The sequence below is a fragment of the Paenibacillus sp. RC67 genome (genome assembly GCF_030020805.1).
Lineage (GTDB): Bacteria > Bacillota > Bacilli > Paenibacillales > NBRC-103111 > Paenibacillus_S.
In genome coordinates this window covers 3,052,844-3,110,514 of record NZ_CP125098.1, presented here as the reverse complement: position 1 = coordinate 3,110,514, position 57,671 = coordinate 3,052,844, and the positions used below count along the sequence as shown (strand labels likewise).

The following is a 57,671-nucleotide window of genomic DNA, read 5'->3' as shown; positions in this document are numbered from 1 at the left end:
TACAATAAGCTGTGCTACGGATTGTAATCCTAAAGCTTAGTATCGTCAATAGCGTTAAGCCACGCCCGGATATCTCCAATTATAGGAGCAATACAGCCTTCCTCGAATGGTGAGCGAAGTCCCGCAAGCTTCACCAATTGCGTGAAAGACTCACTGCCGCCTGCCCGGCACAGCTTCAAATAGCTCGACCATGCTGATTCGCGGTCATCATTAGCAAGCTTCCAATACTGCAAGGAACAAATCTGTGCGAGTGTATAATCAATATAGTAGAATGGACTTTTGAAAATATGCTGCTGCTGATGCCAGAAGCCTCCCCGCTCCAAAAATGGCATATCGTCGTATACGCGGCTAGGCACATACTTGCGCTCAACTTCGCGCCATGCTTGCTTCCTTTCGGCTGGAGTCATCTCAGGATTTTCGTAAATGAGATGCTGGAATTCATCAACGGCAACCCCATAAGGAATGAATGTAATTGCACTTCCCAGGTGGGAGAACTTGTATTTATCCGTATCCTCCTTGAAGAATGAATCCACCCAAGGCCAAGCCAGGAATTCCATACTCATCGAATGAATCTCGCAGGCATCCAACGTCGGATGCAAATATTCCGGTACTGCTAAGTCTCGGCTCATGTAAGACTGAAAAGCATGGCCCGCCTCATGTGTTAATACATCGACATCATGTGAAGTCCCATTAAAGTTAGAGAAAATAAACGGAGCTTTATGCGATCCGATATAGGTACAATAACCGCCGACACGCTTGCCTGGCTTGCTCTCCAGATCCATCAACCCATTATCCAACATGAAGCTGAAAAATTCATCTGTTTCCGGTGACATCTCTGAATACATCGTTTTGGCCTGCTGTACGATCCAATCCGGGTCTCCTTTTGGCTTCGGGTTCCCTGTCAAGAACGACAATCCGTCATAATAACGAAGTGAATCCACTCCAAGACGAATACGCTTGCGTTCGAATAACTCCGATGCCGCGGGTACGATATGTTCCAGCACCTGCAAACGGAATTTCGCTACTTGCTCTGGACCATAATCTGTCCGGTTCATGCGGGCATAGCCTAACTCGATAAAGTTGCGATAACCCAGCTTCCGGGCAATTTGAGTGCGCATACGTACAAGTTGATCATAAATATCATCAACCACTGCTTCATTTGCTTCAAAGAACGAATAGCGCGCATCTGTGGCTTTCTTCCGGGTTTCCCGATCCGTCGATTGCATAAACGGTGATAGCTGGGAAAGCGTACGCTCCTGACCGTCAAACTCGATTTTAGCGGAAGCAACCAGTTTTATGTATTCACTCGACTTCTTGTTCTCTTCCTTAAGATCCTCTACGATGATCGGATTGAACGTTTTCTGAGATAGCTCTGCCGTTGCAAACAGCTGCCGTCCCCATTTGGCTTCCAGCTGCGGACGGAATTTCGAATCAGCTAACGCTTTGTAATATTCCGTAATTAAGCCTTGATACACCGGTGATTGTTCATCTATATAATCCTGCTCCGCTTTATAAAATGGATCCGCGGTATTAATAGAATGCCTTATACGTGCGATGGTAAGCATAGATGAAACTTCTCTGCGAGCTGCATTGATCGCATCCATGGCCGCATCTTGTTCTTCGAATGTATCCGCAGCTGCAAACTGCTCTATCAAGATGGCAAAATCACGGGCAAACTGCTCCATATTCGGACGTTCATATACATAATCTTGAAATCTCATGGTTCTACCTGCTTTCTTTTTGATATCGTTATTCCCATTTTCCCTCGATCAACACGGGTTGTTCAGGGCCGCCTACGAGGCGCAAAAGCTCAATATGAACGCCATTCTCATCAAACCTGCATGTTACCCTATCTGAAAATGGAGTCGTTACATATCGCCATTCCATTTCGAATGTTTCTGAAGTAAGCCAACTCCCGCTTGCGGCTACTTTCGAAGGCCTTCCTGTCAGGTTCGTTCTGCCTTCTATCCAATGATTGATTCCGCAGCGTACTTGGTCCTCACCGTTTTGATTCCAGTACGTAACTACACAAGCATTATCCGTAAACTTAAGCATAGCTGCTTCAAACTTCAACTCATTAGGTGCAAAAACCATTCGTTTGCACGATACTTGAGCCGCCATTTCGGATGAAGCCTCTGATGCCAAGGGTTTGTAAGCAAGAGAGTTGCTTATCCGATTAAGCGATTCATAGGCTTCCTCATCGTTGGCTAACGGCTGCTCCAAAAATCCCGGCAGCAAGTATGTCCACACCAAATCAAGAACAGGCTGCAGCTTCTTCATACCCGAGGTCATAGCAATAACGACTTCCTGCTTGGGCAGTACGATACAGAACTGTCCGAACGCACCGTCACCTCTATAAGCTCCATGTCGGCACATCCAAAATTGAAAACCGTATCCTTGCTTCCAATCGCTTTCTTCGCCCGCTCCATTCTGAATTTGCAAGGAGGTAGCTTCTTCCACCCAAGCCTCGGACAACAGCCTCTTTCCTTGCCACATTCCCTTTTGCAAATACAATTGACCAAACAAAGCAATATGCTCCACCTTAACACTAAGGCCCCAGCCTCCCGTGTTTATGCCTCTTGGACACGTAGCCCAAGACACACCCCCAATGCCCAACGGTTGAAGTAACCGCGGCTGCAAATATTCCATGAGTGTTTGCCCTGATACCTTTTGTAGGATTGCTGAGAGCATATAGCTCGCGCCACTGTTATATACGAAATGCGTACCTGGTTCATACTCAATAGTGGTGTTCAAGAAAGCCTGAACCCAATCTCCATCGGGAGAATCCCACAGCTTCTGCATCGTGTCTTGACTGTGTCCCGTTGACATAGACAATAAGTGCCTTACACGCAATGAGCTAAAATTCCCGCTCCTTTGAACCTTTTTATCTGGGAAAAAATTTATTACAAAATCATCCAACAATAAAAGTCCTTCCTCGACAGCTAATCCAATTGCAGTTGAAGTAAAGCTCTTACTCAATGAGAACAGCATATGAAGGTTATCAGCATGATAAGGAGACCAACTTGCCTCAGCTGCCACTTGACCTTGACGCAGCAGCATAAAGCTATGAAGCCCAATCTTACTCGAGTCTGCTGCCTCCAAAAAAGCCGCCACTGCTAATGGAGATATACCAACCGACTCCGGCCTGCATCTAGGTAAAACATACGCTTGATCCATGGAAATGATTCACCCCTTTGAGTTCAATAATGTACTAATTCGCAGCTCGGCTGTGAAATCCTTCCAGTATTCATTCATCATGCAGTTTAAAATTGTCAAAAAAGAGCGCCATGCTCATTAAATTATTCTACATATGCTTACAGAATCCCACCTTTATGCTGGTAGCATAAATCCTCATTTGCATACATGGCTTCAATCCTTCAGTAATTGCCTAATATTTAAGTAATATTACCAAGACTGTTGTCATAAAGTATTTTAGAAGAAAGTCAACATACGACAAAACTTCCTTTTTTACATCGTATAATTAATGGTTTACTTATTGTAAAATATTCCAGTACCCACTAACCACTAACGAAATCTGAAGGGATGATTTGCTATTATTATTTTTGAAAAAATTAATTTTATTGAGTCTCAATGTATCAATCCACAAGATGCGATTATTATTCGTTTGCTCATGGAAGGTATAGGCACCCACGAAATCGTGTATTTAAAGAAAGACTCTCTGGATGCAGCTAACCGACTATTAGTCGTTAAAGATTCATATGGATTGAAAAGACAAGTCTCTGTCACTAAAAGATGTGTTGATCTTTTTCAAAACGCGCTTCAGCAAACCAAATATATTCTTAATAACGGCTACAATCCAAGCAAACAGTTATCCGTGAATTTACGAGACAGTGATTTCCTTATAAAAGTAAGCATTCAAGATTTTATCGCTAATCAAAGTATGATAACGGATATGGATTCCGTCGTGCTCCGAACGATTTACATGAGATTGCGCCGACTTGCCGAATTTTTCTCAACACCGGAACTAACGCATTTGACTGCTGTAAAGCTCGAGCTTAAGGAAAAAGCATACGCTTAAAAGACACGGAGGCTGCTCAAGCCTCTTTTTTCATGTCTGGAACTGTTCAATTGTGACTCGTTTTATATTAAAATAGAGACGGTTCCTGCTTTTGACAAGAGAGGTGAGTGCCGAAATGGAGAACAGAAAAGATTTGATTTATAACTACATATCTGACTTACAGATCCATTTATTAAACGGAGGGTTTACCCATTGCCGGCCTGATTGGGGATACCAGAATTTAAATCCTGAATACAATAAAATGTACTATATTTGCGATGGCGAAGGGTGGATTCGCATTCAGGATCAAGATGTGTATCCTTCTCCTGGGCAATTCGTGTTCATTCCGGCAGGTACCCTGCACTCCTTCTCTACGGTTAGCTCCAATACTTATACCAAATATTGGTGCCATTTTACATCCAATATTATGTTCTCTCCCTTGTTCCAATATTATGGGCTTCCTTATGTCATGAATACCTCTCCATTTGACGGAATCGTACAAGCCTTTCAACGTATGGAGCAGACGCTGTCTTGGACTGCACCCTCTTTGTCGCTTAGGGCCAAATCAGCCATTTACGAGATCATTTCTTCCTTTATAGACCATAGTGTTCGCAATGAACTGGAATCGGTGGCTCCTGCTTCCGTCCTTAAGCTTCAAAGAGTCACGGAGTACATCGATCATCATATGGACAAGGATATCAAGATTGAGCAGCTGGCGGAAATTATGCACTTCAATACGAACTATTTATATCATTTTATGAAAACGCATCTTGGCATTACGCCCATGCAATATATTTACAAAAGAAGACTTGATAAAGCAAAAGATTTATTAACCAGCACGGATGACACCCTTGCCGACATTGCTTCTGTAACCGGATTTAGCGATGTATATCACTTCTCCAAATCTTTCAAAAAGAATACCGGCATCTCTCCGCGTGCTTACCGGATTGGCGCAGCCAAAAGATGAAATCTGCAATGGATGCTTCACGATAGAAGATAAAAAAGCCGGGTCGAATTTGCTCCAGCATGATCTCAACTTAGAATTGACAAATGGTTAATTTATTCTGAGAGACACGTTCTGTCCGCGGTATTTGCTCAAGCACACAGAGTTATTCTTTATGCTAGGTAAACATTTTTTTGCTATTAAAAAGTATATACAATGGAGGCTGTCCTTGATGGTGACCTTTCAATCAATGAGCAAGTTATCATTGGAAGAGCTGGTTTGGTTATGGAATAAAGGTTTTGAAGGGTATTTTGTGCCGATTGCTATGGATGTGGACAAATTTATGGCGAGAGCGGTTAACGAGGGGCTGTCTCTCGACCATTCCATAATGATGTACGAAAAGGAGGAACCTATCGGCTTCGTGATTAATGGATTTCGGTGGATTGGTGGCAGGAAGGTCGCCTGGAACGGAGGTACAGGCATCGTACCTGCTTACAGGGGCAAAGGTGTTGGAAAACAATTAATGCATCAAAATATCCTTTTGTATCAGAAACAGAATGTTGAAATCGCGTTACTTGAGGCTATTGCTCAAAATGAACCCGCAATTAAGCTCTACCGGCATGCAGGGTATGATATTACCGAACGCTTAATCACTTTGCAATGCAATGAAACATTGAACAACGAACTACAGGTACTCACTCCACATCCTAAATACCTTGTACGCAGAGGATTATCCAGAGAGGTCGAACTGCTGGCTTTCTACCGTTCCCTCTCCGCCTGGCAGACGCAGTGGCCAAGTATCAGGGAAGGCGAATGCCTCATCGTAAGTGATTGTGGAGAAACGGTTGGATATCTGCTGCTTAAACGAGTGCTGGGAGAGGATGGCATGCTGGTTGCGGTCACAGTGTATCAATGTGAGGCAATGCCCTGCCATGCAGATACGGAAGCGATTCTGTCAGCAGCATTACAAGCTGCGCTGTCCCCACTTGATCACACGTGTAAGCGCGTAGCCGTGAATCTGAGGGAATCAAATCTGGAGTTAATCAGCCTGTTGAAGCGAATCGGTTTTACCACCTCGGTAGAACAAGTACATATGAAATTGCTTTTATAATGGTTTGCATTACCTGCTATCGTTATTGAGGTATTTCCTCCCTTTACGCTGAATCATCGTGAAAAAGGCGATGGAGTTAGCCATATACGCCTACGAGCTGAGACTCCTACCAGTTGTGCATTGGTAGGAGTCATTTTTTCATGGGTACTCAAAATAGTTATAAAATTTTTCTAAAAATCAAGAGTGATTATCATTTTATATCATGTTAGCATTCGAAATGTAGTGATCATAAATACAGGAGGGAAATGAAGATATGAATATGAAGGTCGAAACTCTTCCAAACTATCGCATCGCTTACGTTCGACATGTTGGGCCGTATGGTCCTGGAAACATTCAAGCCATGGAAAAGTTAAAAAAATGGGCTAAGGAGAAACATCTACTCAATAAATCAGCTATACTGCTCGGAATTCCTCAAGATAACCCAGAAACAACACTTCCTGAAAAATGCCGATATGATGCTTGTATTGTCATTTCCAACGACTATCAAATTGATAGTTCCATTTACGAAGGAGAACTCCCAGGAGGAACATATGTTATTTGCAAAATCAAGCATACAGCGGAAGCTATACAACATGCATGGGTTGAAATCTTTCCTACCTTACAAAACAGTGGTTATCAAATTGACAACAAACCGATTTTTGAAAGATACACCGGTGATATGATTAATAACGAGTATTGCGAATTATGTGTACCAGTAAAACCATTATAGCTTGATATATCAACCCAAAAAAGACGGGGTAAGGTTTCGCTTATCCCGTCAATCTGATACATCATCATTCCCCAATATACTTATTGAGCCCTTGTCCCCATTCGTTTCACAGGAGAAGGTCTAACGTCCCTTTGCCCATTTCCTGTACAAACGGATGAGAATGATTGCTTCGCCAAATCGGCTGCAGCTTACCCATTAAGTAATCGGAAAATTTCATCGTAATTCCTCAACCAAGCAATTCCTTTATTTTGATTTGGGAGTGTGACCCCATTCATAGATGAATTTCAGCATAACCTTCGTAAATTGAACCAATTGCTCGATGGATACTTGTTCATTCACTGCATGAGCGTTTTGCAAATCCCCAGGCCCATAAATGGCAGCTGGAATACCCGCATCTCCGAACCAACCACCGTCCGTTACCGTCGGCGAAACATCCACTAGGGCAGGCTGCTGGAGTATACTTTCGTGGACCTTGCCTAATAATCGTACGGCAGCATGATCCGGATCGACCTGCAGTGAGGGAAATATTTCTCCTCGATCCACAATCATGGAGGAGCCTCCCCATTCATACTGCGGCGGATTATCCCTTAGCCATGGATCGGCTTGAGCAACCCGGTTAAGATGTTCCTCTATCTCCTTAGCTACTCCTTCGTAGGTTTCATCGGGATAAAAATGAACCGTAATCCACAATCGGCACTCAGCGGCAATAAAAGCCGCATGTCTTCCTCCCTCAATCACGGCAGGATTGATCGTATTGGTCCCCGGAGCGAAGCCCGGATAGCTTTTCGTGACAGCCCAATGTCTCTCAAGCTCCTGAAGCCCTTGAATGATCTTCATCATCTTTTCGATCGCGCTTGCCCCAAATAGACCTCCGCCCGCGTGGATCATACTTTTTCTAGTTGCATCATGAAAGGTTCGTTTGCTCTTCACAGTAATCCAGCCGGTAATGACTCCGCCTTGGCCTTGAATATGCAAATCACTAGTGTCAACAACCACGGCAAAATCCGCACTGTAGCCACGATTGCAGCATTGAAGCGTCCCAGCTTCCCCTACTTCCTCACCAATAACAGATTGGAACAGCAAATCTCCGGGCAGGTGAATTCCTGCTTCGTCAAGGAGCTGGATAGCAAACAGAGCACCCGCTAAGCCGCCTTTCATATCCGATGCTCCTCTGCCTATGAGGACCCCGTCTCGGACCGCGGGCTCGAAGGGATCTTTATCCCAAGGTTCATCGGCACTCACTTCCGCAACATCTACGTGTCCGTTAATAATCAAGCTTTTGTATTGATCAGAAGCTTGTCCTTTCCTTACCGCAACAACGTTCGGGTCACCAGGATACACATCCCACTGATCAACCGCAAACCCGCGTTTTGCCAAGAACTTAGCGATAAATTGCTGAGCTTCCTCGGTATTTCTGGCTGGAGGCGCCGGGGTTTTGAAACGAATCAATTGGGCAGCCAAATTAATTAATTCTTCCTGTCTCTCCTCAACTTGCCTTACCAATGCCTCTAAAGTCTGACTCAATCCTATCCCTCCAATACCTAAAAATGTACAATAAAAAAACCACTCCGTTGGTCAAAGTGGTATACATGCATACTAAAAGCGCTGCATTGCCGTCCACTTCCCTTCGCTAGCATTACCTAGATCAGGTGTAAGGGTTAAGGCTTCCTGCCTTTCTCAGCTTCATTAGCACCCCTAGTGACTTCCTATTCAGTTCTTACTCATAGTACCATAGACAACGTAGAGTGCTCAATACACTAGGAATGCCATAGGCAATCCTCCGGCTTCTTGTCAAACAACCATTGCTTAAATACTGTTGTCCTCAGCTGATGGGTATCCGACCTTTCCAAATATTGAATGCGGCAGCACAGCTTAGGCTGTATCCATTGCGTCCTTTGGTCAAATTCCGTATAAATGTCCTTGACCAGCTCCATAAATAGAGCTTTATCCTCCGAACTAAAGCCAAATTCTACTAAGCCAACCGGCTTATTCTTAACCGTTCGAAATTGCAAGCCGAGAACAAGAGCGAAGGGTTTCATCCTGAAGCCAAGGATCACGGCGTCGATAGTCTTGAAATGCTTGATTTTGAACCAATCTCGGCTCTGCGTATTCGGTATATAGATCGAGTCCTTACGTTTGGCTACGATGCCTTCCATATTTCTGATACGTGTTAAGTCAAACAGAGCAAGGCCTCGTTCCAGAACATACATAGTGGGCATTATCACTTGTGAAGGCAGTATCAGCTGTTCCAACCGTTTCTTGCGTTCTATTAATGGGTCATGGATAAGCTCTCGATCCGTAAGTAATACATCGAAAACAACGAACGTAACAGGATGCGTGGCAACGGCCTGGCTAATCCTCATTGAATTGCTCAGTCGTCCACGGTAACTAAAATCATCAAACACAGGTCTCCCCTCCCGCATAACGATTCCTTCACAATCCAAAATCACAGTATGAGCCTTAATATGGGCGACAACCTGCTTCAGCTCTGGCAATTTATTCGTTATTTTATTTCCTTGACGCGTATAGGCCTCGATCCGTTCTCCTTGTTTATGGATAAGAATGCGCCAACCGTCCCACTTGGGCTCGAACAGGAATCGTTCATCGTCAAACGGCTCGTTCCGTATACTGACAAGCATAGGCTGTACCGGTGTGAATACTTGCAACTTCAATCACCTCATACCTTCATTCTTACCATAGAAGAACCATTCGTAACCGTGCTAAAATAACAATAGCTCTGTCTAAGAAAAGAGGCGGCTTCGAGCATGAATAGGAGAATATTCGGCAATCAACTCAAGCAGTGATGGACTAAACGGATGAATACCATTCTTCGCTCTTGGGAGAACTTAGCGTTTCGGCAAAGGGCTGTTATCCATACACGTTATCGAATACAATCCAGACTCGGTATGGGAAGCTATGGAGTCGCTTATTTATGCCAGGATATAGCCGCAAACCGTCTTTGCGTTTTGAAGCGAATAAGTCTTTTGCATGGAGGGTCGCTTCGTGCCCAACGAATATTTGATCAGGAAACTGCAGCCCTAGAGCATTTGAATCATCCTGGTATACCGGATTTGTACGAACGATTTCAAATTGGAAGGCATCTATGCTTCACCATGGAATATTTTGAAGGAAAAAGTGTGGATGAGTTGCTTTTTCATGAGAATCGGATTTATTCGGAAAGCCAGTCGCTCCTTCTGATAAAAAGGCTGCTGGGTGTCGTGGAGCACCTTCATTCCCATGGCATGGTTCATCGGGATATCCGCACGGCCAATGTGATAGTGAACCAAGAGCAAGTTCGACTCATTGATCTGGGGTTGGCCAGGAAATTAGATGATGAGGACTCCGATTCTTCAGATCCTTATGATGTGGATGAGGACGAACCATTGGAGAAAAAACTACGTAGGCGCGTTCATGTCACGAGTGATTTTTATGCAGTCGGTCATCTGCTTCTGTTTCTGTTATACAGTAATTATAGCTCTAAGGAAGGGAACGAGGACAACCAGGACTTAAGCTGGGAGCAGGAATTATCCATTCATCCACATACCAAAAAGCTGCTCCGCCGATTACTGATGACAGAACAGCCCATAGATCATACTCAGGATATTATTGAGCAAATTGACCAAATTCTTCTCCAACTAAAGTAACCTTATCAGCTGCTGTAAGAGCTTGAGGATCTTTTCTTTTTATAATGCTGGTGACCGTACTGATTATGCTTGTCATTCGAACGTCTCTTCTGATAGTTCTCGTAATCATCACTGCTACGACGCGGGCGGTACTGTGAACCACTGTGTTTATTAAGAAGCTTGCTTAATAGTTTACGCAACATGGCCAATTACCTCCTTTGGCTCTATATACGATCTACGGTTTATCACGTTCCAAGTATTTTAATGCTCACACAAAAAACGCCCCCTGTCGCTTTCTTTCTGTTGAAAGATAGCAACCAGGAGCACGCTTATTATGTTTGTAAATTGCCTGTCATTTGCTTCAACACTTTTAGGCAGGTTTCCAGCTCTTTGCCGTCAATCCCGTCGATGGATTCAGCAACTGTCTTCAAAACGAGACTAACAAGCGTTTCCTGCAGTCCTCTTCCTTTATCCGTTAAAAAGATCTGGTTGCTCCTCTTATCATTCGGATCTTGAGATCGGAACACCAAGCCTCGTTTGACCAAATTGTTAATGAGTCGGGATGTGCTGGGCTGATCATGATAAGTAGCTGTTGCGAGCTCCAGTTGGGAGCAGCCATCCTTGCGCCATAATTCGTCTAAAATAATCCATTGCTCAGGCGTCACATCATAATTGCCTATTTTGAAATTTTGCTGCAGCCGATTCGTTATCGTCTTCGCGGCTATACTGATTATGTATCCTGGAGATTCCTCCCGACGATACAGAACAACTTTTTCTTGACTGTCCATGGATGATCACTACCTCACTATACTGCGTACAATTTTGGTTGCTACGGGAAAGGCTATAAAAGCTATAGGTATCGAAACAAGAGTTCCTATCAACGTGCTCATCAGAAATGCGGTTCAAACTTCTTCAACCGAATCACCCCTGCGAGTTACTTGTTTATGCAAGTATTATGGAACCATTATATCCTTTAGATACTTGTTTATGCAAGTATCTATCTGCTTGGCACAAAACCATCGGTTTAATCCAACCCTCCATTAGCAAAACTCCCCGTCTAATAAGACAGGGAGTCTGCTCTACCGTTATTTTTTCTCCAAAGCGTCGATTTCCTTATTCGCCTCTTCCTCTGCTTTCCTCAGAGCAGAATTAATATCCAGCCCGCTCAGATGCTCGGCAAAGGCATTTTTGATTTTACCACGAACAAGGTCATCGTATTTGTTGGTTTTATGCGGTGTCTTGGTCGTACTTTTGAAAATGCTTTGCACATTTTTCGTTTTCAGAACTGGATATTCTTCCCCGAACTGTTTCAACAGCTTGTCATCCTTCAATGAAGGCAGCGCTCTTCCAAGCTTAACAAAATTGCTTTGAACCTCTTCGGATGCGGTTAAATATTGGATCACGTTGAATGCTTCATCCTGATATTTGCTTGTTTTCGATAACGCGAATACTTGGGCGTCCACCTCTGCCGTTTTCCCAGGCGTTTCCTTAAAGCTGGGGAATGCTACCACGTCCCAGTTGAAGCCAAGCTCCGCATCCGATTTAGCTGCCACCTGCAATCTCGTACCGAAGTACGGCATCATCGCAATGTTTTTGTCCTTGAAAAATTGGTCCACGGCTTTATACATATTCTTAGCATCCTTCGGCTCATTGCCGGGAATCGTGTTAAACTCTTTAGCTATTTCAAAAACTTTTTTCCATTCGTCAGTAGCAACCTTGGCTCTTCCCGTCTGCTCATCGATAAAAGGAACCGACAAGCCAAGTCCGAACGTTTCTATCGTATCTGCAGGCTGCATGCCATTATAGGTAACCCCATCCTGTACTCTGCTAAGCTTGGCCGCCAGCACCTTGACCTCGTCCCATGTCATTTGATCCGTAGGGTACGGAACGGAGAACCGATCAAATAGATCTTTATTGTACAGCATCGCATAAAAGTTAACATAAAACGGTACGGCGTACAGCTCTCCCTTGGTTCCATAGCTAGTAATTGCTTCAATAGCATCCTGACGGTACTGTGAAATGTCCAGCTTATGCTTTTTGGCTAACTCCCGCAAATCGACGGGGACATCCAGATCCTGAAAATTAATCAGTTGCCGTAAGCCGGTCATGATAATATCAGGCATTGCGCTGGCGGTAAGAAGCTCCTTGGGACTCGTGCCTTTACCATTCGGAACATATTCTAACGTGATATACGGAAATTTTGCCTTAACAGGGGCTGCAACATATTTTTCAAAATCATCCTGATTCAATGCCCCTGCGTAGGCGTAGGCTTGCAACGTGATTGGTTCATGATTCGAGCTTTCGCTAGTGCCTTGGGCTTCCTCTTGAACTTTGGCGCCCCCACATCCACTCATTAACAACAGCACAACTGAAAGCGTTATCATAATCGATTTTCTAAACATCTACTTGCCCCCTATAGAAAATGATAAAGACCACGAAAGTGCAGTGAACCACGGATGTAGGAGGTACCTCTTAAGACGAAAGTTACCTGGGTCACATACTATTAATATCATGCTTAATCTTCATTTGTAACTTGCTTAAACTGCAGCGTTGCCGCACTATCCCCAGGTATTTCATAACCGAAGCATTCGGAGCCAACTTGAACCTTGACAGATTTGGGATCCGAAGTGCGGTTTGAAGCGATCAATATGATCGTTCCGTCCGGATTTCGGAAAGCAGCCGTCTCCAGTTGATCCTCGTATGTATTCGAATCGATGCGCATCGCACCTGGTATAACAAACTTACTAATATGCCCAAGTGTATAATAATCCAGATTGTATTCAACCTCTCCGGTCTCACGACTTATACGGAGTAAACCCCTACAAGTACTTTTCTTTAATACAGTCGGACCATTCTTTTCATCCAGAGCAATATTCCACCATACTATCGATTTGGAGCCGTTTCTGGAGCAGCGGATGACATGCTTCATCTGATCCAGGAATGCTGCCTGCGTAGGAGGAATCCATTCTCCACCGGATGCCTCCGTAAACCAAATCCCTTTATCCGGAAATTGCTGTTGAATGACCGACATAGCTTCGTGCTTGCCTCCGTAACAGTGCCATGCGGAACCTGCTACATAATTATTGATTTCCGAGTTCCCCAACACTTTTTGAGCGTAATCCATGACATCCCAGTTATGGTCATAACACATGATGAGTGCAAAAATATGATTGCGACGAAAAGCCGGACCTAAATGCCTAATAAATTCGATTTGCTCCTCCGCGGTCATGAGCATCCCTGGGTACTGCGAAGGCTCGTAACCGGGTTCATTCTGCGGTGTAACCGCGTATATGGTTATTCCCTCTCGCTCATACGCATGAATAAACCGGACAAAATAGTCAGCATAGACGCCATAGCATTCCGGCTTCAACCGACCGCCTATCATTTGACCTGAGGTTTTCATCCAACCAGGCGGACTCCAAGGGGAGGCCATTATCTTGATATCTCTCGATATACGTAAAGCTTCTTGAAGCAACGGAATGATATGCCGCTGATCATGTTCTATTGTAAAGTGTTCCAGTCCATAGTCCGTTTCATTAGGCCCCAGCTCATTGTAGCTATACATTTCATCATTAAAATCACATGCCCCCATCGGTTGACGAATAAAGGTCATACCGATACCCTCTGTACGGTCAAACAGCTTCCTCATTACTTCAGAGCGTGTCGCCTCATCCAACCGTTCATGAATAAGCCAGGCGGATGCATCTGTAAAAGAAGCGCCGAATCCGTCCATTTCTTGAAATGTTTTAGCCGCGTTTATGTTAATTTTATATACATGGTCCCCTGCTTCTGATTCGCGTTTCAAATGCTGTACTGAATCGCTTTGCAGCTTTTTAGTTAAATCATGTGTTGTTAGCCAAGCTTCTGCTTTGATCATCTAGTTTCTCCTTCTTCCTCTAGTTAATCTGAAATCGATTTCATTTGTTTCAATACAACTGATACTCATCAAATCCAAATGATCACTAATTCTTAACTTTATTCATCCTCTAACCCCTTAGTGCTTTAATTAATTAGATTTGATTCCCTAATTCACACAATAATGAAATCGATTTCATTATTCCTTAATAGTCTTATGAACAACAGCGACCTCCCCTCTCAAATTAATTTCTTAATTTAATCATTATTAATGGTAATATTGCAATTACAAAGTAGTATCAAGATGATGAATTGAGTATAATATGCAATGAAATCGATTGCAACAATTAATTTTACATATTATGCTTATTTCATCACATAAAAAAAAGACCTCCCCACATATATGACGAAGTCATTCCTATAATCAATTAATTTTTATTTATCTTATCCTTCAGATAGCTGTCTAACAGCTGAGGCAAATATTGTTTACTACCCGGAGTGTCGCGTACAGTTGTCCATAGCGCTGCCGCTACTTTCATTCGATCTTCTTTTATTAGGTTCGATCCAGGATCTTTATTGAAATCTTTAACGAAATTATTCCACTGATATGTTTTTTCCTCCGGGCCTTCGACGACTTTCTTCCCATTATAAATATCAATTAAATCCGCCACGGTCATTTCCATATCACCTTGACGTTCTGCCTCTCTTAATGCCGCCGCCATATCCTTGGTAAACGAGAACTTCGGCAAGTTAAAGTATTGAGCAAAAAATTCACGAGCCCTCGCATTGAATTTAAATCCATCAGGAATAAGCTTCGTATGAAGAGATATCTCTTCTGTTCCCCTGTGATTCTTTCTAATCGTCGTATTCACTTTCCGGTCATCCTTCACAGCTTCACCACTCAATAATTTTTTAATCCTCTGTTCTAGCTCCGCTTTTGTCCCTGATGGAGAGATGTGATAGGTGCGGCATATATCGACCAAATCTGTTTTATACCAATAATGATTTTCAAATTCTTGAATAGTTAGCTCTATCGAAAAATGTGGTCGGTTCATTCTTTATCCTCATTTACTCCAATTATTTTCCTTACAACTATAAACAACTATACCCTAACAATTATTTCACTAAAGGAACCGAAGCGACAGTTCTGCTTCTAATGCATTTGTCGCCATTGAACATAATTTCAACCAAACCGATTTCAATTATCTCCGTTTGAAAAGGTTTGAAGCGGTTCAAGCTGTGCTGCACTGCCTCGACAATCTTTTCCTCATGAAGCTGTGTGGCAAGTGTACAGTGCGGGCTCCACTTATTGGGAATATAGTACGGATTCGCCGTCTGCTGATACCGTTCAAAATGTCTGTGGAATGCAGCATGAAGCTGCAGCAGCTCTTGAGTAATCGTGGGAGCTAGGTAACATGTTCGTGTTACAGGAAATATCCCGATGCTGTCAAAATGAATCCTCAGCGGTTTTTGGATATGAAAAAAAATCCCCTAAAATCCTTAACTAGATCAGCAATCGCGCTTTCCTGCACTTCATTATATACGGCCAAAGTAAGATGAGGCCTAAGCTCTTCGATATCATACATATAGCTTGAGATGGACTGATGATGGAGCTCCTTCCATACATCCTTTACGAAATCCTCTAGATTCGTGTCAAAAAACATTTCGACTGCGTACATTCCTATTCCTTCCCTTCTAATCATTCTATACGAAACTAAAAAACCGCCCCACAGGCGGTCTTAAGACTGTAATTTACATGGTATCATTTTTGAAAGTGCAGGAATATAGCTTCAAGCTACCCCTACACTTTACCATTTTTAACCATAAAAGTCGATAGAACCAATACTAGAAACGGAAGCCGTTATTTTTTACTTAACGAATTGAGATCGATGAAGGGAGTTGCCCCGCCTGTCACACTCGGCAGATGACCGTCCCATTTCTCAAGCGCCTTTTCCTGCACTTCAATCTGCTTAAACTGCACTAAATCTGGTGTAATCTCCTGCTTTTTCAATTTCAAGGATTCCGCTTCTGCTTGGGCTTGAGCAATCTTCTGCTTAGCCTCAATCTCGATCCGCTTCAAGTCGTTTTCTGCTTTCAATGCTTGCTGCTGGGCAACCTGTTTGGCTTCGATGGATTGATTGAACGCATCAGAGAATTTAAAGTTAACGATATTGATATCATTGACGATCAAATCGTATTTAGCTAGTCGCTTCGTTAAATGATCGCTAATTTCTCCGGCCACGACATCCCTCTTGGCAATTAAATCTTCCGCTGGATATTTTGCTGTCACTTCTTTGACAATCTCTTGAATCGCAGGAGATATGATAACCGTATCGAAGTTCCCTCCAATATTGTTCATCAAATTAAAAGCGGCCGATTTATTAACCGAATAGTTAACGGCAACATGTGTGGAAACCGGCTGGAGATCCTTGGAGGACGCTGAAGTATCGGTTTCTGCCTTAGTGACTTGGGTATTCACTTGGATAACCGTCTGAACGAATGGCAGCTTTAGATGAATTCCCGGACCTAGAATATCATCATTTAATTTGCCGAACGTCTTATACAGTCCGACATGACCATATTGTACGGAAGCAAAGCTGTTCAGTCCCGCAATAACGATAAGCAGCACAATGAAAATTGACGTTACGACAAAGTTCAAATTCATTTTCTTAGGGCTTTGGGTTAATTCCGTATTCATTCCATCAACCTCCAGTATTTGTATGTCGTACTCTTCATTACGTACTTTCACCGATTATGTTTCACTTCAAGACCTCAAGAACCGGAATTCCCTACTAATCCTGCAAGATCGTATCCAACTGCTGATACATTAGCTCCCGCTCCGCTTCCAGGAGTAGTTTTTCGTTGTGCATAGCTACAAGCTTGCTGTTGTCCGCTTCTATCTGCATTGCTTCATCCAACAATACGATTTTCCGTTCCATCAAAGCAATGTCCATTTCCAGCTTATTCATCTGCTTTTCCAACACCGAGGTTGTTTTAGATAATCGATGCTTAATCTCCGATTTATCTACGTTCACTTTTTCCGAGCCAGTATCCGGGTTTTCAGGTTGCTTTGACCGAACGTACTGCTTCAGCTCCTCACGTTTCACTCTTGCTTCATCGTAACGACCGTCATACTTTGTCAGCTTCCCATGCTCCAGCCAATAGGTCACATCAAATAATTTGTTCAAAAAATACCTGTCGTGCGATACGCAAATGACTGTTCCCGAAAACTCCTTCAAAGTATCTTCCAGCGCTTCCCTCGAATCGATATCCAGGTGATTCGTCGGTTCATCCAATAGCAGGACATTAATGTCCTGCACCATCAGCTGTGCGAAGCGAAGCCGCATTCGCTCTCCACCGCTCATACTCTTCAGCTTACGGAATACAGCCGCTCCATAAAATAAAAACTTAGCGAGCTGACCACGAGCTATACCTTCTTCCACCATTGCAACTTGGCGATAAGCGTCAATTATCGTCATTTCTTCGTCTTCAAACCCGTCCTGCTGGGCCAAATAGCCGATTTTCACTCCGCTGCCGATCTTCACACTCCCGCGATCTGGCTGAAGCCCTGATGCTATCATTTTCAGTATCGTGGATTTGCCGCTCCCGTTCTCTCCAACGATTGCCGTAAAATCCTGATAACGAATCAGCATATGGATATTATCAAACAGAAGGTTTGTCACACCGTTTCTCTCAAACGACTTCCCTACCTGCTCCAGCATCACTACGTCTTTTCCGCTGCGATCTCCCGCCTCGAAGGCCAAACCGATTTTCTTCCGTTCAAGAACCGGCCGGTTCACCTTATCCATTCTGTCCAGCGCCTTTTGCATAGCTGCGGCACGCTTAAACATCTTGGGATTATCGGCCTGTGCAGCCCAAATCCGCATCCGCTTGATAGCTTCCTCCATCTTCTTGATCTTCTTCTGTTGTTCTTGATACGAAGCAAATTCCAACAGCAGATTGCGCTCCTTCTCTTCAATGAAATTGGAGTAGTTGCCATGGTACACGTCGATGACTCCGCCTTCCATATCAAACACCTTAGTCACGACACGATCCAAAAAATAACGGTCATGCGACACAACCAATACGCTGCCCTTGTAATCCTGCAAATACGATTCCAGCCATTCTACTGCGTTCAAATCCAAATGGTTGGTCGGCTCATCCAGAAGCAGCAAATCCGGCTTAAGCAGCAATAGTTGAGCTAAGCATACTTTGGTCCGCTCACCGCCGCTCAGATGGCAGAACTTATTGAGAAGCAGATGGGAAATCCCCAGTCCGCTTACAACCCTCGACATATTAGAATCCATCTCGTATCCACCCAGATTTGCAAAAGCATCCTGTAACATACCGTATTCCTTTAAAGCTTTGTCCAAAGCAAGAGGATCAGCCATCAAGACTTCCAATTCCTTCATCCGCTCTTGCATCTTGCTTAGGTCAGCAAAGGCTTCCTGAAGAACGTCCTTTACAACAATCTCTTGCTCATTCTGGGGAATTTGATCGAGCAGTGCAGCTTGGCTTCCCTTTTTGTAATGAATGGTTCCGTGATCAGGACTCTCTTGACCTGCAAGCAGCTTCAGCAGTGTCGTTTTGCCGCAGCCGTTCGGGCCTACCATACCGATTCGGTCTCCCTCATGAATTTCCAGTGACATATTTTGAAAAATGGGAGTTCCGCCCCAAGTTTTACTCATTTTATCCATTGTACATAACAACATGTTCATCACACTCTCATTCGATTTATTGGGTAAGACAGCATAAAAAAGCCACAGATAAAAGGCAACCTTTTACCCGTGGCTTCTTTTGCGCCATATGCGTCTAACCGTAAAGGCAGTACTGCCGATACTTCATTAGAGCTGCAGGGTCAAAACGTTGCAGTTACCGTAAAAAGACAGACCTCTCCCGTTCGCAACTGAACGAAATACGATCGTAGTCAGATGCACCCAAAATAGGGACCATTTACTACGCGCGGTAACTTGCAACATTTTGACACCCCCTTTCACCGAATCGAATAAACAACTATTTCCATAATATCATATGGTATTTATTGTTGCAATCTAATAACGATTACTAATTATCCCATCTTGCTATGAAATATTAGTTTTTGTGTATTTTCAAACAGAATGCATTCGGCTTTTTTGTTATTATACTGTTTAGGCAAGCAATGATATCGAATCTGTATATGGGCACTTAGATTCGAAGGAGCGAGTAGTGCAACCCGGCCACCTTTCTGCGGAAAGGTGGTCTTTATTTTTGGAGCTTACAACTAAAACCAAGGACAGGAGGTACTACATATGAAGCAACCTGTGGATTGCAATCGTATTATTCTTCAATTGAGTATCCCAAAAATTCGCTATGAAATGTGGAAAGCAAACAATACGGTCGTCCATATATACTCGATTTCTGAGAAGGGCGTTCCACTTCCCAAAACGGTAGGATGATACTTAATCCAACGCCCCATTTGTACCTTAATGACATACGTCCAAGCATTTCGTGTTGGATTTACATATCTTAATTTTGGGATTAAGTATTCCCCATTCTAAAACGAGTTGCTGAGAGGAGAATTCAACAATGGGCGGATTAGTAGGCGGAATTGGTGGTAGCTGCGGTCTTGGCGGAGCTTTTACGAGTACAGGCGTAATCTTGGTTCTGTTCATCCTTCTTGTTATTGTTGGCCGCTCTTGGATCTAATGTAAATGTAAGAGTAAATCCAATCCCTGGTATAGCGGGGGTTGGTTTTATTCATTTTTGTGGACATATATTATGCAAAAAAAGGGACGCCACGAGACGTCCCTCCCCATTATTCTGCGATAATGATTTATAGAGAAAGCTTATAAATAGCCACCGTATCTTCACGATTCAGCTTTTTGAAATAACCGTAATCTCCATAGATCATAGCTTTATCCGCCATCTCCTCTATTGAAGATGCGTCAATTTTATAATCCTGCAATCGACTAGGCGCACCAATGGAATTCCAGAATGCACGCAGCGCTTCAATTCCCTCTTCAGCCACCTGCCGATCGGTTTTCCCCTCTGCACTTACGTCGAACACATTAACCGCAAACTGCTTAAATCGCTCTACACCCGCATCCAGATTATATTTCATCCAGTTCGGGAACAGGATAGCCAAGCCGCCGCCATGAGGAATATCATGAACCGCAGATACGGCATGCTCCAGATTGTGAGTAGCCCAGTCTCCACGTATACCCATGCTGAGTATTCCGTTCAAAGCCATCGTACCGGAATATAGAATAGTCGAGCGATGTTCGAAGCTTTGCAAGTCCTGGAGCAGCTTCGGCGCCGTGTCGATCACCGTTCTCAGAATCGTTTCACAGAAGCCATCCTGGACCGGCGTGTTCGGAACATGATGGAAGTAAGATTCCAGCACATGGGACATGATATCAACCATTCCATAAACGGTCTGATCAGCCGGCAAAGATAAGGTATGCTCCGGATCGAGAATAGAAAACTTAGGGAAGGAGAATGGGCTTCCCCAGCCCAGCTTTTCTTTGGTCTCCCAGTTCGTAATAACTGATCCCGCATTCATTTCAGAACCAGTTGCCGCGATAGTCAATACGGTTCCCAAAGGAAGCGCTCCTGTCGCTGCTGCTTTACGGGTAATGACATCCCATACATCGCCTTCATATTTGGCCCCAACTGCAATAGCTTTGGAGCAATCGATAACACTTCCGCCGCCTACAGCGAGGATTAAATCAATATTTTCTTTACGGCAAAGCTCCACACCCTTATGCACCGTAGTAAGCCGTGGGTTAGGCTCAACACCGCTTAATTCGGTTACATGAGCCCCAATACCGTTCAATATACTGATAACCTTCTCATACAATCCGTTCCGCTTAATACTTCCTCCTCCATACACAAGCAGAACACGTTTCCCGTAAGTTTGAACCTCAGCTGCTAATTGCTCTAATTGACCTTTCCCGAAGATCAGCTTCGTCGGGTTTTGAAATGTGAATGAGTTCATATTGCTTTAAACCTCCTGAATATTATTAGAAATTACAATTTAGACAATAGGGAACCAGCCTGGTGCATTCATAATACCTTTCCATAACGGATCAGGTATCAATAAACGTTCCTGAGCGTCTTTGCTCAAAGTAGTTTCAATTTCAGCTTCATGCCCGTCTTCTACTTTCTTTACCCAATCAGGATCCATAATGAGCTCTCTTCCAAGCGCAATAAGCGGAATCCCTGTTTCAAAAGCTTTTAGAGCTTCCTCAGCGCTATGGATGGAACCCACCCCGATTAGTGGAACTCTATTGGCTACTTTCTCCTTGATTAAATCCATCCGCGGGCGATCCAGTTCGTCTCCACTGCGCGGCTTAGACCAGAAATCCAGTAAGGACACATGGAGGTAATCCAGCTCTTTTGTAATAAGAGCATTTACAAGCTCAAGAGTGTCCGTCATAGTAATCCCAGGTGTCTCTGCTTCTTCGGGTGAAAATCGATAGCCTATCAGGAAGGAGCTTTTGGCGTATTCTGCTGCAACTCTTTTAATTTCATCGACTACAGCAAGAGGAAACGCCATGCGTTTGGTCAGATCCCCACCCCATTGATCGTCGCGAGTGTTCGAATGCGGAGAGAAAAACTGTTGAATCAAATAACCGTTAGCTCCATGGATCTCAACACCGTCATAACCCGCTTCAATAGCTCTTCGGGTAGCTTCGCCAAAATCTTTAACAATAGATGCAACCTCTTCGCTGGACAACGTGCGTGGTGTTACAGACGGATTCTGTGTGCTCGGCACACTCCCTGCACTGACAACTTCTCCACCCGGCACCAATTCAGGAGGGCATTCGCGTCCTCCATGGAAAATTTGCAAAACGGCCTTAGAGCCCTTTTCCTTGATAGCAGTCGCCAAACGCCGCAAACTCGGTATCATTTCATCGCGGTCGGCACCGAATTCACCATGGAATCCTTTCCCGTTTGGCGTAACATATGCACATGCAGTGATAACCATGCCCACTTGTCCAGAGCGTCGCTCATAATATTGTACCTCTTCGTCTGAAACCGAACCGTCAAGATGAGAAGACCAATTCGTCATAGGTGCCATAACAATGCGATTATGCAATTGAACTCCACTATGGAATTCATAAGATTGCAATAAGGGTTTATATCTTGGATTCATTATAAATGCCTCCTATATTCGAATTATTTTATCTGTAACAATAATTATAACAGTAATAATTATGATAACAGATATACATTCACAATACAAATGTTTCCCCGGAACTGTACTCTAAATACAAAAAAAAGGACCCCGAATATTTAGAGGTTCTCCGCTATAGTATTTAAGTTCAACCAGCGGCTCATAACTTTCTCGTCTACACTCCCGTGTCGGCTAGTCCACATAATTAGATACTTCTATTAAATTGCCATCGGGATCGCGAAAATAGACGGACTCAATGGGTCCTATAGCACCCGTTCTTCTGACAGGCCCTTCCTCTACAGGTACACTATTTTGCACCAGATACCCTATCACTTCGTCAAGCGGCATTTCCGTTATAAAGCACAAATCTGCAGAGCCAGGCAACGGTGACGTTGCCTTGGGTTCAAACTCCTGCCCGTGTTGATGCAGATTTATTTTTTGACGCCCAAATTGTAGCGCCTTTCTTCCACTACCGAAGGTCAGCACCTCCATGCCCATCACTTGTTGATAGAAATCACATGCTGCTTCAATACTTCGAACAGTTAATACCAAATGATCCAGTCTATCGATTTTCATAACCCTCACCTCAAGATTTATGTATGGTTCTCTTCTTCTATATGGGCTACACGGAATTTATGTCCATTTATATCACGAAACGTGAATTCGCGAACTCCCCATGGCTTAGACTCTATCTCTTTAATAATCTCGACACCTTGCTGCTTATAATAGGAGTAGACCACATCGGAATTTTTCACAAACAAATACGAGCTAGAGACCTCAATATACTCTTGCTTATCCAGATGGATTTCTATTTCTCCGCATCTCACGGCTCCATAACCATCCTCATCCCAAATCCACGCTACTTCAAAGCCTAAAACTTCTGTATAATAATGCAATGATTGTTGAAAGTCGATGACAGATAAGATTGGGATTTGACACTGAATATCAGCATTGAACATAGCGAATCTCTCCTTTTTATGCTCATCATAAAAATACCATCCTCTAAAGGATTCTCGCTAGATATCGCTTTGTCCTCCTGATATTGAAAAAAGGATTTCGTGCAAGCAATTACATGGAGTCCTCTTTTATCGCCACATTCTATTTTCTGGTACTTTTTTCATGTTTGACTCAAGATTCCAAGTATGGTATCTTCGTCTAATAAGGCATTCCCTCTTAAAATGAGAGTGGAATGCCTTGCTGCTTCCAGAGGTTTTTGACATTAAATGTATAAATCGCCTCTGATGCAATATAACGATGATAAAGGGTGATAAACGATGATTCAAGTAAAAGAATTTATTGATTCTGACAGCAGCTACGCTGAAAGAAAAGCAAATGAGTTTCTATCTACTCTTAAAGAAGAACAATTCGTTAGCATTAGCTATGGAACGATGATTAAGAGCAAACCAGATAAAAGCGCCGTTCAAAGAAGCACTATCCTAGTAGTTTTCAGAACAAGCAGCACGGGAGATTAGTTCAAATGGCTTCAGACACGGAAAACCGTGATAGAGAAAAGGATTCCGACCGTTACTTAAGGCTCTTTTTACTGTGGTTATCCTTGTTATCTGCACTAGCGCTAGTCATCATTATTCTTTTACATTTGTTCTTATAAAATGGGGCGGCGAAAGCCGCCCTTTCTCATTATTAACCTCAGGTTAATAGAAGAACCTTGCATAATCTGACTCAATAGAGCACATAGCTATAGCGTGGATTTGGTCCTTATCCTGCATTTCCTATAGGAGGTTCTATGAACGGACATCTGACTTTGTTTCTTTCCCGTTTCGGTTACGTGGGGATCTTTCTGGCTTTAGCATTCGGAGTTATCGGTCTTCCCATCCCGGACGAATTATTATTAACCTATGTCGGCTATAATGTAGCTCAAGGAACGATGAAGCTTTCATTGGCTATCATCAGTGCGTTATCAGGCTCAATTGCAGGCATATCTATAAGCTATGTCATTGGGTCCAAATTAGGGTATCCGGTTATTAAACGATTCGCGCTGAAGCTGCATGTCAATATTGAGCATATTGAAAAGTCGAGAAAAATGTTTGTGAAATACGGCAGCATTCTGCTTATCGTCGGCTATTTCATCCCAGGTGTACGGCACTTTATAGCAATAACAGCAGGGCTCTCTCATATGAGCTACAAAAAGTTCGCCCTCTTTTCCTATACCGGTGCCCTCATCTGGACCACTTTATTCATTATGGCCGGTAACGGTCTAGGTGCTAAATGGTATATCGTCATTCGATATTTTCACTTGTATAAAGCTTTCCTGCCTCCTATCATTAGCTTGCTTCTTATCCTAACTTTGCTCTTTCTTTATTTTCGGAAACCGAGCGGCTGAATAAAGGAAGCAGTAAGACAGCTCCTATAAGATACAATAAGCTTGACATAGTAAATACGGTCAATAAGGAAAGTGTATCCTTTAATAAACCAGAGATGGACATACCCACTACCATCATTCCCGTAAACAAAGGGGTGATTGCGCCTCCTACCCTTCCAACATAAGCTTCTTCCGAGTTTCTCAATATCAAAGTACTGATTCCGATATGAATAGCAGGATAAAATAATCCGGTTAATACCAGAAGCATGAAGGTTAAAGGTAAACTCGTTGATAAGCCGTTTCCGAAGGTTCCTACTGTACTTGCAAGTAACCCCATAGCAAGCATGATGTGCGGCTTCACCTTTTTGGCTACTCCCATACTCAATCCTCCACCTACAAGCATTGCCGCCCCATTCGTCATCATCAGCCACTGAAGATACGATTTATCCAGACCTAAATTTTCAATCGTAATAAAAAGCATTAAAGGTTGAATCAAACCGCTCGCAAGACCTATCGCAATAAAAGTCCCTCCAAGCGTTCTTAATACCTGGTTGGCCGCTACATAACGAAGGCCGTCTTTTAAATCCTTCATAAAGCTCGCAGAGGCTGTATTTCCCGATTTAGCACTATCACGAGGCAGCATCATTAAAGTCAACGCTGAGGCAAGAAACATAACTCCCATCACACCAATGGAAATTTCGATACCATACCGCTGATAGATGAGTGTTCCTATGATAGGCCCGATTACCATAAATATGGCCATTAAGGATTGAAATATCGCCATAACACTTTGAAGCTGTTCTGCCGGAACATGCTGTTTATACAGCTTCATCGCCGATGGTTGAGAAAACTGCGACAATATTGCAGAAACTAGTGTAGCAAAAAATAGTGCGTGCCATGAACCATATATTAATACAAGCAGTACAGCTAAAATGGACAAGGCCGACAGTAGATCGCAGCCAATCATCGTTCGTTTGGGCCTCCAGCGATCTGCGAAAGTCCCGCCGATAACTGCGAATATAAAGATCGGGGCAAACTCTGCAACGGAAATAAGCGAGACATAGAGCGGATCGTTGTTAGTCATGTCGGTAACATACAATAAAATCGCAAAATTTCGAACCCATATTCCAAGCTGCAAAAACACTCGTGATACAATAATCGTTCTAACCAATTGATTCTTTAACATGGATCATTTTCCTTTCTATTGCTAATTGCCTATATACCTCGAAGCTAATACCACTTTAACAAAGCCCTTCACCCACTCTCTATATATTCAAAAGCAATAAACATTAATTTATTTCGTTTGGATATCCATAGACATTATATGATTACATCTATTATTATGCAATACATTTTACAAACTTTATCATCAAACGTTTGCTTTTATCCAAACATTATTTTATTTCGTTTGTTTTTCGAGTGCTTCCTTATAAACATCCTAGCAACTCTTTTTCTTAGCATTTTACATAAATCACCACTCCGCTAAGCAAACTATATAAATGGTTTAGGTTACCGCTAAATATACCCGTTACAGGAGGAAACTCACGTGAGAGAAATGTTCGAGAAGGCATTGTCGTTGGGTCTTGGATTCGCTGCAGCCAGCAAGGAACAAGCCGAGAAATTCGTAGATGAAATGGTTAAAAAGGGAGAAGTGAATAAAGCGGAGTCACAAAAGCTCGTAGAGGATCTAGTCCGTAAAGGGCAGGAAGCACAAAGCTCGCTGGAAGAAAAAGTTCGCGGCACTTTACGCCAAATGCTTCACGAAATGAACATTATGACCAAGGACGATTATGTCCGACTCACACAACGCATTGGTGAGCTTGAACGGCGGGTGACAGAGCTTGAAGGACAATCCGGCGGAACAGCTCAACTCCTCCCTCCAACCTACCCATGAGCTTCGGACGTAAACTCAGGCATTTGCAGCGATACCGTGATATTGCCAAAGCTTTTGCCCGCAATGGATTCGGATTTCTTATCAAAGAGCTCGGGCTGCCCGAGCTGCTTACCGGCACACGCATCGGATTAAAGGAGCGGCAGGATGCCCGTTCTCGTTCCATAGGTGAACGCATCCGGTTTTTCCTTGAAGAACTAGGTCCAACCTTTGTCAAAATCGGGCAAATCGCGAGTACAAGACCCGACCTATTACCGGCTGACATCATCGAGGAGCTTATTAAACTACAGGATCAAGTCCCTCCTATCCCTATGGAGCAGGTGCTTCAAGTAATTGAGAATGAACTTGGCGAGCCTCTCAATAAGATTTTTGCCGAATTTCAAGAAACGCCAATGGCTGCCGCTTCCATCGGACAGGTTCATCTTGCGCGCCTGCATAGCGGTGAACGGGTCGCCGTCAAAATCCAGCGTCCTAATATTCGTGCTGTCATCGAAACCGATTTGGAGATTCTGGGTAACTTGTCTAGACTGGCGGAGCACCGTCTCACTTGGGCGGCGAAATATCAAGTCAGCGATATGGTCTATGAATTATCACAATCGCTGCGCGCCGAGCTTGACTATATGAACGAAGGCAGGAATGCAGAACGGATGTCGAAGCCTTTTCTTCGGGATCCCCATGTGCGTTTTCCGGTGATTTATTGGGACTATACGAGTGGAAATGTGCTTACGATGGATTACCTTATAGGAGTTAAAACAACGGATAGCGATGCACTGGAGGAGTTGGGATATGAGCGCAAGCTTATTGCGGAGCGGATCGCACGCTTAGTGTTCCAACAAATCTTTGGGGAAGGGTTCTTTCATGCAGACCCGCATCCCGGAAATATTATCATTTTGCCCGATCAAGTCATTGGTCTTATTGATTTCGGAATGGTTGGAAAATTGACTCCTATGATAAAATATCATTTTGGATCTCTTGTTATCGCTTTACGTCGTAACAGTACAGAGGGAGTTATTAAAGCTATTAACGGCATCGGTATCATCCCAGATGATGTCGATATGGATACTCTTCGCAACGATATTGATGAGCTGCGGGAAAAATATTATGATGTTCCATTAAGCCGCCTACGACTAGGAGAGACTGTCACCGATCTGCTGGGCGTTGCGTACGAGCACCGTATCCGCATTCCCTCCGACTTGACACTGCTCGGCAAAACCCTCCTAACGCTTGAGGGTGTAGTGACTTCGTTGGACCCGTCATTCAGTATTGTCAGTGTGGCCGAACCCTTCGGACGCAAGTTGTTCGCGGAACGTTTCAGCCCGCGCAATCTTGCCGGTAATGCCTGGACCCAGTTCAACGAGTATTCGGAGCTGCTATTGGAAATACCGTCCAAGCTTCGTGAGCTGTTCGGAATGTTGAAGAAAGGCAAGTTTCATCTGGATATTTCCGTCTCAGAACTCGATACACTAATGAAAAAAATGGATCGAATCAGCAACAGACTCTCCTTCAGCATCGTTCTGCTTTCGTTTAGTATTATTATGGTTGGTCTGATTGTCGGCTCTTCTTTGGGTCGCCAATCTACGCTGCTTTGGGATTTTCCTGTTATAGAAATCGGCTTTTGTGTCGCAACGCTGATGTTCGTGTTCCTACTTTTCTCGATATTCAGGTCGGGACGATTTTAATGCAAAGAAAAAAACCATCCTCAACCTGAGAACGGCCCGCTTAGCATGATCTGTATTTTGCTACCACTGCATAAATAACTCATCGGTCAAATCTCCGTTCAATCCTATCGCCGCACGGCTGCCTTCCGCTGCCGCTATGATCAACTGCGATGGCGCGACGACTGAGGCGTCCCCTGCGGCGTACACATCCTTCACATTCGTTCGGCCGAAGCCATCAGTGACAATCCCGCCCATATCATTCGTGAAGCATCCTAACCTTTCACCGAAAGTCGCCGCATGAGCCCATTTCGGCGTTACGAAGCCCCCTTCTCTTACAACCCTTGTGCCGTTGGCAAAGACTACTTGCTCCAGTTGTCCGCTCTTTCCTTCAAAAGCAGCAATCGGCTGCTGCATAACCTTCATTCCCTTACGTTCAAGAAGAGCAATCTGATCTGGCGTCAGACTGCGATGTCCGTTCGTACATACGAGTAGATCTCGACTCCAATTGCTAATAAGCTTGCTGCCGTGAAATAAATGCGGTCCTTCCGCTACAAGGACCAATCGTTTGTCTCTAAGCTCCCATCCGTCACAATATGGGCAATTAAACAAGCTCTTGCCATAAAACTGGCTCAAGCCCGTGATCTCTGGAAACACTTCCCTTAATCCCGTTGCCAGAATCAGCTTGCGCGCTTCTACTCTTTCCCCCTGTGAGGTAATAACCTCAAATCCTGCATACGTCCTATTGATAACCGTAACCTCAGCTTGCTGTATACGGACTGATGGATATTTAGAGATATCCGACTGAGCCATACGTCGAAATTCTGCTGGCTTGATCCCATCTCTTGTCAGAAATCCGTGAGATTCTTGAGTCACGGCGTTCCGCGGCTTATTGCTGTCGTACACAATAACATTTCTTCTCGCTCGCCCCAGCACCAACGCCGCACTCAGCCCTGCTGGCCCTCCCCCAATTATGGCACAATCATAGAGCATAACATCCTCTCCTCCGACTCCAGTTATACTACCTGTCACTTTAATTTTCTGAACAGTTTCACAACCAGAAGAATAACAACGAAGATAATCGCAAACGAAATGATTTGTATGATTGCCGTTGTAACCTCAATGTGCATCCTCTTCACCTTCTTTCACTCAACAAAGCACGTAACTCTCCATTAAGCTTTCGATCCAACCCAGTAATATCCTTTTTTCTTATTGGTGGGATAGATCGTTCCATGCTAAACAACGCAGACAATGCCTCATCTGCGTTGCTATTGAGTGAATCACTCTGTCGCTAATCATGGATGAAATGAGTTCCAGAAGCCTCCATTGGTATCGATCATATTCATAATTTGAGTAAATGGAATCGTAAAGGTCGGAAATCCCGCCACATACGGAGCAATGTCGTAAGGCTCAAAATATAGATGAAGAGCATACTCCGTAACATAAAAAGGCTGGTCCGGCTTAATCCCTTTGTAAGTATCCGGGAAGACATAGGAATATTGAGAGTCCTCCTTAATTTGTTTGGCTACAATGTCGCTAAGCACTCTAACGTAAGGACTGCCGGGCTTAAATAAATCTTTTAACTCGTAAAACTGACCGTCCTCTACATTCACATGAGCATAAACTTTGGATGGCATACCGTGGGCTGCCCCGAACGGATAATTGTAGCCATTAATCTCAATGACCAACAGATTTTTCTTAAAAAACTTGATATCAAAATCACCATCGAAGCTGTAGCCCAGCTGCTGATGGCTCGGAATTGGCTTGACTTGAGACATGACCTTCAATCTGTCGTTGACACGGTGCTGGGTTGCTCTATCCCGCATCCCTTCGAGCTGTGGATAATAGATCAGGTAATCTTTATTAGGTTTATATTTCTCTTCTTTCACCTTATACGTCAATCTTAATGGAATCGTCGTATTCTGATGCCAAATAACTCTTCCTGACTTATCTAAATAAGATAATCGTCGATCAACATTAGCCTGGATCAACGAATCCTCGAGCCTTAGAGTCCCGCTTCCTTTCACCTTAGGATATCCAGGTGCCGCATTCCCGCTACGATTAATGAAATAGGTTTGCTCAGCATCATACACTGATGCCAAGCTTTTATGAAAGTGATTCACTTCGTAAAATCGGAATTCTGTAAGAATTTTTCCATTCTGATCAGCAATAGCATAGATGGAGCCGATAAAAGGCTGGCTTGCATCAATCGCTTTTCCCAACGATGCCCGCTGCTCCCCAATCTGCTCAATTTGGTTATATTCCGGTTTAACGACATAGTGGCCCTGCTTATCAATGATTCCGTATTGCGCTGTAAAGTTTTCTCCAGTGTTAACAACAGCTCTGCCTTCGAAGAACGGCTGCGCTCCTGTATACGCAGGTTCAAGGACAACGGCACCTCCTTCGTCTATATACCCGAATTTGCCATTCTCCACTTGCTGATAAGGAAGCAATCCGTCACCTAACCCACCAACAAAGGCATAGGGGTAACGAGCAATAATTTCTCCATTTGGACCAATAAGCGCGTACTCATTTTTCTTGATTTGTACAACCGCCCTGTGGTTGGTGAAATCTCCTGCCGATTCAAATTGAGCCGGTATCACTTCGTTACCGTTCGCATCTAAGTATCCATATGTACTGCTGCCATTGGAAGATGTATTCGTAAACATAGCTCTGCCGTTGCTTAGTGAAGTAATGTAGGAGTACGCTTTCTTCGTTACAATACGACCGGACTCATCCATTAGCTTGAAGCCTTGTTTATCGATAACAACGGATCTGCCTTCTTTAAACTCCTCGATTGAATCATACATCGGCTTCACAACAAAATTACCTGAAGCATTAATTACACCACTACGGCCATGTGATTGTACGCGTGCCAGTCCATTGCTCTGAAAATCGTACGCGTAATCATAGTGAGGCTGAAGCTTCATATTCCCTTTACTGTCGATATAACCCCATTGGGTCCCATTCGTCGTTTTAATAGAGGCTGGAAACAGCTTAATTCGCCGCAAGAAACGTCGAGTCGGCTGCCGACTCTCATCGATTTCCTGTCGAAGCGTCTGCAGCTGCTGTTCCATTGGATAAGCTAGTCCTGACCGATACATTTGCTGCAGCGTCGAAAGCGCCCAATCGGGCATATCTGCTCTTAACTGCGCATCAGCCAAGTAATACCAATAAAGCGCTACATTCGGTTGCTGTCGAGTCAAGCCATCATAATACCTGACAATTTTCTGGTAATATAAAGGATGCTCGTCAACGACCGTTACAAAATCTCCATCATCCCATTTCATGATGTCCACTCGATACGCATCCGCCTCATCATGAATCCATAGCGCAATTTCCGTTGAGCCGTCCCATCCTGAGCGTCCTGGAATATCTGCTGCTTCGATAAAGGAGAAATGGATAGCCCCTTCTACGACGTCACGCAAGCCGCTATGAGTCCAATCGTAAACCGATAGACGGTATGCAGCCTCTTCTTCCTCCCAACCGATAATCAAGCTGTTCCGGTTATTGTCAATCACAGGAACCGCCATCATTACTCCTATCGGCAGCGAGGGAACCACCTCTACATCAGCCGTTACCCAATTCGAGTCAAAATATTTCAAAATTAATAGGTGCTGCTCATTATCCAAACGATAAACCGCTGCTATTTCTTGTACTTGATCCCCATCCAGATCCGCCGCAGTGATCACTGTCATATTATCGGAATTAGGGAAAGTGGCCAATTCGGCTCCGGGCGGCAAAAAAGCCGTCACATGCATTGCCAGCTTTTCATTTTCGTTCATTGTAAGCCTCCCTCTGCATCATTTTTATGCCTAATAGTATGCAAGGAAAAGCCAGATATGCCCTTATACAGCGAAATCCCGACCTACCTGTAAGATAGTCGGGATGTAAGAGTCATGTTGTCATTCAAAAGCTCCGTGATACTACCGGCGGGTGCCACTGACCATGAAGCACGCTGGATTGGGGCCAATAGATCCGCAGCATCAGATTAAAAGGACCCATAGGCGCTGGTAGCCAATTGGACTCAATCTCGGCTCCAGGACTGTTATGCTGAATGTAAATATCAAGAGAACCGTCCCGATTGTACTGAAGCTTGCCTAAATGAGGGCTAATCGCATACCGATGAATGGAGTTTTTAACTAAAAAGCCGTCGCTGTTATATAACGTAATCGACCAAAAAGCTTGGGCGGGGGGCATCTGACCTGGAAGGAATCGGATAATGTAATGGTTATTTCCGTCTAAGTTGTTCCCTTTACTATCTGTAAAGTTATAAGCATATACGGCATCCTGCGGAATGTTCGCGCCAAATAAAGTATTGGCTACAACAGCCCGTTGGATGTAGTTCGTTCCATAACTGCCAATATCCTTTAACAGCATAGTCCAACCGTTCGTTTCATTAGCTGCAAATATTTTTTTCCCTTCTGCTTCAATAGCTCTAGGCCCTTCCGTCATCGCTTTTGTTAAGGCCTGCTGTGCAGGTTCATTCAAGCTGCTGAATTGAAAGGTGCTGCTAGGCACCAGCCCCAACGCCTGAAGCTTCATTGTCATATCAGGACTTTGAATAGCGGTATACGGCGGGTTCTTGTACATCAGGGACATCATTAAATTGAAAAATGCGGCGGCATCCATAGATGCGACCAATTCCTTAGGAGAATGCTGACTAATAATAACGTGGTCACTCATCAAATGAGTTGAAGTTAATGGCTTCAATGGAGAGAGACTATATTCGCGCTGGATTGCATGTACGGCCGGATAATCTTCAGGGCCGTTCGTTTGGGTCCTTCCTGTTATCCAAACCGTATTCGTAGGGGCATGGATTACAGGAATGTTCGGGGGAAGACTGCCTTGCCAATTCGGTCCCACAATAACGAATATTTGTTCTTTCGTTCCAGTCGTTCGTGCTCCTACCGAAGCAAACACATTAGACCAGGCATCTAACATAGGCAGCAAATAATAACGATTGTTCGTATTCGGAACATGCAAAAGCAGCGGACCGGCGGTTAGGTCAAGCCAAGCGGATGAATAGAGCGTATCCACATTCGGTCTGATGACTTGCGTAAATTTGGGAGTGGATAATACCTTTTGATTGTAAAAACGATTTTTCTGGGCAAGGCCTACCGCCCCGGTTCTTTTGGTGATATCCATAAGAACCAATGGAAATCCGTATATATAGGCATCCACCGCCGCGCGTTCCAAATCTTGCTGGGATTCGTAGTCTGGCTGGTCCCATGCCAACCTTGCATACAAAAGCATACTGTCAATTAGAGGGTAAATCATGCTGTGCCTCCCTCAACATTAAGCCTCACCGCATTTCATGCCGGGCCTTCGGAGTGTATTCCTCACATTGTATGCAGTCATGGGCTCTTGGTGCAGCCGCCTAGAACCATCTATCAGCAGTTTCTAAGCCATATTACGAGATCGGCAATGAATCAAATGCAATGATCAATTATAAAAAAGTGATTAGAATCACATGCTGAGTATATATTTTGTCTATAATTAGTAACAGATGTCGAAAGGAGAAGGAATATGTATTATTGCCTATGTTGTAATAAACTCCACCCTCCCGCTCTGTCAAAAGAGGAGATCTTATTTACCAGCGGCTTTCGGTACTTGAATAATACTTTGTACCCAGCCGGTATTTGTCAACCTATGCCGAAATCATGCGAACCGCTTCAGTCTATGCTATCCGTCTATACACGTGAAGCGATATAAGATAAACAAGTCACTTCATATCCTGATTCAGGCGATGAAGTGACTTGTTAGTTTGGCTATACGGCTTGACAAGCTACGAAGCTCCGCCCCATTTCATACGACTCTGCAATCTGCCTAGCACAAAATCCGCAAGCAATGCAAGCAGCGCAGCTGGAATTGCACCAGCATATAATCGTGCAGGGTTGTCCATATTAATCCCCGCGTAGATTTCCCTGCCCAATCCTTCCCCTCCGATAAGCGGAGCAATTGTAGCAACGCCGATAGCGATAACGGCGGCAATTTGGATGCCAGTAAAGATAAAAGGCAGGGCGAGCGGCAGCTGTACACGAAACAGGAGCTGCATTCCGCTCATCCCGACCCCCCCGTCCCGCTTCAATCAGCGCAGGGTTCACCTGTGTAAGACCGACATACGTATTACGTATAATCGGCAGCAGTGAATATAAGAACAGCCCGATCACAACGGATGTGAAGCCAAGTCCAAACACAATCATGAGCAGGACGAGCAAGGCCATGCTTGGAAATACTTGAATAACATTCGCGAGAATGAGAATCGGGTTAGCCAATCTTGGTACACGAGCAGCGATAACGCCAAGCGGTACCCCAATGAGCAGCGCAAGCAGCAAGCCGAATAGCACCATCAAGATGTGCTCGTACGCAAGCTCCAGCAAATACGATGCATTCTCCCCCACATACCGGAAAAACAATTCCATGCGACCACCTCTTTTTCGTCTATTTCAACAGTCCGACTTTATGCAAGTATTCTTCAGCCACTTTTCTTTCATTTCGTTTATTCACATCGACCTCATAGTTAAGCTCTATCATCGTCTTGACATCAATCTTGCCTGCGAGCATATTGACGATGTCATTCACTTCCGGATGTTTAGCCAATACATCGTTCCGGACTACCGGTGCTGCATCATATGGAGGAAAGAACTGCTTATCATCTTGAAGCGACTTCAAGTTGTATTCTTTAATTCGCGGATCCGTCGAGTACGCCAGAACGATATCCACGTTCTTACTTGCCACCGCTTTATAGACTAATGCCACTTCCATAGGCAGTGTTTTACCGAAGGTAATTCCGTAATGCTTACGGAAAGCAGGATATCCATCACTTTGTCGCTCCAGCCAAGTCGTATCCACGCCAAGTGTCATACTTTCAGCCTTAGGAGCTACATCTGTAATCTTCTCCCAATGATTCTCCGCGGCCAATTCCTCACGGACTGTAAATGCGTACGTATTCTCAAACCCATAAGGGTCGAACCAATGAACACCATAGTTTTTATCGAAGCCTTCCCTTGCCTGCTGCAGCACGCTGGCTCGGTCTTTGGTCGGTTGTACAGGAAAATAGTTGTCAAAAATCATACCTGTATACAGAACCGCCATCTGCACATCATTGTTTTTCATAGCCTGCACAACAACCGTACTCGATGCCAAATCCGGCAATACGTCGACTTTAAGGTTCGTACGACTTTCGATTAACAGCTTATGCATCTGGGCCAATATTTTCGGCTCGGAGTAGGTCTGGGTCGCGATGATGATTTTGTCTTGATCGCCACAGCCGGACAATACAGCAGATAACGCTGTGCCCAGCAATAGCAGCAGAGCTGCACGCTTTATCCTATTCATCGGGTTCCCCCCTTCACAGCTTTGGAACGGCTGGCTGCAGGATTAGCGCTCGAGGTAACCCATTTTTCGGCGAGACTTAGAATAAAATCAGTAACAAGTGCCAGTATGACAGCCAAAATAGCCCCTGTAAAAATAAGCTCCTTCTTATTGGTACCCATCCCGGCAAAAATCAATTGTCCAAGTCCGCCGGCACCAATTAAGGTAGCTAGCGTTGCCCAGCTTATAATATAAACAGTCGTTACGCGAATCCCTGACATAATGTAGGGAAACGCCAGCGGCAGCTGAATTTGAAGCAGACTCTGTGTTTTGTTATACCCCATCCCCCTTGCCGCTTCCAGTAAATTCGGATCGACCGATTGAAATCCGGCAAACGTATTCCGTAGTATCGGCATCAACGAATACAGAAATAAGGCAAAGATGGCAGGCGTGCGACCTACGCCAAGCAGTGGTATCAAAACCGCAAGCAGTGCGAGACTCGGTATCGTCTGCAAAATGTTAGCAATAACAAACACAAGACTGTTCAACCAAGATATCCGATTTCCTGCTAATAGAATGCCAATTGGAATAGCAATAATGGCTCCAAGCAGTACCGAAACAAATGAGATCATCAAATGTTCCTTCAAAGCCTGGAAAATATCGGCCTGACGGCTTGCCAAAAATTCGAAGTAGGTGCTCATCATACACGTTCCTCCTCCTTCTCGGCATCCTGTCCAGCCTCAACAACTGGCAGTTCCTCAGCCGACTCCGTCTCGCTGTCACTCTCGGTAGGTGAGTACAATTCTGCAAGATGACGAACAATACTTCCTTTTGTAATCAAGCCCAAAAATTTGCCGCCACGAATAACCGGAACGTAGGGCAGACTCAGCTCATTCATGAGCGTTATCGCCGTCATAAGAGGTGTGCCGGATTCGACGACATGCTCAAAAGGCTTCATCACGTCAGCTAAGGTTGCATTCTCTTCCCGATATCGGTCCATTACCCGGAAAATCGTTGCATAGCCAAGCAATACCCGATTACGATCCACGATGATCAAGGAATCGACCCTGCGTTTCTCCATCAACTTGGTCGCTTCCGCCATACCTCGAGTCGGATAGGCAATGACCGCATTCTCCGTCATCACTTCATCTACAAGGATGGTTTCACCAGGGATTTCGGTTTGGAGCCTTTTCTCACCGATGAAGTTTTTGACGAAATCATTGGCAGGGTGACGCAGAATATGCTCCGGACGTCCTTGCTGAACGACTTCCCCGTCCTTCATCAATACTATCGTGTCGGCTATTTTCAAAGCCTCATCCATATCATGCGTAACGAACACAATCGTTTGCTTCAATTCCTGCTGTAGGCGAACAAGCTCTTCTTGCAGCTGCTCACGGCTGATCGGGTCCAACGCACTGAAGGGCTCGTCAAGCAAAATAATATCCGGGTTCGCCGCAAGCGCCCGAATGATCCCGATACGCTGCTGCTGCCCTCCACTAAGCTCAGCCGGATAGCGGTTACGGTAGGTCTCCGGTTCTAGATTAACCAAACGAAGCAGCTCATCCACTCTGCTATCTATTCGAGCCTTATCCCAATGAAGCAAACGGGGCACTACAGCTACATTAGCCGCTATGGTCATATGCGGAAACAAGCCTATGTTCTGAATCACATAGCCAATGCTTCGACGCAGCTCCACGGGATCAATGGTCGAAATATCTTTTCCTCTTATCAGCACTTTGCCCTCACTCGGATTGTTCAATCGATTAATCAGCTTCATGAGTGTTGTCTTCCCGCACCCGCTCGGTCCGATTAAGACGGTTAATTCCCCTTCTTTAAATTCAAGATTAATGTTCTTTAGCGCAACATAACCATCATCATATCTTTTCTTCACATTTTCAAAATGAATCATCCGCTGTTCACTCCTTCACATTGTATAGGTTTACCCTATTTTCCCTAAATTGAAACGTGAGGAGCTTCTGTCAAACCCTTAGATGCTATAAAAAAAAGACCTCACTCCCGGAGGTCTTTCAAGCGTTTAGTCCAAAATCCGCCGCGGAATGTCCGAGGCTCATAGGAAATAACGAACGCTTTGGGAGCGAGGTCATGAATCAGCTGCATTAATCGCTTCTCCTGATTACGCTTTGTTAGTACCTGCATGACCAATCGAGGACCATCTCTTCCTTCCGCCATCCAGCTAGTCACACCGAAGCCTTTATCTCTGAGAGTTAAAGGAAGTTGAGTCGACTCATAGTTGACCACAATTTGCAGAATAGAATAACCGAGAGCAATCCATTCGTCAATCTTTATGCCGAGCCAGACCCCTGCACCCCAGCCGATACAGTATGCGGCAAGATTTAAGGGTTCATTAATATTTTGCAGCACGATGTTAAGTGCCATTAAATACACAAATACCTCAAACATGCTTATAAAAGAAGCAAGCACCCTCCTAGCCTTCATAACGAGAATGATTCGAATCGTAAATAGAGATACATAGACAACGTTCATAACCACAATCGTAATAATGGTTTCTAGGGCATTCATAGCTGCCTCTCTCCTAACATGATGTAGTGTATGGTTAGATTGGACTGTCTATATTCTAACCTATTCCTTCCTCTTATCCAAATGCAGGGAAACCGAAGTTCCCTACACTTATTCCTCCACTTTCTTTTCAATGGTTAGCCCTTGAACATATTTTCGATTCATGAGCTTACGTTTCTTCCGGTTTTCCTTCGTTTCCAGAACGATATCCAGATCGTAGTTTTCCGGATACAACTCCTTACTCTCGATATGAAGCGTGAGTCGCTTCTTATTAATCTTAAACCTTTGCTTTTGAACCATGATACCGACATTCCCTTTTGCATCCTCCATTTCAAAGACAATACCCGTACGCCCCATATAGGAAATGTACACACTGTCCCCTAATTGGAAGTTTTTCGATTCTCCCTCCGTCTTGGGGTGCGAGGCATTCGGTTCTTTTTCATCCGCAGTTCTGCTCACAGTCGTCAAGCTTTGTTGAATCGTTTGCCCTGAATAATCAAATGTGAAGCCACTATCAGCAATATCCCTGGAGCGTTGAATGATCCCTGCAGGAATTCCCAGTTTTAATGCGATTAAGAATGCGTAGCTCTGCCCAGCTTCCCCTATCCTTAGACGGTATAAGGGTTGGAGCGAGTCGGCATCGAATTCCATTCGGGCATTTTCAAAGCCAGGGGCAGCCTCAGCGAATTTTTTGATTTCACTGAAATGGGTTGTTGCTACAACCGTTGTACCTCTTCTATGGAGCTCCTCTAATATGGCTACGGACAATCCAACTCCTTCTCCCGGATCTGTGCCAGACGCCATCTCATCAATCAGTACCAGTGTTGATCGATCTGCCATTTGGAGAATATCGTTAATGTTACGGATATGAGCAGAAAACGTGCTTAAAGCATGCTCGATACTTTGTCCATCTCCGATATCAACCGCAATATGGGAGAAAATTGACATGATACTTCCTTCCCCTACCGGGACAAGGAGGCCCGATTGAGCCATCACAGTGAGTAAGCCGATGGTTTTTAAAGCCAGTGTTTTACCTCCCGTATTCGGGCCTGTAATGATTAAGGACTGGAACGTCCGTCCGATGACAAAATCTAACGGAACCATCTTCCCACCTAATAGCGGGTGCCTTGCCTCATGAAAATCCATAATTCCACTCTCGTTCAGCTCCACGTTAGCTCCTCCAATAGCTATCGCATACCTCGCCTTGGCGAATATAAAATCGTATGTTCCTACGGTTTCCACATTGATCTCAAGCTCATGTGAATACTCTTCAGCCATAGCCGTTAAATCGCTTAGCACCTTCAATTCTTCTCGCGCCTCTTCTGCTCTTAACGAAGACAGCTCAGCTTGAAGCTGCATCACATCCGCCGGCTCGATGTAAACCGTTTGGCCGCTTGCCGACTCATCCAGCACAGTGCCTTTTACCATCTTGCGATGTTCTTTTTTGATAGGCAGCACATAGCGTCCGTTTCTTGAACTGAGGAGATTTTCCTGCAAAATGCTTTTGTGCTTGCTCATTAAGGAATCCAGCTTTGCTTTGAGTCGCTCTTCAAAAACAGCCAATCGTTTGCGCACCTTCATCAGCTCTTTGCTTGCCGAATCGACGACTCTTCCACTGCGAATGCTTTTGTATATAGCTTCTTTTAATGCAATCAACTCATGGATCGATGCAGCGTAAGAGCTCACAATAGGTGCAGCCTGCTGCTTGGTTACCATGTACTTGATTAGCTGTGAACAGCTGGTTAGAAATTGATACACATGCGAAAATTCTTTTTCACTCAGTACATATCCTGTGCCTAGCAAGCTGATAACGGGTTCAATTCCCTCCAGGGAAGGGATCGGGATACTTGCGCCGAACTGAAGCAAACCTTTTGCTTCCGCGGTTTCGTCCAGCTTTATACGGATCACTTTCATACGGGTCATAGGGACCATTTGCTCTACATGTTTCTTCCCCATATAAGAGACGGCGTATTGACTTATTGCTTCTTTAATCCGGTTAAACTCCAAACGCTGCAGGGTTTGTTCTTTCATGATCAATCGCTCCTTAGATTTAAAATAAAAAGCAAAAAGAGCGCAGAATGAACATAGTCATTCTCCGCTCTTATTTCGAAACTCCCTCTATTACTTCAACCCTAAACACAAAAAATCCGCACCAAAAAACAGCACGGATAGGGGCTCAATAATAGGAGTTCCCGTAAGGCATCGTATGATATCCGTTGTTCTTAACTAATTCCGAGGTCTTGTAAAGATCCCACAACAAATAAAAATGCGTTAACCGCATTTTTTCGCTGGTCTTAGATCAAGTACCTCAATATGGAATTTGATTAGTTAAGAACGCTCACCGACATCAAAATCTCTCCTTAATAAGGGAATAACTTTACTATAGCTTAGTCTAGCAATTAAAGTCAATCCTTGTTCACCGAACGCTCCGCATACGGCAGGGTTCTCCAGCTGCACATAATTCCTCTAGAAATAGATCGAATCAAATTATAAGGAGATCATCTTTCCACCGTTATTTATCACCATTTTTGTCAATACTCTTAAAATAAATCATGGTAACAGAAAGGATTCCCTTATGCGAAATACTGGAGCATGGTCGGAACGCTTCAAGCTTCTGGTCATTCATAATAAATTTGTATTCTTCCTGTTGTTTTTGTTGCTCATCGGTCTTAATATCCTTGTTCTGACTAAAATTAAGTTTGTTTTTACCCCCTTAACTGTTCTCCTCAAAACAGTGCTGCTGCCTCTCATATTGAGCGGTGTTTTTTACTACCTGTTAAGTCCTATCGTTTACTACCTGGAATCCAAAAAATTAAAAAGAGTATACACGATCATCATTCTATATTTGATTATCATCGGGGTCATTGCATTGCTCTTGACCATCGTCATTCCCCTAATTCGGGAACAAATAATAGGTCTGATTCAAAATATTCCTACCTATGCTCGAGTCATCAACCAACAGTTCGAGCATCTTATGGGGAGTCAACTGATGAATCAGCTTGCCAGCAGCATCGACTTTAATTCAGAGAAGCTAATGGATACCATCTCACAAAAGGCAACCTCTATACTGAACCATTCATTATCCAGTTTGAGCGGCTTCTTAGGGGCCGTGACCGAAACGATTCTGGCTATCGTCACCGTGCCTTTTATCCTTTTCTACTTGCTGCTTGAGGGCAAGAGGCTCCCATCATACATATTATCGTTCGCACCTTTGGCTATTCGAGATTCGGCATATAATGTCATGAAAGAAATGAGCCACCAGATCAGTTCCTATATTCGTGGTCAAATTATTGTCAGCTTCTGCATCGGATTTCTGCTATTTATTGGGTATCAGGTGATCGGCCTTGATTTCTCGCTCGTTCTAGCCGTCACTGCGGCTTGTACCAGCATCGTTCCCTATCTTGGGCCCGCTATCGCCATCACGCCTGCTTTAGTCGTAGCCAGTGTCACCTCTCCTGTCATGCTGTTAAAAATGATTGTCATTTGGACGATTGTGCAGTTGATCGAGGGAAAATTCATCTCGCCGCAAATTATGGGAAAGTCTTTGCATATTCATCCTGTAACGATCATCTTTGTTATCCTGACCGCAGGCAATCTGTTCGGCGTACTTGGAATCATTCTGGCCGTTCCTGGATATGCCGTGTTGAAGGTGTTCATTTCCCATTTATTTCTATGGTTTAAGGCAAAATCCGGCCTATATGAGGTACAGGATTAATCTCATTATCCAGTTAACAGCAAAAAAGCTTAAACCACACCCAAGAGGATGTGTTTTAAGCTTCTTTGTCTAATGCAGCATGCAAAAGCACTGAATTTATATGGCCTCATGCTCTCTGATATAAGCCAGCAAACGATCACAGCCAACGCTAACCATTTCGAAAACCTCATCAAAGTTGCCTGTGTAATAAGGATCGGGAACATCTTGTACCGGATGCCCCGGGATGAAATCCAGCAGCTTCTTCAGTACAACCTTAGAATCGGGCGGAGTCATCGCCTTAAGATTGTTCATGTTGCTGGAGTCCATTGCGATAATATAATGAAATTGGTCAAAATCGCCAGTTTTCGTTTGCCGCGCTCGAATTCCACTGTAGTCAACGTTATGTTGATCTAGAATGCCGCGTGTGCCTTCATGCGGAGGATGACCGACATGCCAGTCCCCTGTACCTGCCGAGTCTACTTCAATGACGTGTTCCAGTCCGGCAGTCTTAACTTTATCGCGAAATACAGCTTCCGCCATTGGCGAGCGGCAAATGTTACCTAAACATACGAACAGCACGCGAATCATCGAATCGTCCTCTTTCTTAGGATTGAAGAGCTTGCTGTTTCACTTCGACCATCCATCCGAATGGATCTTGTACTTTACCTTGTTGAATGGAAGTCAATGTGTCATACAGCTTTTGGGAGAGCTCTCCAGTTTGACCGTTGTTAATGATCATTTGGTGATCGTTATAGTACAAATCTCCTACAGGAGAAATAACGGCTGCCGTACCAGTGCCGAAGGCTTCTTCCAAAGTGCCGTTCTTGTGAGCTTCAACGATCTCATCAATGCTGAGCTGACGCTCTACAACAGGAACATTCCAATGCTTCAACAGTTGAATCATGGAGTTTCTAGTAATCCCGTCCAAAATACTGCCGTTCAATTCAGGAGTGATAACCGTACCGTTAATTTTAAAGAATACGTTCATGCTGCCCACTTCTTCAATGTACTTCTTATGAACGCCGTCAAGCCACAGCACCTGGGAATAGCCTTTGCTTGTAGCTTCCTCTTGTGCTCTTAAGCCGCTTGCGTAGTTACCCGCAGTTTTAGCATTACCGGTTCCGCCTTTTACCGCACGAACATAGTCGGATTCCACATAAATTTTAACCGGATGAATTCCTTCTGCATAGTAAGCGCCAACCGGCGACATGATGATCATAAATTTATAGTTAAGTGAAGGAGACACACCCAGTGTAGCTTGATCAGCAATGATGAATGGACGAATGTACAAGGAATTTCCTTCTACCGAAGGAATCCAGTCTTGGTCCACGTTGATAAGCTGTTTCAATGCTTCAAGACAAACATCGCCGTCAATAGCCGGGATACTCATACGTTCATTCGAACGGTTTAATCTCTTGAAGTTTTGCTGAGGACGGAACAAAAGAATTTTACCGTCGGAGCCTTTGTACGCTTTGAGTCCTTCAAATACGGTTTGTCCGTAGTGAAATACTTTGGCGGCAGGGTCCATCATAATAGGTTGATAAGGAACGATGCGAGGATCGTACCAGCCGCGGCCTTCTTCATAATCCATAATGAACATATGGTCCGTGAAATATTTGCCGAATGGCAGTTTAGCCTCATCAGGCTTTTGCTTAGGCGTCGTTGTACGTTCGATTTTGATAGAAACAGTCGACATTGAAAACATCCCCTTACCATAATTATCATACTTATTAGTTGAATCGTATCACTTGATTAGGTATATTAAAAATATCTGTTTTATGGGGTTCCCATACCTTTTAGGTATTGAGAAGAAAGGACGAGCTGATATGGATATCCGACAATTACGCTATTTTTTGGCTATAGCACGAGAAGGTCAAATTACCCGCGCCGCGAAAGCTTTGAACATGGAGCAGCCGCCCTTAAGCCGGCAATTAAAGCTCATGGAGCAGGAACTCAATGTCACCTTGTTTGATCGGAATGGCAACAAGCTGAGCTTGACTCATGCCGGTGAGCTTCTTCAACGCAAGGCCGAGAGCCTGCTGCAGCAATTCAACGAAACCATTCAGGAAGTGAAAGAGCTTGAAGAAGGAATGAATGGGATGCTAGCTATCGGTTCTGTCGTTTCCTGCATCTCGCTGCTTCCTCCTCAGATCGAAAGATTCCGCCAATTGTATCCCCAAGTTACCTTTAAAATATTGGAAGGCGATCATTATTTACTCGGCTACCATTTGGAAAAGCGTGAGATTGAGCTGGTTGTAGCAAGACTGCCGTTCGAATCCGCTTCCGAATCGCACCCATTTTCCATTCTTCCCCTGCCTTCGGACCCTTTCGTCACGGTTCTTCCGAGCCATTGGTGTCCTGACCCGGATAAGCATTCCATGGACATGCTCGAACTGGCGAATTACCCGTTCCTAACACTCAAGACGGATAAAACAACCGGACTGCATGAAAAGGTTATGAATGAATGTCGTCGCCATGGATTCGAGCCGAGTGTTATTTGCGAGTGCTCCAGCGTAGCCATCATTATGGCGCTCGTTGAGGCGGGAATCGGAGCTACCGTATTTCCGAAATCCGTCATGGCATCATTTCCGCTCCCCAACATCAAGGTACTCACCATTCAAGATGCAGCCTTTCAATCTGATGTTGGCTTGTTATGGCTGAAGGACCGATATCTTTCGAAAAGTGCAAGGCATTTCATCGATATTTTCTCCGAAAACCAGCAATATGATAACTAGCCTCTCGGTGCCCATAGCATAATAGAAACCCCGATGATACATACTATCGCACCAATCCAGTCGTACATATCGGGGACTTTCTTATCGACTAGCCAGCCCCACAGGACTGCCATCACGACGAAGACGCCTCCGTAAGCGGCATATACGCGTCCAAAGCTGGGAAAGCTCTGCAAGGTGGGAAGGATGCCATACAGCACCAAGATCAAACTTCCTGCGATACCATACCCTAACGGTTTGGACTCTCTAAGCCAGAGCCAAACCAAGTACCCTCCCCCAATTTCCGCTAACCCAGCCAAAAAAAATAAAAAAATGGTTGAAATCATGACTCTACTCCTTATATGTATTCTACCTCACTTTAGTCACCTGTTGTACTCTACCTTCTTGGGGCGTCCATTTTGTATAAAACTTGATGAATTGCCCACTATAGGTAGAGGAAGGAGGATGCCAAGTGGATAACGAACAACAAGAGAAGCTGGAGCATGAATTCGATCGAGAGTTGACCGAGGGCGAAGCCGAAGAAATCATGCATACCCCTGTCGCACATCAAGACATCAAAAACTTGGATGCGACTCCTATAGATAACATAACCAATAGTATAGCTCTTGGATTAATGCCACAGGAGCATAAATATTGATTTCATGTAATCCGTATACTTTGATTTTACACCATTTTTCGACATGTTGACTACAATAAAAAAGCTGCCCGATACCAAAGTTCGGGTCAGCTTGCTGCTTGTATCCTATTATACAAGAAATCACTTCAAACTTTATTTGCCCAGGAAAGAATTCAACATCCACACATGCTTCTCTAGACCGGCGTGAATGCCAAGAAGCAAATCCCCTGTCGTCTCATCCTGCTGTTCTGCAGCAGCCTTCATACCAGCTTTTAGCTCTTCGATCAGGACTCGAAAATCATTAATGAGCTTCTCCACCATTTGTTCTGCATTCTCTCCTCCGTCCGCATCATGGACAGAAGCCAATTGCAATGAGCCCTTCAGTGTTGCTACAGGACTTCCTCCAAGCGAAAGCAGCCGTTCAGCCAATACATCAATATGAAGGGCAGCCTCCGTGTACAGCTCCTCGAACTTGGTATGAAGCGTAAAGAACTGATGACCTTTTACATACCAATGGAAGTTATGAAGCTTGATGTGCAAAACGGTCCAGTTTGCGATTTGGCGATTAAGAATATCATTCAGATTTGTACTCATGATTAATGCCCTCCCTTGTAAATTAGATGTTGACTACTTTGGACTCGGATTCTGCATTCTCCAAAAATCTTTCGCAATCCAGTGCTGCCATACAGCCTGTTCCTGCTGCACTAATAGCTTGGCGATAGCGGCTGTCTTGTACGTCTCCGCAGGCGAATACGCCTGGAATGTTCGTTTCGGTAGTACCTGGGTTCACCAACAAATAGCCGTGATCATCCGTAGTTAGCTGACCATCAAGAAATTTGGTATTAGGCGTATGTCCGATAGCGATGAAAATACCGTTCGTCTCGATAATCTCGTCCATTCCGGTATCATTGTTTCTAACTTTCAATCCAGTTACACCATGCTCGCCGCTGACAACCTCTAATGGTGTCCGGTTTAAGCTCCAGCTGATTTTAGGATTTGCTTTGGCGCGGTCTTGCATAATCTTCGAAGCGCGCAGCTCGCTCCGACGGTTCACCAATACGACCTCAGAAGCAAAACGAGTTAAAAAGTTCGCTTCTTCCATAGCCGAATCTCCACCACCGACCACGATAATTTTTTTGTTGCGGAAGAAGAAGCCGTCACAGGTAGCGCAGGTGCTGACACCGCGGCCTACATTATCTCTTTCACCCGGAATACCCAAGTATTTGGCTGAAGCGCCGGTAGAGACGATAACCGACTCCGCTTGAATTTCTCCCATACCTTCTACCCATAGAGTAAATGGTCGCTTGGAGAAATCAACTTTGTTTACCCAGCCGGTTTTGAACTGCGCTCCGAAGCGCTCTGCTTGCTTGCGCATATTATCCATCAATTCCGGTCCCATGATCCCATCAGGAAAACCAGGGAAATTCTCAACCTCTGTTGTCGTTGTTAATTGACCACCAGGTTCTGGACCTTCAATAACCAAAGGATTCAAATTAGCTCTCGCCAAGTAAATTGCTGATGTTAATCCCCCAGGGCCTGTTCCAATAATGACTGTTTTGTACATAAATAACGCCTCCTCAAGCTCTCTCTTTATATTTAAACTATGTCTAAAATTGATTTGGTAAAAGTATCTTATCACTCTGACTGACAAGTTTCATGAAGATCTGATGAAGACACTATGAATATTTCATGAAGATTCTCCCATCTCATTTGCAGCTGTAATTACCTCAATAATTAAAATTAAAAACCGTACCTGTTAGGATACGGTTTGGTTGGTTGTAATCACAATTTATGAACGTTCTCTTGCCAGCTTTGGCTGTACCGACACGTTAGACTCAAGTCCGTCCTGCTGTCTGGATAATTGAAAGAGCATGAACCAGATCAACACGAAGCCTGCGATTTGAGCCAGCGTAATATTTTGATGAAATACGAGCCAGTTCACGAAGACGCCGATGGCCGGGAAAAATAATTCAGCCAGTGTGGCAAAGGAAGCCTTCGTGTTGGACAAACCGCGATAGTATAGAAGCAGACTGAACAATCCAGGTAAAAAAGCTTGAAGCACCAAGTTGATCGAGATTGCGGCCCAGTCATTGGTCTGCGTCGGGAAATGCCATGCTTCGCCCCCCATCCAGGTTGTGAAGAACAGCAGCGGCAGCGCCAGTATGAAGCGAAGTGCCGTGACGGATTCAAATGGCAGCTTATCGAGCAGCAGACGTCCCATTACAGTTGAACCACCCCACAATGCAGCCGCTCCGATAGATAACAAGCCTCCTGCAACGCCGAATTCAGTCAATCCGTTAAACGGGAACGAGAGTCCAAATGTTAATAAATAAGTTCCAACAAGTGCCATGACGATAAAAATGGAAAATTTCGCAGGCAATCGTTCCTTCAATATCCATCTCGCCATCAAGATAGCGAACACAGGTTGCAACTTTTGCAGCAGCAGAACGCCATTCAAGTTACCATGAGCAAAAGCCGATGTGAACATGATAGTAGCTATTGCCGAGCCACCCCAAGATATAAACAATAGTGCGACGATATGCTTTAGCGTTAATCCGTGTATTTTGCTTCTATAAATCCATAAAACCGGTACTGAGTACAAGAGCAGAAGTAAATGCTCCATTAAAACGATTTGCGACGAAGTAAAATATTTCAGAAGCAAAATTCTGAACAAGGGATCTACTCCCCATAAGGCAGCGCCAAGAGCGACCAGCCATACTCCGCTTCTACTTCCGAGCTTAGATCGTCCCGGACCTTCCGATGATGCTGCAAACGTGTTCTCCATCTCCATAACCTCCTGTAAATATGAAAGGAAGCTTCGAAAGAAAGACAGCCCCGTTATCAACTAAGTGACAACGGGGCGAACTTAAACAGGCGTGGATCTGGATAGTTTTTCAAGTGAAAGAAACCGTACCAGAAAGTACATGCATGTTTTTGACCTTCTCCCATCCGGACTGTACCGTCGGCTTTGGAATTTCACCAAATCAGTCGTCAAATGCCATTAGGCAAATGCCGAGTCGCGGGCTATGGGCCAATACTGCAGCCCTTCACCGCCGGTCGGGAATTTCACCCTACCCCGAAGATCGACCATATTCTGTTTTATTAACCTCTATGTCATTGTGCTCAATAGTTACTTGGACAAGCCTAATATTCCTGATCAATGAAAATAACTGTAATCCCCAAGTTCTTCAAATGATCTGTTGTTGAACTGGCTCCCTACCAAAAACCTACCGAATCAGGCAAAAGAGGGTGTTATACCTCAAAGGGTCGATTCGAACTTCCTTACACGAATTATATAGCAACTATATAAATAAAAGCAATACCTTAAAACAAGGTTTACTTTTATTTTTCGTGACCTCTCGCCTTACTACATACATTTATTGCGGAATAAATAGCCCTTCTTATGCAAACTCTATGAAAGAATTCATCAATCAGACAATGGAGGATACCATGGACAATAACAACAATAAACAAGCTAACAACAACCTTGAAAGTGACGCAGAAACTGCAGACATGTTAAATGTTCCAGAAGGTGTGAAACAGTTTGTGGATATTATCGGAGATGAAAAAATGGATCAGTTTGGGAACCCCGCTTCCAATTTTGAACAATAGTGAATGGATAAACTAAGCACCACTAAGCCGCCTAACTGTAGGCGGTTTTTTTACTTTAGGGCTGCTTAGCCTTGAATTCTTCTACGCATTTGCGACAAATGCATACTTTTCCTCGCAACTCATCCGGTATTTGATCTCGAAGTTCCTGGGGGATCTTTGTATGAAAGCACCAACAATCCCCCGTTTCAACACTGCATTCATTTTCATTCCCACAGAAGGGGCAACCTCGCTGATACTTGATATCATTTTTCAATAGAATCCACCTCAAAAGTTAGTTTCTCCGCTCTAGCCTATTCCATAATTCGACATTTCTATGATATATTAGATCTGATTTAAAGTCTTAGTGTCGAGGTGTAATGAAATGTTAAAAATCATTTTCGGGGTAGCTGGAGGCATCATTCTTGCTGTTATCTGCTTGTCCTTATGCTAAATCTAATTAAAACGAATTACAAATATGCCTTAAAGGATATTACGATTCTAGCTTTCTGCTTTTTCCTATATGGGTTAAATGAATTACTATTTAAATCTATCGATTCTTCTTTACATTGGTTTTTCACTGGGTACTATAATGATTTACTAGCATCCATTATTTTATTAGCTTATTCCAATATTTTATTGACTATATTTTTACGCAAATTGTATTTGAATTTTTTCGTATTGAGTGTTTTTATTGTTCTAGTTGGCTTGTATTGGGAATACGTTACACCTTACTATAAGCAATCAACACCAGATCCATACGATATTCTCATGTATTATATAGGACTCATTATTTATTGGGCAGTTAGAAAAAAAATACGCTGACGCCGGTTCAATTCCGACGCCAGCGTATTTTGTATTGATCATTTACTTGATTCGAGTCGTTGGATGTTTCGGATTATTTCATCTACTGGTGTGGGCTGCTCAACAGGAGCAGTCTGAACTTTTGTATCCGGAGTTAAAGTGATATTGCTTTTGGGTTTTTCCACTTGGCTGCTTTCGTCCAAATACTTTTGAACTAAGGAGTCTGCAGGTATCGCCCGCACTTTAGCCCAATCAAAATATACATCACCGAAAGTGCTTAAAAAATAATCACTAGTCAGGGAGCTGCTGAATTCAGCAAATATTTTATGCACAGCTGACAGCTTGGCTTGAAGCTTGTTTCCCTTGGTATCGGTCCATTGAATGATCTGATCCGGATCAAAATCTCTTACATCTTCAATCTGAATTCTAAAGGATGTTATGGAGCCTCGAGAATTATTTTGAAAATAAATTTTTGCTTCATTCTCATACTCATGTCCTCTTAGCACCTGCCAGCCTTCCATACCATCCGCAGGTACCGCATACAGTCCGCTTTTGGTTGTTTGTGGGGATTGCTCAGCAGAGTTCGCCGCTGGCGGTTCAGAAGAATTTGTTTTGGCTGGCAGTTCAGAAGACGCATCATCGAGCCTATCACCGATGTACGCTGTTGAGGTTGAGGCATCAAATGCAACTGGTAAATTTAATGACTCGGCTACTGACCTCATAGAAACATAGGTTGTACCATTATACAATATGTTGTTTTGCGGCAATTCATCGCCATGAACTTTAACCTTAATTTCATTTAAATTCGCAGTAATTTTGTCATTTTTCTTCGTCATGATTGGATCATTACTTGGTGTCGCTGGATTCACTACATCCCATGAATCGATGTCATGATTATCGGGCGCGAATTCTCCAGCACCTATTTGACCAATATAAGCCGTTTTTGTTTTATCATAATAGTTTACAGCAATCCCCATCATTGCTGCTACATCCCTAATAGAAACATAAGTAGTTCCACTATATAGAATATTATTGCTATTACTAGTTACACCGTTCACTTTAACGGTAATTTGATTAAAACTCACATCAATTTGTTGAGGTACTTGCGCAAATACCGCGCTTTGTGACGAAAACAATAATATTGTGCCGAGAGACAGGGCTTTAAATCTACTTTTCAATGAATACACTCCTCATATAGGTTGAAATTCCTATATTATAACAATCCATAAGGAAAAATGTAACATTTTGTTGATAATCTCTCTACTTCAGTAGAAGCGCAAACAACCTCCATAACAATATGGAGGCTGTGTAACAGATTCAATATTCCCTATGTTTAAACACTTTGCCCCTTCACCCGGTACTTCCTCTGAACCCGCAGCAAACGAATATAGAAACCTACGGCGGCAAATGTCAGGCCAATCGTGATGCCCAGCCAAAATCCGTACGGCCCCCATGCCGTATATGCAGCCAGTGCATACCCCGTTGGCATGCCTATAATCCAATACGATACAAGTGCAATAATGAACGGAAACGTAACATCCTTATACCCGCGGAGTACCCCTTGCAAAGAAGCTTGTGCAGCATCTGACAACTGGTACACTATTGCGAAAAGAAGGAATTGCATGGTTAGCTCTACGACCTCACGACTATCGGTATAGAAGTAAGCGATTTGCTCCCGGAATATATACAAGAAGACCGAGCATACCGCCAATATTCCAATAGCCATTAGCACTCCAAAGCGGCTGTACTGACGAGCGTCCTTATATCGTCCGCTCCCCACCTCATAAGCAATGATAATCGTCAAGGACATGGATATACTCAAAGGAATCATGAAGATCATCGTGGTAAAGCTGATGGCTGCTTGATGTGCCGCGATGGTAACGGTATTGAACATCATCCCCATCAGCAGGGTCACGACAGAAAATATACTGGCCTCGAAAAAGACTGACAGCCCCATAGGAACGCCGATCTTAAGCTGTTCCTTCCATGTTTTCCATGATGGAGCAAACCACTCCACGAATAACTTGTAGCGGCTCATGGCTTCTACCTTAAAGGTCATCACTATGCTGAAAAGCAAGATCAACCAGTAGGTGATGGCTGTGGCGTAGCCTGCTCCGATTCCCCCGAGTCTAGGAAATCCCCAGTTACCAAAGATGAGCAAGTAATTAATAACTATGTTTATCGGCACGGCGACCAGCATGATAGTCATGGAAATCCTTGTGTATCCGTGCGCATCGAAGAAATATCTAAGTACACTAGATATGAATAACGGAATGATGCCAAATGACAAAGCGATTAAATATTGCTGGGCAATATGATGAACCGCAGGCTCCAGATTCATACCTGTCAAAATGGGATTCAACGCAAATCCGCCTGCCACTACAATAACTACCGCCAAAACTAAAGATAAATAAAGCGCTTGAGTTACCGTCCTGGATATTTGCTTCAGATCGCCTTTTCCGTAGAGCTGGGCGACAAGCGGTGTAACGGCAAGCAAAATACCATTTAATCCGATAGAGACCGGCATCCATAAGCTCGCTCCGATTGCGACTCCCGCCAAGTCATTCGTGCCCGCTCTGCCCGACATCATCGTATCGAATAACGTCATCGCATTGAGACTAATTTGAGTCATCAGGATAGGACCCAGAATCGTAAAAAACTGAATCATTTTCCCCTTATACGTTTTTTCGTGCTGCATATGCCACTCTCCCTTCAAACACAAAAAAAGAAGAGCGTCCGGCGTACGCCCTTCTTCAGCTTTACATTGTACATAATCTTAGGATGTCCGTCAAACCTTGAACAGATGCATTCTAGTTCTTATGTTTGCGCCAGTCCATCCCGCTGTTCTCCAGCAAGTAACCAAAATCACTCTCAAGCCGCTTTTTTTCCGCTTTGCGTGCATCTTCTGCCTCTTGTCGGTTCTTCTCTCTTTGTTCTGCCTCTTTAGCTTTCATCTCATCCGCTTGTGACTTCAATTTGTTGACTATTTCCGGGTTCAGCAGATCCTTCAATGTAGTTGGCTTATCGCCAGCCTCAGGCTTGGCCGTTACGGGTTGTCTTTTTTCACCATGTTCATTCACCTCATACCTGTAATACGTTGTCAATAAATCATACGATATCATTAAACGTATGGTACTCCCAAGGCTCACGAAAGTCAAACCCGAAACCGGTATCCTGCTCCCCATACCGTTTCAATATATTGAGCATTTTCGGTATCCATCTCTATTTTCTCTCGCAGCTTACGGACATGCACCGTTACCGTTTGAGTATCCCCTAGAGCATCAATTCCCCAGAGGCGCTCGAACAAATGATCCTTACTAAAGACTCTATTCGGATTCTTAGCGAGAAAATAGAGGAGATCAAATTCTTTTATCGTCAACATGATTTCTTGGTCGTTCAGAAACACTCTACGGGAATCATGGTCAATCGTTAGTCCCCGGATCACAATCAAATCGTTGGTATCTTTACTGCCAATTAGACGTTCATAGCGAGCCATGTGTGCCTTAACTCTTGCAACTAACTCCAGCGGCTTGAAAGGTTTGGTGATGTAGTCGTCAGCACCCAGACCGAGACCGCGGATGATATCGACGTCGTCCGCCTTTGCTGTGACCATAAGAATAGGCAGGTCCCGCTTCTCCCGGATCTGCTTGCATAGGTCAAAGCCATTGACTCCTGGCAGCATCAAATCGAGAATGATTAAGTCATACTCACCGTTAAGTCCAAGCTCCAAGCCTTGGTTCCCGTCACTCGCAATATCGACCTTATACCCGCTAATCTCCAAATAATCTCTTTCCAGTTCAGCAATCGACTGTTCGTCTTCAATGATCAAGATCCGTTTCATCATATCACCGTTTCTGTATTGTTCTTGGCAGGGAGGATAATGGAAATTCGTGTACCTTCCCCCTTGACGCTGTGAGCTTGTATATGCCCACCATGACCCTCAATAATTTGCTTGGCTATGGCAAGCCCCAGTCCACTTCCCCCGGTAAGTTGATTTCTGGATGGCTCTGCACGATAGAAACGATCAAAAATATGAGGTAAAGCCTCAGCATCAATGCCCCGACCATTATCGGATATTTCGATGACAATCGATGAGGTCGTTTGGAATGCTCGAAGTCCTATCTTCTTCTCTGTTTTGTCCATATATTTCACACAGTTATCCATTATATTCGAGATGACTCTCTTGAGTTTATCACGATCTATAGAGGCCTGTGTTGTCGGCTTAACTTGTATGTCCATTTCGAAAAGAATGCTCTTTTTCTCCAGTTCAAATTGCAGTTCATCCGTCCAATCTCGCAAAAAAGGCACCACATGTACGAGTTCAAATTGAAACGGAACCCGCTTCAAATCGAGCTTGGAATAAAGGAACAGCTCATCGATGAGACGATCCATCTCCCCGGCTTTTGAGGAAATGGTTCTAATATATTTATTCATTTTGTCCGGAGTATCCGCTACTCCGTCTTGAATTCCAGCGACATATCCCTGTATCGCGGTTAAGGGTGTTTTGAGATCATGAGAAATATTCGAAATAAGTTCCTTACGGTTCTCTTCGTATTGCAGTTGAGTTTGAATCGATTCTTGAAGCTGGTAGCGCATTTCTTCAAATGCGTGTCCTAATTGAGCTATTTCGTCTCTCCCATTCAGCTGGACGTGAAAATCCAGATCTCCTGCCTTAATTCGTTTGGCCGCTTTCTCCAGATGACGCAGAGGGACGATGATGCTTTTGGAAACGAAATAAGTAAGTGCAGCATTCGTAAGAACTAGAATGATCAGCATGGACAAAAATAGCACTGGGAAAAATTTACGCGCAAAATTCGCAAATGGGCTTATTTTGTTAAGAACGAACACAGTACCCGGATGCTGATCGGGATACCAAAAATCGAATTGCGCAATGGAGTACAATTGATTCCCCATTCGTTTGGCAGACTCAAGCTCTTTATGTCCTGGTCTATTGAAGATTGGCAGCTGTTGGAGCAACTCTGAATCCTTTAATGCGTCCGATACATAGGTCAGTTGATTGTCTCTTCTTACAACCAGTTCTGACCCGCCTGCTGCCAGTTCTTGTTCTATTTCATCCAAATAAGTTCTATCTCTAAAGACCGTAGAATTACTCTCTGTATTACGCTTAATCTCCTTCATTAAACGTTCTGTCTGATGATCGTTGAACGATATCGCCGGCGTCTTATACTCCTCACGAATATTTTGCAAATCGCCTCGATAAGCAACGACCAACAGAGCGGCAGTCATTATAATGAGAATTAGCGGAATGATCAGCATAGCCGCATAAGACAAAAGCAGTTTCAAACGTATGGACATGAATGATCCTCTCCGCCAGTTAAACTTCTTTACGATTAAAAATAAAGTATCCGAGCGAGAAAAACAAGATGCAGCTCGAAAGCAGGAACACAGAAGTGGTCATAAGCTTTAATGGCGATACGGTACTGTTAAGCCACATCAAGTGCCAATCTGTATAGGATACCGGGGAAAAGGAAGACACTACACTTGTAAAAAAAGGTGCTATTTTGGCCGCGATGTACAATAAGATTGAAAAGGCGAAGCAGCCGCTAGCGCTGTTAAAAAATTGTGCAACAAAGATGAACAACGCCGATACAGCAGCCATGGACAGCCATGCAGCTGAATAGGCTTTTACCACCTCTACTATATTGAAAGAGCCTTCCGAGCCGAGAGCCAAACTGCAAATCACCGTCACGATTCCTAACAGAAATAAAATGGCGGCAATGGCAATCAACAAGGCGGAGGCTTTGGCTGCGAACACGCGAAACCGAGTGATAGGACGAAGAAGGGATAGCTTCAGGGTTCTTGAAGATACCTCGTTTGGAAAAAGATCCGCGGCCGTCAAAAAGATAAAGATAGGTATCCACAGTGCTGTATAAAAGCCCAGCATCTCAATTGGGAACGATTTGCTCACGGCAACCAATCCCATCAGCGGCTGCAGCTTGTGAAGAGAAAGCGCAAGAACAATAGGTAATAATGCGGAAAAACAGAGCAGCACGATTGTTTTTTTTCTGTATAGTAGCATGTAAAGCTCGTTCACAATTCCAACCTTTAAGCTATGCAAGCCGTTTCTCCTCCTTCGCTCTTTCCAACTGATGTATATAAAATTGCTCCAAGGATTGATTATGAGCAAGCAAATCAGATACACTGCCTTCCGTCCTTAGCTTACCATCGAACAGGATGCCAACTCTGTTGCACAGCTGCTCCAGCTCATGTATCATGTGACTGGAAATAATAAACGTCGTTCCAAGCTCCTGCGAGCACTTAGTGACCAAATTACGAAACATGACAGTTCCCTCGATATCGAGTCCATTCGTAGGCTCATCCAGAATGACTAACTCCGGTTTTACCATTACCGCCGCCGCCAGCGCCAATTTCTGCTTCATCCCGGTAGAATAATGTTTAATTTTATTTGTCCGTGCATGCTGCAGTCCTACGATCTCGAGCATCTCATCCATTCGCTTCTCATTGATTTCCGGATAAAAACGGGCAACCAAACGCAAATATTGGTCTGCACTCAAAAAATCGTGAAAATCAGCAGATTCAATCATACAGCCCACTCTTTTCATTGCTAGCTCATATTGCTCCGAGATGTCAGAACCGAACAGACTCACCGTTCCCCTATCAGCACGAATCAATCCTGTGACCAGCTTTAAAAGAGTCGTTTTACCGGCTCCATTCGGTCCTAGTAGACCATATATATCTCCAGGGAACAGATCGAGCTCAATATCCGATATACCTCTCTCTCTTCCATAGGATTTACTTAATTGCCGAATGGATACAATCGCATTCATCCGAATCCCACCCTCCCCTAAATAAAGATTGCAGCTGGATAAAACCTTCATGAAGCTTTATCCGCTGCAACAGAAATACACTTATTTATTTTCTCTATTTTGACGATTGTCTTGTTTCAATGGCTGTACTTGCTTTCCTGCCAAATCTACCGAATCCGGCGTTGTATTGTTGTAATTGGAAAGATATGCGTTCAAGTGCAGTGTAAGTACATGGGCTGTGCCATTGGCATCTTTCCCGGAAACCGTAATATCCGCCTGCTGATGCTCGATATAATTAGCCGCATTAATGTCTGCTTTGACAGCGACTTTGTCGATTTTTATATCTTGTGTAAGCTGAGGAACATTAGCGTTCAGAGTATATTCGTCGAAGGGAATCGGCTTGGTTGGAGAATCGGATTTTTTCTCTTTATCCCATTTATGTCCACTTGTCGCTTGCTTGATTGCTATCGGAGCAATAGCATTAACGACTGCCGGGATTTGTGAATTGGTTAGCTCCACCGCGACCTGCTTGGTACCGTCCGATTTGCTGTCAACCGTAACATAATCTTTCAAGTTCCCTACAAGGGCGTCAATGACGGTTTCGATCTGTTGGGACATAACGTCCGATTCTTGCTTCTTGTTAGTATCCCGCTTCACTTTGCCTTCCTGCTGGACGTAATACACATCGCTAGTGCTTGGCTTAACAACCGTTCCATCCGCTTGCTTGTAAAAGAGTAGCGATTGCTCAGCACCGCTGCTTTTTACGGTTACCGACCCGCTCGCCAAGTGATTTTGCGGGCTAAGCTTGAACGTTCCGTTCGCGCTGGTAAGCTCGTTCCCATTGTCTTGCAGCACGGATTGTGCCTGCACACTTACATTTTGAATTGTTTTCGTATTCTTGAAAGCGGCTTTGTACGTATCATACCCGGATGTGCTTGCCATCGCCGATAGGCCGGTCGTGATCATAACGACCCCGCTTATTCCTACTGCGCTTCCAAGCATTAACCATTTCTTCTTCATGCTCTAGCCTCCTATGAACTTTGTTAATCGACTTACAAAATTCATAGTACACTTCAAAAATAAACCGCCTGTGAACCATTTATTAAAAATCTATTAACTGATTCGAAATTCATTATTTCATTGCAGCTCGATAGGGAAGTATATTATAGTTTGAAGGTAGGAATAGGATATGATTAGGAGGTGAGGACATGTTGTGGGTTACAAGAGAGCACGCTAATGTGGAGCGCGTGGCTTGTCCATGGCTCATTAAGAAGTTTATTGATCCCGAGGCGGTCTTCGCATTCGTTCCGA

At 44.0% G+C, this 57,671-nt stretch carries 58 protein-coding genes, 1 pseudogene and 3 riboswitches (1 of these 62 cut by a window edge); of the genes and pseudogenes, 16 read left to right on the top strand and 43 right to left on the bottom strand.

The window, feature by feature from the left end:
- Positions 1-29: 29 nt before the first annotated feature.
- Both QMA13_RS14260 and QMA13_RS14255 read right to left on the bottom strand, forming a co-directional pair.
- Positions 30-1,721 (bottom strand): M3 family oligoendopeptidase, encoded by a 1,692-nt coding sequence (locus QMA13_RS14260; RefSeq protein WP_282942166.1) that lies wholly within the window; start codon positions 1,719-1,721, stop codon positions 30-32.
- A gap of 28 nt (positions 1,722-1,749) precedes the next feature.
- Positions 1,750-3,177, bottom strand: a complete 1,428-nt coding sequence (locus QMA13_RS14255; RefSeq protein WP_282942165.1) for a serine hydrolase domain-containing protein — start codon at positions 3,175-3,177, stop codon at positions 1,750-1,752.
- Positions 3,178-3,553: 376 nt separating this feature from the next.
- On the opposite strand from QMA13_RS14255, the gene QMA13_RS14250 reads away from it, so the two are divergent.
- The 4 genes from QMA13_RS14250 (at position 3,554) to QMA13_RS14235 (ending at position 6,781) form a co-directional block, all read left to right on the top strand.
- Positions 3,554-4,039 (top strand): phage lytic cycle repressor MrpR family protein, encoded by a 486-nt coding sequence (locus QMA13_RS14250; RefSeq protein ID WP_481858220.1) that lies wholly within the window; start codon positions 3,554-3,556, stop codon positions 4,037-4,039.
- Between the two features lie 115 nt (positions 4,040-4,154).
- Positions 4,155-4,985, top strand: a complete 831-nt coding sequence (locus QMA13_RS14245; RefSeq protein WP_282942163.1) for an AraC family transcriptional regulator — start codon at positions 4,155-4,157, stop codon at positions 4,983-4,985.
- 226 nt (positions 4,986-5,211) lie between these two features.
- Positions 5,212-6,072: a GNAT family N-acetyltransferase gene (locus QMA13_RS14240; RefSeq protein ID WP_282942162.1), complete on the top strand. Its 861-nt coding sequence runs from the start codon at positions 5,212-5,214 to the stop codon at positions 6,070-6,072.
- 253 nt (positions 6,073-6,325) lie between these two features.
- Complete coding sequence (locus tag QMA13_RS14235) at positions 6,326-6,781, top strand: AraC family transcriptional regulator (RefSeq protein ID WP_282942161.1); 456 nt, start codon at positions 6,326-6,328, stop codon at positions 6,779-6,781.
- A 106-nt stretch (positions 6,782-6,887) separates the two neighbouring features.
- Here QMA13_RS14235 and QMA13_RS14230 read toward each other — a convergent pair whose 3' ends face one another.
- From QMA13_RS14230 to QMA13_RS14220, 3 genes are all read right to left on the bottom strand, one after another.
- Entirely contained in the window at positions 6,888-6,998 is a 111-nt protein-coding gene (locus QMA13_RS14230) for a thiaminase II/PqqC family protein (protein ID WP_481858171.1), read from the bottom strand.
- A gap of 26 nt (positions 6,999-7,024) precedes the next feature.
- On the bottom strand, positions 7,025-8,305 hold the full coding sequence (locus QMA13_RS14225) for an acetylornithine deacetylase (RefSeq protein ID WP_282942160.1): 1,281 nt from the start codon (positions 8,303-8,305) through the stop codon (positions 7,025-7,027).
- An 81-nt stretch (positions 8,306-8,386) separates the two neighbouring features.
- A riboswitch (TPP riboswitch) is annotated at positions 8,387-8,488 on the bottom strand.
- A gap of 50 nt (positions 8,489-8,538) precedes the next feature.
- Positions 8,539-9,453: an ATP-dependent DNA ligase gene (locus QMA13_RS14220; RefSeq protein ID WP_282942159.1), complete on the bottom strand. Its 915-nt coding sequence runs from the start codon at positions 9,451-9,453 to the stop codon at positions 8,539-8,541.
- Positions 9,454-9,597: 144 nt separating this feature from the next.
- Here QMA13_RS14220 and QMA13_RS14215 point away from each other — a divergent pair, with 144 nt between their 5' ends.
- Positions 9,598-10,425: a serine/threonine protein kinase gene (locus QMA13_RS14215; RefSeq protein ID WP_282942158.1), complete on the top strand. Its 828-nt coding sequence runs from the start codon at positions 9,598-9,600 to the stop codon at positions 10,423-10,425.
- 5 nt (positions 10,426-10,430) lie between these two features.
- Here QMA13_RS14215 and QMA13_RS14210 read toward each other — a convergent pair whose 3' ends face one another.
- The 9 genes from QMA13_RS14210 to abc-f form a co-directional block, all read right to left on the bottom strand.
- A complete protein-coding gene (locus QMA13_RS14210; protein WP_282942157.1) occupies positions 10,431-10,607 on the bottom strand; it encodes a hypothetical protein in 177 nt (58 codons plus the stop codon).
- A 129-nt stretch (positions 10,608-10,736) separates the two neighbouring features.
- On the bottom strand, positions 10,737-11,192 hold the full coding sequence (locus QMA13_RS14205; protein ID WP_282942156.1) for a MarR family winged helix-turn-helix transcriptional regulator: 456 nt from the start codon (positions 11,190-11,192) through the stop codon (positions 10,737-10,739).
- 297 nt (positions 11,193-11,489) lie between these two features.
- Positions 11,490-12,806 (bottom strand): ABC transporter substrate-binding protein, encoded by a 1,317-nt coding sequence (locus QMA13_RS14200; protein ID WP_282942155.1) that lies wholly within the window; start codon positions 12,804-12,806, stop codon positions 11,490-11,492.
- Positions 12,807-12,919: 113 nt separating this feature from the next.
- A complete protein-coding gene (locus QMA13_RS14195) occupies positions 12,920-14,281 on the bottom strand; it encodes a glycoside hydrolase family 30 protein (protein WP_282942154.1) in 1,362 nt (453 codons plus the stop codon).
- Positions 14,282-14,687: 406 nt separating this feature from the next.
- Positions 14,688-15,314, bottom strand: a complete 627-nt coding sequence (locus QMA13_RS14190) for an SAP domain-containing protein (RefSeq protein ID WP_282942153.1) — start codon at positions 15,312-15,314, stop codon at positions 14,688-14,690.
- 61 nt (positions 15,315-15,375) lie between these two features.
- Positions 15,376-15,696 carry a 2'-5' RNA ligase family protein gene (locus QMA13_RS36570; RefSeq protein ID WP_481858219.1) on the bottom strand — a complete coding sequence of 107 codons (321 nt, stop codon included), beginning with the start codon at positions 15,694-15,696 and terminating at the stop codon, positions 15,376-15,378.
- Between the two features lie 23 nt (positions 15,697-15,719).
- Positions 15,720-15,938 carry a hypothetical protein gene (locus tag QMA13_RS14185; RefSeq protein ID WP_282942152.1) on the bottom strand — a complete coding sequence of 73 codons (219 nt, stop codon included), beginning with the start codon at positions 15,936-15,938 and terminating at the stop codon, positions 15,720-15,722.
- A gap of 182 nt (positions 15,939-16,120) precedes the next feature.
- Positions 16,121-16,957, bottom strand: a complete 837-nt coding sequence (locus QMA13_RS14180) for a prohibitin family protein (protein WP_282942151.1) — start codon at positions 16,955-16,957, stop codon at positions 16,121-16,123.
- A gap of 94 nt (positions 16,958-17,051) precedes the next feature.
- Positions 17,052-18,947, bottom strand: a complete 1,896-nt coding sequence (abc-f, locus tag QMA13_RS14175; RefSeq protein WP_282942150.1) for a ribosomal protection-like ABC-F family protein — start codon at positions 18,945-18,947, stop codon at positions 17,052-17,054.
- Between the two features lie 454 nt (positions 18,948-19,401).
- Positions 19,402-19,483, top strand: a riboswitch (cyclic di-GMP riboswitch).
- A 64-nt stretch (positions 19,484-19,547) separates the two neighbouring features.
- Between abc-f and QMA13_RS14170 the strand changes: the two genes are divergently transcribed.
- Together QMA13_RS14170 and QMA13_RS14165 are read left to right on the top strand one after the other, a co-directional pair.
- Positions 19,548-19,694: a hypothetical protein gene (locus QMA13_RS14170; RefSeq protein WP_282942149.1), complete on the top strand. Its 147-nt coding sequence runs from the start codon at positions 19,548-19,550 to the stop codon at positions 19,692-19,694.
- Between the two features lie 130 nt (positions 19,695-19,824).
- Complete coding sequence (locus QMA13_RS14165; RefSeq protein WP_282942148.1) at positions 19,825-19,944, top strand: YjcZ family sporulation protein; 120 nt, start codon at positions 19,825-19,827, stop codon at positions 19,942-19,944.
- 127 nt (positions 19,945-20,071) lie between these two features.
- On the opposite strand, the gene QMA13_RS14160 is transcribed toward QMA13_RS14165, so the two are convergent.
- The 4 genes from QMA13_RS14160 to QMA13_RS14145 form a co-directional block, all read right to left on the bottom strand.
- The gene (locus QMA13_RS14160; protein ID WP_282942147.1) at positions 20,072-21,235 is read right to left on the bottom strand and encodes an iron-containing alcohol dehydrogenase; all 1,164 of its coding nucleotides are present in this window, start codon (positions 21,233-21,235) and stop codon (positions 20,072-20,074) included.
- Positions 21,236-21,274: 39 nt separating this feature from the next.
- Positions 21,275-22,396, bottom strand: a complete 1,122-nt coding sequence (locus QMA13_RS14155; RefSeq protein WP_282942146.1) for an NADH-dependent flavin oxidoreductase — start codon at positions 22,394-22,396, stop codon at positions 21,275-21,277.
- Between the two features lie 213 nt (positions 22,397-22,609).
- Positions 22,610-22,993: a VOC family protein gene (locus QMA13_RS14150; protein WP_282943397.1), complete on the bottom strand. Its 384-nt coding sequence runs from the start codon at positions 22,991-22,993 to the stop codon at positions 22,610-22,612.
- Positions 22,994-23,010: 17 nt separating this feature from the next.
- Entirely contained in the window at positions 23,011-23,376 is a 366-nt protein-coding gene (locus tag QMA13_RS14145) for a VOC family protein (protein WP_282942145.1), read from the bottom strand.
- Between the two features lie 315 nt (positions 23,377-23,691).
- Here QMA13_RS14145 and QMA13_RS14140 point away from each other — a divergent pair, with 315 nt between their 5' ends.
- Together QMA13_RS14140 and QMA13_RS14135 are read left to right on the top strand one after the other, a co-directional pair.
- Positions 23,692-23,889 (top strand): sporulation protein Cse60, encoded by a 198-nt coding sequence (locus tag QMA13_RS14140; RefSeq protein WP_282942144.1) that lies wholly within the window; start codon positions 23,692-23,694, stop codon positions 23,887-23,889.
- Between the two features lie 272 nt (positions 23,890-24,161).
- Positions 24,162-24,758, top strand: coding sequence for a DedA family protein (locus tag QMA13_RS14135; protein WP_282942143.1), 597 nt, complete (start codon positions 24,162-24,164; stop codon positions 24,756-24,758).
- On the opposite strand, the gene QMA13_RS14130 is transcribed toward QMA13_RS14135, so the two are convergent.
- Positions 24,712-25,923, bottom strand: a complete 1,212-nt coding sequence (locus tag QMA13_RS14130) for an MFS transporter (protein ID WP_282942142.1) — start codon at positions 25,921-25,923, stop codon at positions 24,712-24,714. The two genes, QMA13_RS14135 and QMA13_RS14130, sit on opposite strands and share 47 nt — an antisense overlap.
- Before the next feature lie 369 nt (positions 25,924-26,292).
- Here QMA13_RS14130 and QMA13_RS14125 point away from each other — a divergent pair, with 369 nt between their 5' ends.
- Together QMA13_RS14125 and QMA13_RS14120 are read left to right on the top strand one after the other, a co-directional pair.
- Positions 26,293-26,631 (top strand): phasin family protein, encoded by a 339-nt coding sequence (locus QMA13_RS14125; protein ID WP_282943396.1) that lies wholly within the window; start codon positions 26,293-26,295, stop codon positions 26,629-26,631.
- Positions 26,628-28,307 carry an ABC1 kinase family protein gene (locus QMA13_RS14120; protein ID WP_282942141.1) on the top strand — a complete coding sequence of 560 codons (1,680 nt, stop codon included), beginning with the start codon at positions 26,628-26,630 and terminating at the stop codon, positions 28,305-28,307. The genes QMA13_RS14125 and QMA13_RS14120 overlap by 4 nt, the downstream gene beginning before the upstream one ends.
- A gap of 60 nt (positions 28,308-28,367) precedes the next feature.
- Here QMA13_RS14120 and QMA13_RS14115 read toward each other — a convergent pair whose 3' ends face one another.
- The 9 genes and pseudogenes from QMA13_RS14115 to QMA13_RS14075 all read right to left on the bottom strand — a co-directional run bounded on the left by QMA13_RS14115 (position 28,368) and on the right by QMA13_RS14075 (position 40,169).
- Positions 28,368-29,276 carry an NAD(P)/FAD-dependent oxidoreductase gene (locus QMA13_RS14115; RefSeq protein ID WP_282942140.1) on the bottom strand — a complete coding sequence of 303 codons (909 nt, stop codon included), beginning with the start codon at positions 29,274-29,276 and terminating at the stop codon, positions 28,368-28,370.
- 302 nt (positions 29,277-29,578) lie between these two features.
- Positions 29,579-32,068 (bottom strand): WG repeat-containing protein, encoded by a 2,490-nt coding sequence (locus QMA13_RS14110; RefSeq protein WP_282942139.1) that lies wholly within the window; start codon positions 32,066-32,068, stop codon positions 29,579-29,581.
- Positions 32,069-32,192: 124 nt separating this feature from the next.
- Positions 32,193-33,563, bottom strand: coding sequence for a DUF1254 domain-containing protein (locus tag QMA13_RS14105; protein ID WP_282942138.1), 1,371 nt, complete (start codon positions 33,561-33,563; stop codon positions 32,193-32,195).
- Positions 33,564-34,071: 508 nt separating this feature from the next.
- Positions 34,072-34,708, bottom strand: a pseudogene (locus QMA13_RS14100) (ABC transporter permease).
- Between the two features lie 19 nt (positions 34,709-34,727).
- A complete protein-coding gene (locus tag QMA13_RS14095; protein ID WP_282942137.1) occupies positions 34,728-35,624 on the bottom strand; it encodes a glycine betaine ABC transporter substrate-binding protein in 897 nt (298 codons plus the stop codon).
- Entirely contained in the window at positions 35,621-36,301 is a 681-nt protein-coding gene (locus tag QMA13_RS14090; RefSeq protein WP_282943395.1) for an ABC transporter permease, read from the bottom strand. Before QMA13_RS14090 ends, QMA13_RS14095 begins: the two co-directional genes overlap by 4 nt.
- Positions 36,301-37,509: an ABC transporter ATP-binding protein gene (locus QMA13_RS14085; protein WP_282942136.1), complete on the bottom strand. Its 1,209-nt coding sequence runs from the start codon at positions 37,507-37,509 to the stop codon at positions 36,301-36,303. Before QMA13_RS14085 ends, QMA13_RS14090 begins: the two co-directional genes overlap by 1 nt.
- 101 nt (positions 37,510-37,610) lie before the next feature.
- Positions 37,611-38,141: a DUF2179 domain-containing protein gene (locus QMA13_RS14080; RefSeq protein WP_282942135.1), complete on the bottom strand. Its 531-nt coding sequence runs from the start codon at positions 38,139-38,141 to the stop codon at positions 37,611-37,613.
- Positions 38,142-38,249: 108 nt separating this feature from the next.
- Entirely contained in the window at positions 38,250-40,169 is a 1,920-nt protein-coding gene (locus QMA13_RS14075; protein ID WP_282942134.1) for an endonuclease MutS2, read from the bottom strand.
- Positions 40,170-40,713: 544 nt separating this feature from the next.
- On the opposite strand from QMA13_RS14075, the gene QMA13_RS14070 reads away from it, so the two are divergent.
- Entirely contained in the window at positions 40,714-41,853 is a 1,140-nt protein-coding gene (locus tag QMA13_RS14070) for an AI-2E family transporter (RefSeq protein WP_282942133.1), read from the top strand.
- A 96-nt stretch (positions 41,854-41,949) separates the two neighbouring features.
- Here the strand turns inward: QMA13_RS14070 and QMA13_RS14065 are convergent, their stop codons facing one another.
- Together QMA13_RS14065 and QMA13_RS14060 are read right to left on the bottom strand one after the other, a co-directional pair.
- A complete protein-coding gene (locus QMA13_RS14065; protein WP_282942132.1) occupies positions 41,950-42,420 on the bottom strand; it encodes a low molecular weight protein-tyrosine-phosphatase in 471 nt (156 codons plus the stop codon).
- Positions 42,421-42,436: 16 nt separating this feature from the next.
- Complete coding sequence (locus QMA13_RS14060) at positions 42,437-43,528, bottom strand: branched-chain amino acid aminotransferase (RefSeq protein ID WP_282942131.1); 1,092 nt, start codon at positions 43,526-43,528, stop codon at positions 42,437-42,439.
- A gap of 130 nt (positions 43,529-43,658) precedes the next feature.
- On the opposite strand from QMA13_RS14060, the gene QMA13_RS14055 reads away from it, so the two are divergent.
- Entirely contained in the window at positions 43,659-44,567 is a 909-nt protein-coding gene (locus QMA13_RS14055; protein WP_282942130.1) for a LysR family transcriptional regulator, read from the top strand.
- On the opposite strand, the gene QMA13_RS14050 is transcribed toward QMA13_RS14055, so the two are convergent.
- Complete coding sequence (locus QMA13_RS14050; RefSeq protein ID WP_282942129.1) at positions 44,564-44,890, bottom strand: YnfA family protein; 327 nt, start codon at positions 44,888-44,890, stop codon at positions 44,564-44,566. The two genes, QMA13_RS14055 and QMA13_RS14050, sit on opposite strands and share 4 nt — an antisense overlap.
- Before the next feature lie 125 nt (positions 44,891-45,015).
- Between QMA13_RS14050 and QMA13_RS14045 the strand changes: the two genes are divergently transcribed.
- Positions 45,016-45,201 carry a hypothetical protein gene (locus QMA13_RS14045; RefSeq protein ID WP_282942128.1) on the top strand — a complete coding sequence of 62 codons (186 nt, stop codon included), beginning with the start codon at positions 45,016-45,018 and terminating at the stop codon, positions 45,199-45,201.
- A 132-nt stretch (positions 45,202-45,333) separates the two neighbouring features.
- Here QMA13_RS14045 and QMA13_RS14040 read toward each other — a convergent pair whose 3' ends face one another.
- The 3 genes from QMA13_RS14040 to QMA13_RS14030 all read right to left on the bottom strand — a co-directional run bounded on the left by QMA13_RS14040 (position 45,334) and on the right by QMA13_RS14030 (position 47,965).
- Positions 45,334-45,774, bottom strand: coding sequence for a Dps family protein (locus tag QMA13_RS14040; RefSeq protein WP_282942127.1), 441 nt, complete (start codon positions 45,772-45,774; stop codon positions 45,334-45,336).
- Positions 45,775-45,796: 22 nt separating this feature from the next.
- Positions 45,797-46,744, bottom strand: a complete 948-nt coding sequence (gene trxB, locus QMA13_RS14035) for a thioredoxin-disulfide reductase (RefSeq protein WP_282942126.1) — start codon at positions 46,742-46,744, stop codon at positions 45,797-45,799.
- A gap of 225 nt (positions 46,745-46,969) precedes the next feature.
- Positions 46,970-47,965: a DMT family transporter gene (locus tag QMA13_RS14030; RefSeq protein ID WP_282942125.1), complete on the bottom strand. Its 996-nt coding sequence runs from the start codon at positions 47,963-47,965 to the stop codon at positions 46,970-46,972.
- Positions 47,966-48,113: 148 nt separating this feature from the next.
- A riboswitch (FMN riboswitch) is annotated at positions 48,114-48,268 on the bottom strand.
- A 326-nt stretch (positions 48,269-48,594) separates the two neighbouring features.
- Here QMA13_RS14030 and QMA13_RS14025 point away from each other — a divergent pair.
- The gene (locus QMA13_RS14025; protein ID WP_282942124.1) at positions 48,595-48,792 is read left to right on the top strand and encodes a hypothetical protein; all 198 of its coding nucleotides are present in this window, start codon (positions 48,595-48,597) and stop codon (positions 48,790-48,792) included.
- 55 nt (positions 48,793-48,847) lie between these two features.
- Here the strand turns inward: QMA13_RS14025 and QMA13_RS14020 are convergent, their stop codons facing one another.
- From QMA13_RS14020 to QMA13_RS13980, 9 genes are all read right to left on the bottom strand, one after another.
- The gene (locus tag QMA13_RS14020; protein WP_282942123.1) at positions 48,848-49,045 is read right to left on the bottom strand and encodes a cysteine-rich CWC family protein; all 198 of its coding nucleotides are present in this window, start codon (positions 49,043-49,045) and stop codon (positions 48,848-48,850) included.
- 586 nt (positions 49,046-49,631) lie between these two features.
- A complete protein-coding gene (locus QMA13_RS14015) occupies positions 49,632-50,750 on the bottom strand; it encodes a stalk domain-containing protein (RefSeq protein ID WP_282942122.1) in 1,119 nt (372 codons plus the stop codon).
- A 155-nt stretch (positions 50,751-50,905) separates the two neighbouring features.
- A complete protein-coding gene (locus tag QMA13_RS14010; RefSeq protein ID WP_282942121.1) occupies positions 50,906-52,270 on the bottom strand; it encodes an MATE family efflux transporter in 1,365 nt (454 codons plus the stop codon).
- A gap of 112 nt (positions 52,271-52,382) precedes the next feature.
- Positions 52,383-52,694, bottom strand: coding sequence for a YqkE family protein (locus tag QMA13_RS14005; protein WP_282942120.1), 312 nt, complete (start codon positions 52,692-52,694; stop codon positions 52,383-52,385).
- A gap of 32 nt (positions 52,695-52,726) precedes the next feature.
- Positions 52,727-53,413, bottom strand: a complete 687-nt coding sequence (locus tag QMA13_RS14000) for a response regulator transcription factor (protein WP_282943394.1) — start codon at positions 53,411-53,413, stop codon at positions 52,727-52,729.
- The gene (locus QMA13_RS13995; RefSeq protein WP_282942119.1) at positions 53,413-54,888 is read right to left on the bottom strand and encodes a sensor histidine kinase; all 1,476 of its coding nucleotides are present in this window, start codon (positions 54,886-54,888) and stop codon (positions 53,413-53,415) included. Before QMA13_RS13995 ends, QMA13_RS14000 begins: the two co-directional genes overlap by 1 nt.
- A gap of 19 nt (positions 54,889-54,907) precedes the next feature.
- Positions 54,908-55,651: a DUF2705 family protein gene (locus QMA13_RS13990; protein WP_282942118.1), complete on the bottom strand. Its 744-nt coding sequence runs from the start codon at positions 55,649-55,651 to the stop codon at positions 54,908-54,910.
- The gene (locus tag QMA13_RS13985) at positions 55,644-56,381 is read right to left on the bottom strand and encodes an ABC transporter ATP-binding protein (RefSeq protein ID WP_282942117.1); all 738 of its coding nucleotides are present in this window, start codon (positions 56,379-56,381) and stop codon (positions 55,644-55,646) included. The genes QMA13_RS13990 and QMA13_RS13985 overlap by 8 nt, the downstream gene beginning before the upstream one ends.
- A gap of 81 nt (positions 56,382-56,462) precedes the next feature.
- Positions 56,463-57,380 (bottom strand): hypothetical protein, encoded by a 918-nt coding sequence (locus tag QMA13_RS13980; RefSeq protein WP_282942116.1) that lies wholly within the window; start codon positions 57,378-57,380, stop codon positions 56,463-56,465.
- A gap of 188 nt (positions 57,381-57,568) precedes the next feature.
- Between QMA13_RS13980 and QMA13_RS13975 the strand changes: the two genes are divergently transcribed.
- Positions 57,569-57,671 carry the beginning of a chromate resistance protein ChrB domain-containing protein gene (locus QMA13_RS13975; RefSeq protein ID WP_282942115.1) on the top strand. The gene runs 341 nt beyond the window's last position, so the window shows 103 of its 444 coding nt (coding positions 1-103); its start codon is at positions 57,569-57,571; its stop codon lies off the right edge, out of view.

Bases quoted from the DNA above. Each gene is read 5' to 3' on its own strand.
- QMA13_RS14125 (WP_282943396.1), top strand. From the start codon at position 26,293: ATGTTCGAGAAGGCATTGTCGTTGGGTCTTGGATTCGCTGCAGCCAGC.
- QMA13_RS14235 (WP_282942161.1), top strand. From the start codon at position 6,326: ATGAATATGAAGGTCGAAACTCTTCCAAACTATCGCATCGCTTACGTT.
- QMA13_RS14000 (WP_282943394.1), bottom strand. From the start codon at position 53,413: ATGAAACGGATCTTGATCATTGAAGACGAACAGTCGATTGCTGAACTG.
- QMA13_RS14160 (WP_282942147.1), bottom strand. From the start codon at position 21,235: ATGAACTCATTCACATTTCAAAACCCGACGAAGCTGATCTTCGGGAAA.
- QMA13_RS14180 (WP_282942151.1), bottom strand. From the start codon at position 16,957: ATGAATACGGAATTAACCCAAAGCCCTAAGAAAATGAATTTGAACTTT.
- QMA13_RS14200 (WP_282942155.1), bottom strand. From the start codon at position 12,806: ATGTTTAGAAAATCGATTATGATAACGCTTTCAGTTGTGCTGTTGTTA.
- QMA13_RS14130 (WP_282942142.1), bottom strand. From the start codon at position 25,923: ATGTTAAAGAATCAATTGGTTAGAACGATTATTGTATCACGAGTGTTT.
- QMA13_RS14140 (WP_282942144.1), top strand. From the start codon at position 23,692: ATGATTCAAGTAAAAGAATTTATTGATTCTGACAGCAGCTACGCTGAA.
- QMA13_RS14095 (WP_282942137.1), bottom strand. From the start codon at position 35,624: ATGAATAGGATAAAGCGTGCAGCTCTGCTGCTATTGCTGGGCACAGCG.
- QMA13_RS14150 (WP_282943397.1), bottom strand. From the start codon at position 22,993: ATGAAAATCGATAGACTGGATCATTTGGTATTAACTGTTCGAAGTATT.
- QMA13_RS14055 (WP_282942130.1), top strand. From the start codon at position 43,659: ATGGATATCCGACAATTACGCTATTTTTTGGCTATAGCACGAGAAGGT.
- trxB (WP_282942126.1), bottom strand. From the start codon at position 46,744: ATGTACAAAACAGTCATTATTGGAACAGGCCCTGGGGGATTAACATCA.
- QMA13_RS14215 (WP_282942158.1), top strand. From the start codon at position 9,598: ATGAATACCATTCTTCGCTCTTGGGAGAACTTAGCGTTTCGGCAAAGG.
- QMA13_RS14260 (WP_282942166.1), bottom strand. From the start codon at position 1,721: ATGAGATTTCAAGATTATGTATATGAACGTCCGAATATGGAGCAGTTT.
- QMA13_RS14185 (WP_282942152.1), bottom strand. From the start codon at position 15,938: ATGTACGCAGTCGAAATGTTTTTTGACACGAATCTAGAGGATTTCGTA.
- QMA13_RS14170 (WP_282942149.1), top strand. From the start codon at position 19,548: ATGAAGCAACCTGTGGATTGCAATCGTATTATTCTTCAATTGAGTATC.
- QMA13_RS14210 (WP_282942157.1), bottom strand. From the start codon at position 10,607: ATGTTGCGTAAACTATTAAGCAAGCTTCTTAATAAACACAGTGGTTCA.
- abc-f (WP_282942150.1), bottom strand. From the start codon at position 18,947: ATGAGTAAAACTTGGGGCGGAACTCCCATTTTTCAAAATATGTCACTG.
- QMA13_RS14255 (WP_282942165.1), bottom strand. From the start codon at position 3,177: ATGGATCAAGCGTATGTTTTACCTAGATGCAGGCCGGAGTCGGTTGGT.
- QMA13_RS14155 (WP_282942146.1), bottom strand. From the start codon at position 22,396: ATGAATCCAAGATATAAACCCTTATTGCAATCTTATGAATTCCATAGT.
- QMA13_RS14110 (WP_282942139.1), bottom strand. From the start codon at position 32,068: ATGAACGAAAATGAAAAGCTGGCAATGCATGTGACGGCTTTTTTGCCG.
- QMA13_RS14075 (WP_282942134.1), bottom strand. From the start codon at position 40,169: ATGAAAGAACAAACCCTGCAGCGTTTGGAGTTTAACCGGATTAAAGAA.
- QMA13_RS13995 (WP_282942119.1), bottom strand. From the start codon at position 54,888: ATGTCCATACGTTTGAAACTGCTTTTGTCTTATGCGGCTATGCTGATC.
- QMA13_RS14065 (WP_282942132.1), bottom strand. From the start codon at position 42,420: ATGATTCGCGTGCTGTTCGTATGTTTAGGTAACATTTGCCGCTCGCCA.
- QMA13_RS13980 (WP_282942116.1), bottom strand. From the start codon at position 57,380: ATGAAGAAGAAATGGTTAATGCTTGGAAGCGCAGTAGGAATAAGCGGG.
- QMA13_RS14115 (WP_282942140.1), bottom strand. From the start codon at position 29,276: ATGCTCTATGATTGTGCCATAATTGGGGGAGGGCCAGCAGGGCTGAGT.
- QMA13_RS14030 (WP_282942125.1), bottom strand. From the start codon at position 47,965: ATGGAGAACACGTTTGCAGCATCATCGGAAGGTCCGGGACGATCTAAG.
- QMA13_RS14005 (WP_282942120.1), bottom strand. From the start codon at position 52,694: ATGATATCGTATGATTTATTGACAACGTATTACAGGTATGAGGTGAAT.
- QMA13_RS14165 (WP_282942148.1), top strand. From the start codon at position 19,825: ATGGGCGGATTAGTAGGCGGAATTGGTGGTAGCTGCGGTCTTGGCGGA.
- QMA13_RS14120 (WP_282942141.1), top strand. From the start codon at position 26,628: ATGAGCTTCGGACGTAAACTCAGGCATTTGCAGCGATACCGTGATATT.
- QMA13_RS14070 (WP_282942133.1), top strand. From the start codon at position 40,714: ATGCGAAATACTGGAGCATGGTCGGAACGCTTCAAGCTTCTGGTCATT.
- QMA13_RS14040 (WP_282942127.1), bottom strand. From the start codon at position 45,774: ATGAGTACAAATCTGAATGATATTCTTAATCGCCAAATCGCAAACTGG.
- QMA13_RS14010 (WP_282942121.1), bottom strand. From the start codon at position 52,270: ATGCAGCACGAAAAAACGTATAAGGGGAAAATGATTCAGTTTTTTACG.
- QMA13_RS14195 (WP_282942154.1), bottom strand. From the start codon at position 14,281: ATGATCAAAGCAGAAGCTTGGCTAACAACACATGATTTAACTAAAAAG.
- QMA13_RS14230 (WP_481858171.1), bottom strand. From the start codon at position 6,998: ATGAAATTTTCCGATTACTTAATGGGTAAGCTGCAGCCGATTTGGCGA.
- QMA13_RS14105 (WP_282942138.1), bottom strand. From the start codon at position 33,563: ATGATTTACCCTCTAATTGACAGTATGCTTTTGTATGCAAGGTTGGCA.
- QMA13_RS14085 (WP_282942136.1), bottom strand. From the start codon at position 37,509: ATGATTCATTTTGAAAATGTGAAGAAAAGATATGATGATGGTTATGTT.
- QMA13_RS14145 (WP_282942145.1), bottom strand. From the start codon at position 23,376: ATGTTCAATGCTGATATTCAGTGTCAAATCCCAATCTTATCTGTCATC.
- QMA13_RS13985 (WP_282942117.1), bottom strand. From the start codon at position 56,381: ATGAATGCGATTGTATCCATTCGGCAATTAAGTAAATCCTATGGAAGA.
- QMA13_RS14050 (WP_282942129.1), bottom strand. From the start codon at position 44,890: ATGATTTCAACCATTTTTTTATTTTTTTTGGCTGGGTTAGCGGAAATT.
- QMA13_RS14205 (WP_282942156.1), bottom strand. From the start codon at position 11,192: ATGGACAGTCAAGAAAAAGTTGTTCTGTATCGTCGGGAGGAATCTCCA.
- QMA13_RS14090 (WP_282943395.1), bottom strand. From the start codon at position 36,301: ATGAGCACCTACTTCGAATTTTTGGCAAGCCGTCAGGCCGATATTTTC.
- QMA13_RS14240 (WP_282942162.1), top strand. From the start codon at position 5,212: ATGAGCAAGTTATCATTGGAAGAGCTGGTTTGGTTATGGAATAAAGGT.
- QMA13_RS14245 (WP_282942163.1), top strand. From the start codon at position 4,155: ATGGAGAACAGAAAAGATTTGATTTATAACTACATATCTGACTTACAG.
- QMA13_RS14190 (WP_282942153.1), bottom strand. From the start codon at position 15,314: ATGAACCGACCACATTTTTCGATAGAGCTAACTATTCAAGAATTTGAA.
- QMA13_RS14025 (WP_282942124.1), top strand. From the start codon at position 48,595: ATGAAAGAATTCATCAATCAGACAATGGAGGATACCATGGACAATAAC.
- QMA13_RS14060 (WP_282942131.1), bottom strand. From the start codon at position 43,528: ATGTCGACTGTTTCTATCAAAATCGAACGTACAACGACGCCTAAGCAA.
- QMA13_RS14080 (WP_282942135.1), bottom strand. From the start codon at position 38,141: ATGAATGCCCTAGAAACCATTATTACGATTGTGGTTATGAACGTTGTC.
- QMA13_RS14135 (WP_282942143.1), top strand. From the start codon at position 24,162: ATGAACGGACATCTGACTTTGTTTCTTTCCCGTTTCGGTTACGTGGGG.